At 74.1% G+C, this 55,034-nt stretch carries 55 protein-coding genes and 1 pseudogene (2 of these 56 running past the window's edge); 26 read left to right on the top strand and 30 right to left on the bottom strand.

From position 1 onward, the window contains the following. Both ACIRFH_RS17180 and ACIRFH_RS17185 read right to left on the bottom strand, forming a co-directional pair. On the bottom strand, positions 1-25 hold the 5' end (the start) of the coding sequence (locus tag ACIRFH_RS17180; protein WP_403521304.1) for an ABC transporter permease. Its footprint begins 701 nt before the window's first position; only the first 25 of its 726 coding nucleotides appear in the window; it begins with the start codon at positions 23-25; its stop codon lies beyond the left edge, outside the window. Positions 26-27: 2 nt separating this feature from the next. Continuing rightward, on the bottom strand, positions 28-957 hold the full coding sequence (locus tag ACIRFH_RS17185; RefSeq protein WP_403521306.1) for an ATP-binding cassette domain-containing protein: 930 nt from the start codon (positions 955-957) through the stop codon (positions 28-30). Positions 958-1,065: 108 nt separating this feature from the next. Between ACIRFH_RS17185 and ACIRFH_RS17190 the strand changes: the two genes are divergently transcribed. The 3 genes from ACIRFH_RS17190 to ACIRFH_RS17200 all read left to right on the top strand — a co-directional run bounded on the left by ACIRFH_RS17190 (position 1,066) and on the right by ACIRFH_RS17200 (position 4,155). Further along, positions 1,066-2,223 carry a sensor histidine kinase gene (locus ACIRFH_RS17190; protein ID WP_403521307.1) on the top strand — a complete coding sequence of 386 codons (1,158 nt, stop codon included), beginning with the start codon at positions 1,066-1,068 and terminating at the stop codon, positions 2,221-2,223. Positions 2,224-2,237: 14 nt separating this feature from the next. Continuing rightward, positions 2,238-2,900, top strand: coding sequence for a response regulator (locus tag ACIRFH_RS17195; protein WP_403521309.1), 663 nt, complete (start codon positions 2,238-2,240; stop codon positions 2,898-2,900). 100 nt (positions 2,901-3,000) lie between these two features. After that, positions 3,001-4,155, top strand: coding sequence for an ROK family protein (locus ACIRFH_RS17200; RefSeq protein ID WP_403521311.1), 1,155 nt, complete (start codon positions 3,001-3,003; stop codon positions 4,153-4,155). A gap of 177 nt (positions 4,156-4,332) precedes the next feature. Here the strand turns inward: ACIRFH_RS17200 and ACIRFH_RS17205 are convergent, their stop codons facing one another. Further along, positions 4,333-5,094 carry a GntR family transcriptional regulator gene (locus ACIRFH_RS17205; RefSeq protein ID WP_403521313.1) on the bottom strand — a complete coding sequence of 254 codons (762 nt, stop codon included), beginning with the start codon at positions 5,092-5,094 and terminating at the stop codon, positions 4,333-4,335. 250 nt (positions 5,095-5,344) lie between these two features. After that, on the bottom strand, positions 5,345-6,229 hold the full coding sequence (locus ACIRFH_RS17210; RefSeq protein WP_403521315.1) for an RNA polymerase sigma-70 factor: 885 nt from the start codon (positions 6,227-6,229) through the stop codon (positions 5,345-5,347). Positions 6,230-6,474: 245 nt separating this feature from the next. On the opposite strand from ACIRFH_RS17210, the gene ACIRFH_RS17215 reads away from it, so the two are divergent. From ACIRFH_RS17215 to ACIRFH_RS17230, 4 genes are all read left to right on the top strand, one after another. Continuing rightward, positions 6,475-7,353 (top strand): alpha/beta fold hydrolase, encoded by an 879-nt coding sequence (locus ACIRFH_RS17215; RefSeq protein ID WP_403521317.1) that lies wholly within the window; start codon positions 6,475-6,477, stop codon positions 7,351-7,353. Positions 7,354-7,633: 280 nt separating this feature from the next. Next, a complete protein-coding gene (locus ACIRFH_RS17220) occupies positions 7,634-9,091 on the top strand; it encodes a PLP-dependent aminotransferase family protein (protein ID WP_403521319.1) in 1,458 nt (485 codons plus the stop codon). A gap of 120 nt (positions 9,092-9,211) precedes the next feature. Then, on the top strand, positions 9,212-10,786 hold the full coding sequence (locus ACIRFH_RS17225; RefSeq protein ID WP_403521321.1) for an alkaline phosphatase D family protein: 1,575 nt from the start codon (positions 9,212-9,214) through the stop codon (positions 10,784-10,786). A gap of 206 nt (positions 10,787-10,992) precedes the next feature. Continuing rightward, positions 10,993-12,336, top strand: coding sequence for a GNAT family N-acetyltransferase (locus tag ACIRFH_RS17230; protein ID WP_403521323.1), 1,344 nt, complete (start codon positions 10,993-10,995; stop codon positions 12,334-12,336). A 21-nt stretch (positions 12,337-12,357) separates the two neighbouring features. On the opposite strand, the gene ACIRFH_RS17235 is transcribed toward ACIRFH_RS17230, so the two are convergent. Then, positions 12,358-13,578 carry a trans-sulfuration enzyme family protein gene (locus ACIRFH_RS17235; RefSeq protein ID WP_403521325.1) on the bottom strand — a complete coding sequence of 407 codons (1,221 nt, stop codon included), beginning with the start codon at positions 13,576-13,578 and terminating at the stop codon, positions 12,358-12,360. 60 nt (positions 13,579-13,638) lie between these two features. Between ACIRFH_RS17235 and ACIRFH_RS17240 the strand changes: the two genes are divergently transcribed. Both ACIRFH_RS17240 and ACIRFH_RS17245 read left to right on the top strand, forming a co-directional pair. Beyond that, positions 13,639-14,130, top strand: coding sequence for an Lrp/AsnC family transcriptional regulator (locus ACIRFH_RS17240; protein ID WP_403521327.1), 492 nt, complete (start codon positions 13,639-13,641; stop codon positions 14,128-14,130). Positions 14,131-14,208: 78 nt separating this feature from the next. Next, positions 14,209-15,897 carry a DUF885 domain-containing protein gene (locus tag ACIRFH_RS17245; protein ID WP_403521329.1) on the top strand — a complete coding sequence of 563 codons (1,689 nt, stop codon included), beginning with the start codon at positions 14,209-14,211 and terminating at the stop codon, positions 15,895-15,897. Between the two features lie 233 nt (positions 15,898-16,130). On the opposite strand, the gene ACIRFH_RS17250 is transcribed toward ACIRFH_RS17245, so the two are convergent. Next, positions 16,131-16,610, bottom strand: coding sequence for a rhodanese-like domain-containing protein (locus ACIRFH_RS17250; protein WP_403521331.1), 480 nt, complete (start codon positions 16,608-16,610; stop codon positions 16,131-16,133). 122 nt (positions 16,611-16,732) lie between these two features. Here ACIRFH_RS17250 and ACIRFH_RS17255 point away from each other — a divergent pair, with 122 nt between their 5' ends. After that, a complete protein-coding gene (locus ACIRFH_RS17255; protein ID WP_403521333.1) occupies positions 16,733-17,179 on the top strand; it encodes an Lrp/AsnC family transcriptional regulator in 447 nt (148 codons plus the stop codon). A 7-nt stretch (positions 17,180-17,186) separates the two neighbouring features. On the opposite strand, the gene ACIRFH_RS17260 is transcribed toward ACIRFH_RS17255, so the two are convergent. From ACIRFH_RS17260 to ACIRFH_RS17275, 4 genes are all read right to left on the bottom strand, one after another. After that, positions 17,187-20,183: an AAA family ATPase gene (locus ACIRFH_RS17260; protein ID WP_403521335.1), complete on the bottom strand. Its 2,997-nt coding sequence runs from the start codon at positions 20,181-20,183 to the stop codon at positions 17,187-17,189. Beyond that, positions 20,180-21,343, bottom strand: a complete 1,164-nt coding sequence (locus ACIRFH_RS17265) for an exonuclease SbcCD subunit D (protein WP_403521337.1) — start codon at positions 21,341-21,343, stop codon at positions 20,180-20,182. The genes ACIRFH_RS17260 and ACIRFH_RS17265 overlap by 4 nt, the downstream gene beginning before the upstream one ends. A gap of 224 nt (positions 21,344-21,567) precedes the next feature. Continuing rightward, complete coding sequence (locus ACIRFH_RS17270; protein ID WP_403521339.1) at positions 21,568-22,194, bottom strand: YigZ family protein; 627 nt, start codon at positions 22,192-22,194, stop codon at positions 21,568-21,570. A 259-nt stretch (positions 22,195-22,453) separates the two neighbouring features. Next, on the bottom strand, positions 22,454-23,197 hold the full coding sequence (locus ACIRFH_RS17275; protein WP_403521341.1) for a hypothetical protein: 744 nt from the start codon (positions 23,195-23,197) through the stop codon (positions 22,454-22,456). 129 nt (positions 23,198-23,326) lie between these two features. Here ACIRFH_RS17275 and ACIRFH_RS17280 point away from each other — a divergent pair, with 129 nt between their 5' ends. From ACIRFH_RS17280 to ACIRFH_RS17290, 3 genes are all read left to right on the top strand, one after another. Next, entirely contained in the window at positions 23,327-23,734 is a 408-nt protein-coding gene (locus tag ACIRFH_RS17280; RefSeq protein WP_403521425.1) for a CoA-binding protein, read from the top strand. A gap of 126 nt (positions 23,735-23,860) precedes the next feature. Then, on the top strand, positions 23,861-25,093 hold the full coding sequence (locus ACIRFH_RS17285; RefSeq protein WP_403521343.1) for a 4-hydroxybenzoate 3-monooxygenase: 1,233 nt from the start codon (positions 23,861-23,863) through the stop codon (positions 25,091-25,093). A gap of 100 nt (positions 25,094-25,193) precedes the next feature. Then, positions 25,194-25,853: a hypothetical protein gene (locus ACIRFH_RS17290; RefSeq protein WP_403521345.1), complete on the top strand. Its 660-nt coding sequence runs from the start codon at positions 25,194-25,196 to the stop codon at positions 25,851-25,853. Positions 25,854-25,928: 75 nt separating this feature from the next. Here the strand turns inward: ACIRFH_RS17290 and ACIRFH_RS17295 are convergent, their stop codons facing one another. Further along, positions 25,929-26,486, bottom strand: a complete 558-nt coding sequence (locus ACIRFH_RS17295; RefSeq protein ID WP_403521347.1) for a YbaK/EbsC family protein — start codon at positions 26,484-26,486, stop codon at positions 25,929-25,931. 43 nt (positions 26,487-26,529) lie between these two features. Beyond that, on the bottom strand, positions 26,530-27,102 hold the full coding sequence (locus ACIRFH_RS17300) for a helix-turn-helix domain-containing protein (protein WP_403521349.1): 573 nt from the start codon (positions 27,100-27,102) through the stop codon (positions 26,530-26,532). Positions 27,103-27,199: 97 nt separating this feature from the next. Between ACIRFH_RS17300 and ACIRFH_RS17305 the strand changes: the two genes are divergently transcribed. Then, a complete protein-coding gene (locus ACIRFH_RS17305) occupies positions 27,200-28,057 on the top strand; it encodes a DMT family transporter (protein ID WP_403521351.1) in 858 nt (285 codons plus the stop codon). A 64-nt stretch (positions 28,058-28,121) separates the two neighbouring features. On the opposite strand, the gene ACIRFH_RS17310 is transcribed toward ACIRFH_RS17305, so the two are convergent. Then, a complete protein-coding gene (locus tag ACIRFH_RS17310; protein ID WP_403521353.1) occupies positions 28,122-28,925 on the bottom strand; it encodes an acyltransferase in 804 nt (267 codons plus the stop codon). A 107-nt stretch (positions 28,926-29,032) separates the two neighbouring features. Between ACIRFH_RS17310 and ACIRFH_RS17315 the strand changes: the two genes are divergently transcribed. After that, positions 29,033-29,560: a gamma carbonic anhydrase family protein gene (locus tag ACIRFH_RS17315; RefSeq protein ID WP_403521355.1), complete on the top strand. Its 528-nt coding sequence runs from the start codon at positions 29,033-29,035 to the stop codon at positions 29,558-29,560. Positions 29,561-29,620: 60 nt separating this feature from the next. Here the strand turns inward: ACIRFH_RS17315 and ACIRFH_RS17320 are convergent, their stop codons facing one another. Together ACIRFH_RS17320 and ACIRFH_RS17325 are read right to left on the bottom strand one after the other, a co-directional pair. Continuing rightward, complete coding sequence (locus ACIRFH_RS17320) at positions 29,621-30,268, bottom strand: DedA family protein (protein WP_403521357.1); 648 nt, start codon at positions 30,266-30,268, stop codon at positions 29,621-29,623. 140 nt (positions 30,269-30,408) lie between these two features. Beyond that, positions 30,409-30,846, bottom strand: coding sequence for a DUF4442 domain-containing protein (locus tag ACIRFH_RS17325; RefSeq protein WP_403521427.1), 438 nt, complete (start codon positions 30,844-30,846; stop codon positions 30,409-30,411). Positions 30,847-30,930: 84 nt separating this feature from the next. On the opposite strand from ACIRFH_RS17325, the gene ACIRFH_RS17330 reads away from it, so the two are divergent. Together ACIRFH_RS17330 and ACIRFH_RS17335 are read left to right on the top strand one after the other, a co-directional pair. Then, positions 30,931-31,893: a hypothetical protein gene (locus ACIRFH_RS17330; RefSeq protein ID WP_403521359.1), complete on the top strand. Its 963-nt coding sequence runs from the start codon at positions 30,931-30,933 to the stop codon at positions 31,891-31,893. A gap of 99 nt (positions 31,894-31,992) precedes the next feature. Beyond that, entirely contained in the window at positions 31,993-33,018 is a 1,026-nt protein-coding gene (locus ACIRFH_RS17335) for a hypothetical protein (RefSeq protein WP_403521361.1), read from the top strand. A gap of 28 nt (positions 33,019-33,046) precedes the next feature. Here the strand turns inward: ACIRFH_RS17335 and ACIRFH_RS17340 are convergent, their stop codons facing one another. The 4 genes and pseudogenes from ACIRFH_RS17340 to ACIRFH_RS17355 all read right to left on the bottom strand — a co-directional run bounded on the left by ACIRFH_RS17340 (position 33,047) and on the right by ACIRFH_RS17355 (position 36,108). Continuing rightward, entirely contained in the window at positions 33,047-33,892 is an 846-nt protein-coding gene (locus ACIRFH_RS17340; protein WP_403521363.1) for a spermidine synthase, read from the bottom strand. A 160-nt stretch (positions 33,893-34,052) separates the two neighbouring features. After that, positions 34,053-35,222, bottom strand: a complete 1,170-nt coding sequence (gene tuf / locus ACIRFH_RS17345; RefSeq protein ID WP_403521365.1) for an elongation factor Tu — start codon at positions 35,220-35,222, stop codon at positions 34,053-34,055. Between the two features lie 307 nt (positions 35,223-35,529). Further along, a pseudogene (locus tag ACIRFH_RS17350) lies at positions 35,530-35,793 on the bottom strand (hypothetical protein); the annotation flags it as partial. Between the two features lie 3 nt (positions 35,794-35,796). Further along, positions 35,797-36,108, bottom strand: coding sequence for a DNA alkylation repair protein (locus ACIRFH_RS17355; RefSeq protein WP_403521367.1), 312 nt, complete (start codon positions 36,106-36,108; stop codon positions 35,797-35,799). A 49-nt stretch (positions 36,109-36,157) separates the two neighbouring features. Between ACIRFH_RS17355 and ACIRFH_RS17360 the strand changes: the two genes are divergently transcribed. The 3 genes from ACIRFH_RS17360 (at position 36,158) to ACIRFH_RS17370 (ending at position 38,264) form a co-directional block, all read left to right on the top strand. Next, the gene (locus ACIRFH_RS17360; protein WP_403521369.1) at positions 36,158-36,934 is read left to right on the top strand and encodes a TVP38/TMEM64 family protein; all 777 of its coding nucleotides are present in this window, start codon (positions 36,158-36,160) and stop codon (positions 36,932-36,934) included. A gap of 188 nt (positions 36,935-37,122) precedes the next feature. Then, positions 37,123-37,998, top strand: coding sequence for an undecaprenyl-diphosphate phosphatase (locus ACIRFH_RS17365; RefSeq protein ID WP_403521371.1), 876 nt, complete (start codon positions 37,123-37,125; stop codon positions 37,996-37,998). A gap of 86 nt (positions 37,999-38,084) precedes the next feature. Beyond that, entirely contained in the window at positions 38,085-38,264 is a 180-nt protein-coding gene (locus ACIRFH_RS17370) for a hypothetical protein (protein WP_225634949.1), read from the top strand. Positions 38,265-38,319: 55 nt separating this feature from the next. Here ACIRFH_RS17370 and ACIRFH_RS17375 read toward each other — a convergent pair whose 3' ends face one another. Then, positions 38,320-39,060 carry an SDR family NAD(P)-dependent oxidoreductase gene (locus ACIRFH_RS17375; RefSeq protein ID WP_403521373.1) on the bottom strand — a complete coding sequence of 247 codons (741 nt, stop codon included), beginning with the start codon at positions 39,058-39,060 and terminating at the stop codon, positions 38,320-38,322. 329 nt (positions 39,061-39,389) lie between these two features. On the opposite strand from ACIRFH_RS17375, the gene lnt reads away from it, so the two are divergent. Beyond that, positions 39,390-40,964, top strand: a complete 1,575-nt coding sequence (gene lnt, locus ACIRFH_RS17380; RefSeq protein ID WP_403521375.1) for an apolipoprotein N-acyltransferase — start codon at positions 39,390-39,392, stop codon at positions 40,962-40,964. On the opposite strand, the gene ACIRFH_RS17385 is transcribed toward lnt, so the two are convergent. Further along, positions 40,888-41,793: a Gfo/Idh/MocA family protein gene (locus ACIRFH_RS17385; RefSeq protein WP_403521377.1), complete on the bottom strand. Its 906-nt coding sequence runs from the start codon at positions 41,791-41,793 to the stop codon at positions 40,888-40,890. The two genes, lnt and ACIRFH_RS17385, sit on opposite strands and share 77 nt — an antisense overlap. Before the next feature lie 13 nt (positions 41,794-41,806). Continuing rightward, positions 41,807-42,988, bottom strand: a complete 1,182-nt coding sequence (locus ACIRFH_RS17390; protein ID WP_403521379.1) for an FAD-dependent monooxygenase — start codon at positions 42,986-42,988, stop codon at positions 41,807-41,809. A gap of 94 nt (positions 42,989-43,082) precedes the next feature. On the opposite strand from ACIRFH_RS17390, the gene ACIRFH_RS17395 reads away from it, so the two are divergent. The 3 genes from ACIRFH_RS17395 (at position 43,083) to ACIRFH_RS17405 (ending at position 44,831) form a co-directional block, all read left to right on the top strand. Further along, positions 43,083-43,682 carry a TetR/AcrR family transcriptional regulator gene (locus ACIRFH_RS17395; protein WP_403521381.1) on the top strand — a complete coding sequence of 200 codons (600 nt, stop codon included), beginning with the start codon at positions 43,083-43,085 and terminating at the stop codon, positions 43,680-43,682. Positions 43,683-43,731: 49 nt separating this feature from the next. Continuing rightward, complete coding sequence (locus tag ACIRFH_RS17400; protein WP_403521383.1) at positions 43,732-44,244, top strand: DinB family protein; 513 nt, start codon at positions 43,732-43,734, stop codon at positions 44,242-44,244. Between the two features lie 113 nt (positions 44,245-44,357). Next, entirely contained in the window at positions 44,358-44,831 is a 474-nt protein-coding gene (locus ACIRFH_RS17405) for a hypothetical protein (protein WP_403521385.1), read from the top strand. Positions 44,832-44,950: 119 nt separating this feature from the next. On the opposite strand, the gene ACIRFH_RS17410 is transcribed toward ACIRFH_RS17405, so the two are convergent. The 8 genes from ACIRFH_RS17410 to ACIRFH_RS17445 all read right to left on the bottom strand — a co-directional run bounded on the left by ACIRFH_RS17410 (position 44,951) and on the right by ACIRFH_RS17445 (position 52,908). Further along, positions 44,951-45,475 (bottom strand): hypothetical protein, encoded by a 525-nt coding sequence (locus tag ACIRFH_RS17410; protein WP_403521387.1) that lies wholly within the window; start codon positions 45,473-45,475, stop codon positions 44,951-44,953. A gap of 122 nt (positions 45,476-45,597) precedes the next feature. Next, positions 45,598-46,281 carry a uracil-DNA glycosylase gene (gene ung, locus ACIRFH_RS17415; RefSeq protein ID WP_403521389.1) on the bottom strand — a complete coding sequence of 228 codons (684 nt, stop codon included), beginning with the start codon at positions 46,279-46,281 and terminating at the stop codon, positions 45,598-45,600. A 104-nt stretch (positions 46,282-46,385) separates the two neighbouring features. Continuing rightward, positions 46,386-47,972 carry an ABC transporter substrate-binding protein gene (locus tag ACIRFH_RS17420; protein WP_403521391.1) on the bottom strand — a complete coding sequence of 529 codons (1,587 nt, stop codon included), beginning with the start codon at positions 47,970-47,972 and terminating at the stop codon, positions 46,386-46,388. A 201-nt stretch (positions 47,973-48,173) separates the two neighbouring features. Then, a complete protein-coding gene (locus ACIRFH_RS17425; RefSeq protein ID WP_403521393.1) occupies positions 48,174-48,935 on the bottom strand; it encodes an SDR family oxidoreductase in 762 nt (253 codons plus the stop codon). Positions 48,936-48,946: 11 nt separating this feature from the next. Continuing rightward, positions 48,947-49,708 carry a 3-oxoacyl-ACP reductase FabG gene (gene fabG / locus ACIRFH_RS17430; protein ID WP_403521395.1) on the bottom strand — a complete coding sequence of 254 codons (762 nt, stop codon included), beginning with the start codon at positions 49,706-49,708 and terminating at the stop codon, positions 48,947-48,949. A gap of 472 nt (positions 49,709-50,180) precedes the next feature. Next, positions 50,181-50,564 carry a DUF3037 domain-containing protein gene (locus ACIRFH_RS17435; protein ID WP_403521397.1) on the bottom strand — a complete coding sequence of 128 codons (384 nt, stop codon included), beginning with the start codon at positions 50,562-50,564 and terminating at the stop codon, positions 50,181-50,183. Continuing rightward, entirely contained in the window at positions 50,561-51,316 is a 756-nt protein-coding gene (locus ACIRFH_RS17440; protein ID WP_403521399.1) for a HipA family kinase, read from the bottom strand. The genes ACIRFH_RS17435 and ACIRFH_RS17440 overlap by 4 nt, the downstream gene beginning before the upstream one ends. A 137-nt stretch (positions 51,317-51,453) precedes the next feature. Next, positions 51,454-52,908: an MFS transporter gene (locus ACIRFH_RS17445; RefSeq protein WP_403521429.1), complete on the bottom strand. Its 1,455-nt coding sequence runs from the start codon at positions 52,906-52,908 to the stop codon at positions 51,454-51,456. 216 nt (positions 52,909-53,124) lie between these two features. Between ACIRFH_RS17445 and ACIRFH_RS17450 the strand changes: the two genes are divergently transcribed. Continuing rightward, on the top strand, positions 53,125-54,744 hold the full coding sequence (locus ACIRFH_RS17450; RefSeq protein ID WP_403521401.1) for an amidase family protein: 1,620 nt from the start codon (positions 53,125-53,127) through the stop codon (positions 54,742-54,744). Positions 54,745-54,848: 104 nt separating this feature from the next. Then, positions 54,849-55,034, top strand: the start of a protein-coding gene (locus ACIRFH_RS17455) for a Rieske 2Fe-2S domain-containing protein (RefSeq protein ID WP_403521403.1). The gene runs 249 nt beyond the window's last position; only the first 186 of its 435 coding nucleotides appear in the window; the start codon lies at positions 54,849-54,851; the stop codon falls past the right edge of the window.

Consider the following 55,034-nt stretch of genomic DNA (forward strand, 5'->3'; position numbering starts at 1 on the left):
AGCGGAGTGCGGGTGTGAACTGCATGGTCAGGCCTCCTGAGGCTGTGCGGGCTGTGCGGTGAACTCGGTCTCGGCGGTCGTCAGGTCGAGGTAGGCCTGTTCCAAGGTGCCTTCGTCCGCGGTCAGTTCGAGGATCGGGACGCCCGCCCCTGACATGGCTCGGCCGATGTCGTCCACACGCGCGTGGTGCACGGTCCAGTACCCGCCGTCGTGTTCCACGGTGTCGTGGCCGTGCCGGGCGAGGACGGTCTTCAGGGCAGAGGGGTCCGACGTCCGGATCCGGACGCGCGGCTGCACGCGGGCGTCGATGAACTCCCGCATCGGGGTGTCGGCCAGCAGGCGGCCCCGGCCGAGGACCACCAGGTGGTCGGCGAAGGACGCGGTCTCGTTCATCAGGTGACTGGAGACCAGGACCGTGCGCCCCTCGGCCGCGAGCCGGCGCAGCAGTCCGCGGATCCAGATGATGCCTTCCGGATCCAGCCCGTTGGAGGGCTCGTCCAGCATCACCACCCCGGGGTCGCCCAGCAGCGCGGCGGCGACGCCCAGCCGCTGGCGCATGCCCAGCGAGTACGTCTTCACCCGGCGCCGCGCCACGGAGGCGATGCCCGTCTCCTCCATCACCTCGTCGACCCGGCGCGACGGGATGCGGTTGCTCGCGGCCAGCACGCGCAGGTGGTCCCGTGCGGTGCGCGAGCCGTGCGCGGCCTGCGCGTCCAGCAGGGCGCCGACGTGCCGCAGCGGCTCGTCGAGCGTGACGTAGGGGCGTCCGCCGACGGTGGCGGTGCCGGAGGTCGGCCGGTCGAGGCCGAGCACCAGGCGCATGGTGGTGGACTTCCCGGCGCCGTTGGGACCGAGGAAGCCGGTGACGCGGCCGGGGCGCACGGTGAAGGTGAGGTCGTCGACGGCTCGCCGGGTGCCGTACTCCTTGGTGAGGTTCTGGAGGTCGATGCTGGTCATAGCGGCATCGTGACGGTCCGTACGGGGGCGGGTCCTCCCCCGCCGGTGGAGATCGCCTCCCCCGGGCGGGGGAGGCCGGTTGTCGGTGGCGGCTGGCACGATCAGCGAATGGCCCTTTTTCTGCGCCCGTTGCTCCGGGGGATCACCTATACACGGCTGCTGCACCTGTGGGTGCCCATGCTCGTGGTGAGTCTGTGGGCGCTCATCGACGACACGACGTTGTGGGTGCCCGCGGCGCTGCTGGTCCCGGTCGGCCTCATCCCGGCGGTGCGGACCGGCGAGGGCGTGCAGGCTCGGCTGCTCCTCGTGCCCGGTCATGAGGACTCGGCCTTCTCGGTCGCGCCCTCGGCGACCTGGCGCGACCGGCTTCGCACGCTGATGTGGCTGGAACTGCGCATGGTGCTGGGCGCCTTGACCACGGCCGCCTGTGTCTGGCTGCCGATCCTCACGGTCGAACTGGTCCGGCTCGCCCTGGGACACCGGGTCGACGACATACCGGTCCTGCGGGACTCCGCGCCGCACTGGACGTACGCGCTCCTCGTGCCGCTGCCTCTCCTCGCGCTGTACGGCGCCTTGGTCGCCCTCGGTGCCCTGGCGACAGCAGGGGCCCGCGCACTGCTCGGCCCCTCCCCCGGCGAACGTCTCGCCGCCCTCGAGGAACGCACCGAGCAGCTCCTGGAGCGCAACCGCATCGCCCGTGAGCTGCACGATTCCATCGGCCACGCGCTGACGGTCGCCGTCGTCCAGGCGGGCGCCGCGCGGGCGGCGGACGATCCCGCCTTCACCGACCGGGCCCTGGTCGCGATCGAGGAGACCGGCCGGACGGCCCTGGAGGATCTGGAGCGGGTGCTGGGCGTGCTGCGGGAGGCGGAGCGGCCGGCGAGCAACCGGCCGACGCTCGTGGACGCCGACCGGCTGCTGGAGTCCGCCCGTGCCTCCGGGGTGAAGGTCGACGCCGAGGTGACGGGCCCGCTGGAGACCCTGCCGGGCCCGGTCTCGCGGGAGGGTTACCGCATCCTCCAGGAGGCGCTGACCAATGTGCTGCGGCACGCGGGGGCGGTCCCCGTGCGGGTCCGCGTCCGGGTGGCGGACGGCAGTCTCGGTCTGGAGGTGCGCAATCCGCTGCCGGACGAGGGGGCGGGGCAGGGGCGCGGCAGCGGCCTGCGCGGGATACGCGAGCGTGCCGCGCTGCTGGGCGGGCGGGCGCGCACGGGCCCCGACGACGCCGGTGACTGGCAGGTGCGCGTCGAGCTGCCGCTCGGCTGATCTACGCTGGGCGGATGCCGGTCAGAGTCCTCCTCGTCGACGACGAGCCCCTCGTACGCGCGGGCCTGCGCGCCGTGTTGGAGGCGCAGCCCGACATCGAGGTGGCCGGGGAGGCCGCCGACGGGGCCGCGGTCATCCCTCTGGTGCGGCAGCTGCGGCCGGACGTGGTCGCCATGGACGTCCGCATGCCGCTGCTGGACGGCATCGAGGCGACGCGCGCGCTGCTGCGGACGGTGCCCGAGCCGCCGAAGATCCTCGTGGTGACGACCTTCGAGAACGACGAGTACGTGTACGAGGCGCTGCGCGCGGGCGCCGACGGGTTCCTGCTGAAGCGGGCCCGGCCGGCCGAGATCGTGCACGCGGTGCGGCTGATCGCCGAGGGCGATTCCCTGCTGTTCCCCGCCTCGGTGCGGCAGCTGGCCGCCGAGTACGGCGACGGCGGCGGGAACCGCGCGGCCCGCGCCCAGTTGGAGCGCGCCCGGCTGACCGAGCGGGAGGGCGAGGTCCTGCGGCTGATGGCGCGCGGTCTGTCGAACGCGGAGATCGCCGCCCGGCTGGTGGTCGGCGCGGAGACGGTGAAGTCGCACGTGAGCGCGGTGCTGGCGAAGCTGGGGGCCCGGGACCGCACACAGGCGGTGATCACGGCGTACGAGTCCGGGTTCGTGGCCCCGGGCTGAGGCATACCCGCGGGCCGGGACGGGCGGACCGGCGCTCGCCCGGGGGGAGCGGGCCGAGTACGATCCGGCCCAACACGCGCACGAGCTGGGAGGACGGACGGTGGGCGGGCTGACCGGCGGGGATCCGTCGCTGTTGCGGAGGATCAACTCCGCGGTGGTGCTGCACGCGCTGCGTTCCACGGACTGCGCGACGCTCACCGAGATCACCCGGGTGACGGGGCTGTCCCGGCCGACCGTCGAGGGCGTCGTCGAGGGGCTCATCGAGGGCGGTCTGGTCGTCGAGGCGGCCGCCGACGACGGCATGGCCCGGCGGCAGGGGCGGCCCGCGCGGCGGTTCCGGTTCCGGGCGGAGGCGGGGCATCTGCTGGGCCTGGAGATCGGACCGCACCGCGTCTCCGCGCTCCTCTCCGATCTGGACGGTCGGGTGATCGGCGCCCAGGCGAAGGACGTCGAGGAGACCGCCCCGGCCGACGAACGTCTGGAACGGCTTCGCACCGCGGTCGCCGAGCTGCTGCGCCGGGCCGGTGTCGCGCGCGGTTCCCTGCGGGCCGTGGGGGCGGCCACGCCCGGGATCGTCGAGGCGGACGGCACGGTGCGGCTGGGCACCGCGCTGCCCGAGTGGACGGGGCTGCGCCTGGGCGAGCGGCTGCGCCGTTCCTTCAAGTGCCCGGTGCTGGTGGAGAACGACGCCAACGCGGCGGTGGTCGCCGAACACTGGAAGGGGGCCGCCGGCGAGTCCGACGACGTGGTGTTCGTGCTGGCCGGGCTGAGCCCCGGGGCCGGCGCGCTGATCGGCGGGCGGCTGCACCGGGGCTACGGCGGGGCGGCGGGCGAGATCGGCGCGCTGCACCTGCTGGGGCGGGACGTGACGCCGGAGACGCTGCTGTCCACCACCGGCCGGCCGCTGCATCCGCTGGACGAGCAGGCGGTCGCCGAGGTCTTCGCCCAGGCGCGGGACGGCGACCGGCGGGCCCGTGCCGCCGTCGAGCGTTTCCTCCAGCGGCTGGTGCACGACGTGGCGGCGCTGGTGCTGGCGCTGGACCCGGAGCTGGTCGTCATCGGCGGCTGGGCGGCCGGACTGGACGGCGTACTGGAGCCGCTGCGGCGGGAGCTGGCCCGCTACTGTCTGCGGCCGCCGCGGGTGACCCTGTCGCTGCTCGGCGAGGCCGCCGTGGCGACCGGCGCACTGCGGCTGGCCCTCGACCACGTGGAGGAGCAGCTGTTCGCGGTGGAGGGCGCGACGGCTCGCCGCTGAACCGCTCGTCGCAAAGCCGCCCACGTCGGCTCCGGCCTGTTCCGTTCGCCGGTGTGGCGGTCCGGTGGCCCGTCCGTCTCCGGGTCCGGCGGTCGCCGGGTGGCTGCCGTGCGAAGCGGCCGCGTCCCGGTGCGGGAGCGCGCCGAAGGCCGGGCCGGCCGCGTCGCGGACCGTGGGTCAGGAGGCCCGGGTGTGCGGGCCGTGGTGGATCTCCATGTCGCCCGAGTCCCCGAAGGTCAGCCGGCAGGTGTCCGCGCGGTAGGTGGCGACGGAGAGCGCCGCGGTGCGGCCGCCGGCGAGGTAGCGGGTGGTGACGACCAGGACCGGCGCCCCGGGGAGCCGGTCGAGCTCCTTGGCGTCCTCGGCGCCGGCCGAGCCCAGCTCGACGGCGTTCTCCCGGCGCTCCAGCTCCAGCCGCTGCAGCTCGCGCAGCACGGCACGCGCGCGCGGCGCACCGGACGGGGCGTCGATGGCGGTGAGGTCAGGCACCGACGCCGACGGGATGTACAGCAGCTCCGCCGCCACGGGCCGGCCCTGGGACACGCGGGAGCGGCGGACGGTGTGCACGGGCTCGTCGCGGCCGGTCCCCAGGGCCTCGGCGACGGCCGCGGGGGGTACCGCGGCGACGCAGTCGGCCGGCTGCCAGGCGTCGTCGGCCGCGCCGGGCCAGGCGTGCTGCCGGGGGCCGACGGCCACGCCCACGCGCGGCGGCGCGACGGTCGTGCCGACGCCGCGGCGGCGCTGGAGCCTGCCCTCCAGTTCGAGCTGCTCCAGGGCCTGGCGGAGCGTGGCGCGGGCGACGCCGAAGCGCGCGGCGAGGTCGCGCTCGTTGGGCAGGACCTCGCCCACGGAGAACTCCGAGTCCAGGGCCTCGCTGAGCTTGGTCCTGAGGTGCCAGTACTTCGGCTCCGGTACCGATTCCAACTGCGTGGTCCCCACCCTGTCCTCCGCAATCGCCGTGGTCCGGCGGCGTTTTGGCGCCCTTGTTTATTAAAGGTTGTTGCAGTTCTCTGCGACGATAGGACGGCCCACCCCCCTGGTCAAGACCAATCCTCGATCCCTCGCGCGCGTCAGGGGCGCGGAGCGAGGCGGTGTTCACGGGGTGTTCGCACGGGGTCGCGTCGCGGGTGACACGACGGCGGAGCCCCCGTCGCACGGACGGGGGCTTCGGCCGGGGCGGGGGCGGTCGTCACCCGGCGGGCAGGGACCGCAGCTTGTCGGGGTTGCGGACGATGTACACCGACTGGACGCGCCCGTCGGCGACGTCCAGCTGGACGACGGAGTCCGGCTTGCCCTCCGACAGCACCAGCAGGGCCGGGCCGCCGTTGAGCTCCAGGATGCGGAAGCCGACGTCCGGGACGCCCTTCTGCGCGATGCCGACGAGGAAGCGGGCCACCTTGTCGGAGCTCTCCAGCACGCGCAGCGGCGCCCGGGACTTGCCGCCGCTGTCGCCCACCAGCCGGACGTCGGGGGCGAGCACCGCCATCAGCCCTTCGAGGTCGCCGTCGGCCGCCGCGGCGAGGAACCGCTCGGTGAGATCGCGGCGCTGCACGGGGTCGACGTCGTAGCGGGGCCGGCGTTCGTCGACGTGCTTGCGGGCCCGGGCGGCGAGCTGGCGCACGGCGGCCTCCTCTCGCTCCAGCACGGCGGCGATCTCGGTGTACGGGTAGCCGAACGCCTCGCGCAGCACGAAGACCGCCCGTTCCAGCGGCGACAGCGACTCCAGGACGACGAGGACGGCCAGCGAGACGGAGTCGGCGAGCACGGCCCTCTCGGCGGTGTCCGGCACCACGTCGCCGAAGTCGGTGGCGTAGGGCTCGGGCAGCCAGGGGCCGACGTAGGCCTCGCCCCGCGACTTGATCTGGCGCAGCCGGTCGACGGCGAGGCGGGTGGTGACGCGCACCAGGTAGCCGCGCGGCTCGCGGACGGCGGCCCGGTCGGCCCGGGACCAGCGCAACCAGGCCTCCTGGACCACGTCCTCCGCGTCGGCGAGGCGGCCCAGCATGCGGTAGGCGACGCCCAGGAGGACGGGGCGGTGCTCTTCGAAGACGTCGGTCGCGGTGTCGGTGGTCACCGTCCCATCCCAGCGGACGCGTCCGCCCGTGTCCAGGCGGAACCACCGGCGCGACGGGAACCGCCCGGGAACGGCGGCGACCGGGGGCTACCCGTCGGTAGCTCCTACTGACAGTCTGTCTACGCAACGCCGGCACCGTTCGCGCGTTCCCGGCACCGCGTGTTCCCGTACGCCACGTGATCCCGACTCCACGTGATCCCGACTCCACGTGATCCCGACTCCACGTGATCCCGACAAGGAGCCCCATGTCCGCAACGCTCTCCTTCACGGCCCCCACCGAGCACGGTCCGCAGGACGTCACCCTCGCCTACGCACGCGTGGGCGTCGGCGAACCGCTGCTCCTGCTGCACGGCATAGGCCATCACCGGCAGGCCTGGGACCCGGTGATCGACATCCTCGCGACGGAGCGCGAGGTGACGGCCGTGGACCTGCCCGGGTTCGGGCAGTCGCCCGCGCTCCCGTACGGGCTGCCGCACGACCTGCCGACGACGACCGCCGTCCTCGGCGCCTTCTGCGCGGCCCTGGGGCTGGACCGGCCGCATGTGGCGGGCAACTCCCTGGGCGGCCTGCTGGCCCTGGAGCTCGGACGGGAGACCCTGGTGCGGTCGGTGACGGCCCTGTCCCCGGCCGGCTTCTGGTCGCAGGCCGAGCGGCGCTACGCCTTCACCGTGCTGACGGGGATGCGCCGGGCCGCCCGGCGTCTGCCCCTCCCCCTGGTCGAACGGCTGTCCCGTACGGCGGCCGGACGCACCGTCCTGACCAGCACGATCTACGCCCGCCCCGGCCGGCGCCCGCCCGAGGCCGTGGTCGCCGAGACGCTGGCACTCGCCCACGCCGAGGGGTTCGCCGAGACCCTCCGGGCCGGACGGAGCGTCCGGTTCACCGACGACGTCCCCGGCGTCCCCGTCACCGTGGCGTGGGGCGACCGGGACCGGCTGCTCCCGCCCCGGCAGGGCGTACGCGCCAAGCACACCATCCCGCGGGCCCGGCTGGTGCGGCTGCCCGGCTGCGGCCACGTCCCGATGAACGACGACCCGGCGCTGGTGGCCCGGGTGATCCTGGACGGCAGCCGCGCCCTGGAGGCGAGTGCCCCGAGGACCTCGTTCAGGACGGTCGGGGCGTAGGGGACGCTCACATGCGGCGTGCGGTCGTCCGGGGCGACGTCCCGCGCCCGCGAACAGGCGCTCCGGTCCGGCTGGGCGTGAACCCGTACGCCGCGCAGAGCACGGTGTCCGCCCGCAGCGGCTGTACGGCGGCCGGGAGTGACGTCCGGCGTGAGCGCCGAAGGCGTCCAGCAGGCGCGCGCGGTGTCCGGGCGGCGGTGAGCGGTCCGCCGGATGGCAGGCCCGATCCCTCGTAAAGTGAGGCGATCGGGCAGACGCGATGTTCGGGGGGACCGCTTTCATGACACCGTCGACCGGTCCGGACGGCGGGCCGGGACCCGCCGCCCGCAGCGCCGCCTGGGAGTTGCTGCTGCCCGCCGCCTCCGCACCGGCACGCGCGCGTGGCCGCGCCCTGCAGGCGGCGCTGCGGGACGCGGTCCGCTCGGGCCGGCTCGCCCAGGGCACCCGCCTGCCGTCGAGCCGGGACCTCGCGGCCGACCTCGGGGTGTCGCGGGGGCTGGTCACGGAGGCGTACGAGCAGTTGACCGCCGAGGGTTACCTGCGCAGCGGGCGGGGTTCGGGGACCTGGGTGGGCGACGCCGTACGGGCCGCCCGCCCCCGCGCGCGTGACCTCGCCCCGCGCGTCCCCGGCGCCCGCGTCGACTTCGTGCCGGGGACACCGGACCTGTCGCTGTTCCCGCGCTCGACGTGGGCGGCCGCGCAGCGGAGCGTGCTGACGGAGCTGCCGCACGAGGGCCTCGGTTATCCGGACCCGCGCGGACTGCCCCGGCTGCGGACGGCGCTGGCCGAACTGCTCACGCGGCGCCGCGGTGTGGTGGCGGACCCGGAGCGGATCGTGGTGGTCTCCGGGGTGGCGCAGGCGTCGGCGCTGCTCGGTGGCGTCCTCCACGCGCGCGGGACGCGCACCGTCGGCGTGGAGGATCCCGGCAGCCCGCAGCACTCCGCGCTGTACGCGTCGGCGGGTGTGAGCACCGTGCCGCTGCCCCTGGACGAGGAAGGGCTCGCCGTCGGCCCGCTGTGCGCCTCGGGCGTCCGTGCGGTTGTCACGACACCGGCCCACCAGTTCCCCACCGGGATCGCCTACTCGGCGCGGCGGCGCGCCGAACTGCTGGACTGGGCGCGGTCCGTGGACGGGCTCGTCCTGGAGGACGACTACGACGGCGACTTCCGCTACGACCGCGCCCCCGTGGGCGCGCTCCAGGGGCTCGACGCCGAACACGTCGCCTACACGGGCTCGGTGAGCAAGTCCCTCGCCCCGGGGCTGCGGCTGGGCTGGCTGCTGGTGCCGCGGTCGCTGGTGGACGAGGTGGTCGAGCGCAAGCGGACCACGGACCTCGGGCATCCGGCCCTGGACCAGGCGGTGTTCGCCCGGTTCCTGGAGCGCGGCGACTACGACCGTCAGCTGCGCCTGTGCCAGCGCGCCTACCGCGAGCGGCGCGACGCGCTGGTGGCCGCGCTGGCGGAGCACTTCCCCGGCTCGCGGGTCTTCGGGATCGCCGCCGGACTCCACGCCATCGCCGCGCTGCCCGACCGCCACGGCCCCCAGGAGCGCTTCCTCGCGGCCGTGGCCGGGGCCGGTGTCGCGGTGCGGCCCCTGACGGCATACGGACACGCGGGTGGTGGCGAGGGCGCGGGGCCGGGGGTGCGGCTGGTGCTGGGGTACGCGCATCTGCCGCCGGCCCGGATCCACGAGGGGGTGCGGCTGATGGCCGGGGCGGTGCGGCCCCGGGGCCGGTGAGGCCGCGCGCCGCCGGGACACGTACGGCCGGTTGTTCACCCGGGGTTCGCGTGCGCGCCGTCCCGCCCCAGTAGGTCTTGCCGGACACACCGGCCGGATCCCGTCCCTGGAGGCGCATCCATGTCCCACCGTCCGCTCCCCGGGCGCCGCAGCGTACTGCGCGGCTCCCTCGCCGCGTCGGCGGCCCTGACCCTGCCCACCGCCCTCGGGGCGGCACCGGCGTTCGCCCGCTCCGGCCGTCCGGCCGCGGGCTGGGGCGTGCAGACGGGCGACGTGAGCGCGCACTCCGGGCTGGTGTGGGTGCGCTCCGACCGGCCGGCCCGGATGATCGTCGAGACGTCCGCCACCGAGTCGTTCCGCAACCCGCACCGCTGGCACGGACCACTGCTCGGGCGGGACACGGACTTCACCGGCACCACCCGGCTGCGCGGACTGCCGCCGGGCGAGCAGATCCACTACCGCGTGCTGCTCGCCGACCCCGACGACCCGCGCCGCACCGGCGAACCGGTCACCGGCACCTTCCGCACCGTGCCGGTGCGCCGCCGCGACGGCGTGCGCTTCGTGTGGTCCGGCGACCTGGCGGGCCAGGGCTGGGGCATCAACCCGGACCTCGGCGGTTACCGCATCTACGACGCGATGGGCGCCCTGGACCCGGACTTCTTCCTGTGCAGCGGCGACAACATCTACGCCGACGGCCCCATCCCCTCGACGGCCGCCCTGCCCGACGGCGGCACCTGGCGGAACATCACCACCGAGGAGAAGTCCAAGGTCGCCGAGACCCTGGCCGAGTTCCGCGGCAACTTCCGCTACAACCTGCTCGACGAGAACCTGCGGCGCTTCAACGCCCGGGTCCCGTCGGTCGTCCAGTGGGACGACCACGAGGTGCGCAACAACTGGTACCCGGGCCAGACGATCGCGGACACGGACGGCCGGTACACCGTCAAGAGCGTGGACGTGCTGGCCGCCCGGGCCCGGCGCGCCTTCTCCGAGTACTTCCCCGTCTCCACCCTGCGGCCCGGCGCGCGCGAGGGACGTGTGCACCGCGTGCTGCGCCAGGGCCCGCTGCTGGACGTGTTCGTGCTGGACATGCGGACGTACCGCAACGCCAACTCGCCCGACGACCAGACCGTGGACCCGCAGGGCATCCTGGGCCGCGAGCAGTTGGAGTGGCTCAAGCGGGAACTGTCCCGGTCGCGCGCGGTGTGGAAGGTGATCGCCGCCGACATGCCGATCGGCCTGGTGGTGCCCGACGGAGGCGACTTCGAGGCGGTCGCGCAGGGCGACCCCGGCGCGCCGCTGGGGCGTGAGCTGCAGATCGCCGAACTGCTGCGCTTCGTCAAGCACCGGCGGATCACCGGCACGGTGTGGCTGACGGCCGACGTGCACCACACCTCGACCCAGCACTACCAGCCCTCGCGGGCAGCGTTCACCGACTTCGAGCCGTTCTGGGAGTTCGTGTCCGGGCCGCTCAACGCGGGCGCGTTCCCGGCCAGCGCGCTCGACAACACCTTCGGTCCGGAGCGGGTGTTCGTGAAGGCGCCGACCGCCTCGAACGTCTCGCCCGCGGGCGGCTACCAGTTCTTCGGCGAGGTCGAGATCGACGGCGACAGCGCCGAGATGACGGTGCGGCTGCGCGAGCAGGACGGCACGGTGCTGTTCACCCAGGTGCTCCGGCCGGGGCTGGTCGGCCAGTAGCTGCCGTAACCTGTCATTGTGCCGCGCACCGGCGTCATCCCCCGGTGCGCGGCCCGGTGCCGGGCCGCCGGGCGTCGTCCGTCAGGCGTCCGCGGCGGCTCGCCCACCGCGACCCGAATGTCCCGGAAGCGCTCTTTACCCAGTGGTCACAGGGCGTTCGTGATCAGGCAACACGGCTCCTTCACAGTGGTCGCATGAGTCGAGACATGTCCGAAGTGACCGGTGCCGTGGCGCAGGTGGTCGAGCACGACCTCGGGACGCCGGGCCTCATGCTCGTGGCGTCGATGGCCGCCCTGCTCGCCGTGGCGGGCTTCCACACGTGGTGGGCACGGCGCCACGGGCACGCACCGCCGGCGGACGATACCGGCGCCCGGCCGCCGTCCACGGGACCGGAGGCCGGGGTGTCCGGCCGGGTCGCGGCGGAGTCCGGACCGGACGGGGCGACGGAGGCCGGCGCCGGGGACAGCGCGCTGTGGCGGATGCGGACGACCGTCCAGGACGCGCCGGGGTCACTGGCCGCCCTGTGCGCGGCCCTCGCCGGCCGGCGGGTGGACATCCTGAGCCTCCAGACGCATCCGCTGGCCGACGGCACCGTGGACGAGTTCCTGCTCCGCGCCCCGGGCGGGCTGACGGGATCCGAGCTGGCCGAGGTGGTGTCGGAGGCGGGGGGCGCCGACACGTGGACCGAGCGGGCCGACGCCCACGACCTGGTCGACGCCCCGACCCGGGTCCTGGGGCTGGCCGCCCGCACGGCCCTGGACGCCGCGGAACTGCCGCTGGCGCTGCGCCAGTTGCTGGGCCGGTGCACGATCCGGTCGCTGCCCGCCGGAGGACGCGCGGAAGCCGGGGTCCCGGCGGAGGGCGCCCTCGACGGCACCGTGCTGCGGCTGCGCGCCCCGGAGGGCGGAGTGATCAGCGTGGAGCGGCCGTACCTGCCGTTCACACCCGCCGAGTTCGCCCGGGCGCGGGCGCTGGTCGAACTGGACGCCCGGCTCGGCCCGCGCCTTCCGCACGGCCGGGACGTGCTGACGCTGCCCGAGGGGCACGACATCACGGTCCGCCGCGCCGACACCCGTGACCTGCGGGCGGCGAAGGCGATGCACGCGCGGTGCTCGGACCGGACCCTCGGGATGCGCTACCACGGCCCGGTCGGGGACGCCGAGCGCTATCTGAACCACCTGCTCAGTCCGCGCCACGGCCGGACCCTCGCCGCGCAGACCGCCTCGGGCCGGATCGTCGGGCTCGGTCATCTGCTGTGGGACGGCGACGAGACGGAGGTCGCCCTGCTCGTCGAGGACTCCTGGCAGCGCCGGGGCATCGGCGGCGAACTGCTCGAACGGCTCGTGGCGATGGCGGCGGAGACGGGCTGCGCGAGCGTGTACGCGGTCACGCGGGCGTCGAACACCGGCATGGTCGCCGCGATGCGCGGCCTGGGCCTCCCCCTCGAGTACCAGATCGAGGAGGGGACCCTGGTCATCACCGCCCGCCTGGACCGGGCGGACCGGCCGGCGGCGCGGCTGCCGCACGGCGAGCGCGTCGGCGGCCAGTAGACCCCGGGAGGCGGGGGCCGGTCACTCGGCCCCCGCCAGCGCCCGGCCCGCCGGGGCCGCCTCCGGCCGCTCCCCCAGCGCCGCGTCCAGGTCGGCCCACAGGTCCTCGACGTCCTCCAGGCCGGCCGACAGCCGCAGCAGCCGGTCGCTCACCCCGGCGCCGCGGCGGTCGTCGGCGTCCACGATGCGGTGGCTGATCGACGCCGGGTGCTGGATGAGCGTGTCGACGCTGCCGAGGCTCACGGCGGGGGTGATCAGGCGGACGCCGGCGATGACGTCGTGCGGGTCGCCGTGCACCTCGAAGGAGACCATCGCGCCGCCGATGCGCGGGTAGTGGACGCGGGCCACGCGCGGGTCGGCGGCGAGCCGCCCGGCGAGTTCGGCGGCGTTGGCGGAGGCCGCCCGCACCCGCACCGGCAGGGTGGACAGGCCGCGCAGCAGCAGATAGCCGGCCAGCGGATGCAGGACGCCGCCGGTGGCGAAGCGGACCTGCCGCAGCCGCCCCGCGAACTCCTCGTCGCAGGCCACCACACCGGCCAGCACGTCCCCGTGCCCGCCGAGGTACTTGGTGGCACTGTGCAGCACCAGGCGGGCGCCGTGCTCGGCGGGCCGCTGGAGCACGGGCGTGGCGAAGGTGTTGTCCACGAGCAGCGGCACGGACCCGCAGGCGTGGGCGACGGCCCGCAGGTCGACCTCGGCCAGCGTGGGGTTGGCCGGGGACTCGACGATCACCAGGCCGGTGTCCGGGCGCAGCGCGTCCGCGATGCCCGCCGGGTCGGTCCAGGTGACCTCCGAGCCGAGCAGCCCGGCGGTCAGCAGATGGTCGCTGCACCCGTACAGCGGCCGTACGGCCACGACGTGCCGCAGTCCCGTCGAGGCGCGGGCCAGCAGGACGGCGCTCAGGGCGGCCATGCCGCTGGCGAAGGCGACCGCGGCCTCGGTGCCCTCCAGGCGGGCCAGCGCCGTCTCGAAACGGGCGACGGTCGGGTTGCCGAGCCGGCCGTAGACCGGCGGGCCGTCCGGGTCGGCGCCGGTGGCGGCGAAGGCGTCGATGCGGGCGGCCTCGCCGCGGCTGTCGTACGACGGGTAGGTCGTGGACAGGTCGATGGGCGGGGCGTGCAGTCCCTGGCGGGCGAGGTCGTCGCGGCCGGCGTGCACGGCCTCGGTGGCCAGTGCCCTGCTCCCGGGTGCGGTGGTGCGTACGCCGTCGGACGGTGACGTGGGCATGCTCGCAGAGTCCATGGAGCGAAGAGTGAACAGCGGGCGGACCACCGGGGGAGATCCCCGTGCTACGTTCGGCGGATGGCCGATTCCGTCGTACTGGATCCGGTGGACCTCCGTCTGCTGCGGCTGCTGCAGAACGACGCCCGGACCACCTACCGCGACCTCGCCGCCCAGGTCGGGGTCGCGCCGTCGACCTGCCTGGACCGGGTGACCCGGCTGCGGCGGGCCGGGGTGATCCTCGGCCACCGGCTGGAACTGGACCCGGCGAAGCTGGGGCGGGGCCTCCAGGCACTGCTGTCGGTGCAGGTGCGCCCGCACCGGCGGGAGCTGGTCGGGCCGTTCGTGGAGCGGATCCGGGCACTGCCCGAGTCGCGCACCGTCTTCCATCTGACCGGCCCGGACGACTACCTCGTGCATGTCGCGGTCGCGGACATGACGGACCTGCAGCGGCTGGTCCTGGACGAGTTCACCTCCCGCAAGGAGGTGGCCCGCGTCGAGACGCGGCTGATCTTCCAGCAGTGGGAGTGCGGTCCCCTGCTCCCGCCCGCCTCCCCGGGCACCACGCCCTGAGCGAAATCCGGCCGCCCGCGGCACCGGGCCGGACGAAGCGGGCTGACGCGGCACCCGTATCCGTACGAGGATGTCCGCATGTCAGAGACCAAGAGCCCGCTGCCCCGCGAGGTCGCCGACGCCTACGTCGACGAGCTCATCGCCCTCGACCCGGTCACCGGTACGTATCTCGGTGTGCCCGAGAGTTCCAGCCGCCTGCCCGACTTCTCCCCGGCGGGGCAGGAGGCCCTCGCGGAGCTGGCGCGGGCCACCCTGGCCCGGCTCGACGAGGCCGAGCGCCGGCCCGGCGGCGACAGCGACGTGGAGCGGCGCTGCGCCCGGCTGCTGCGGGAGCGCCTGACCGCCGAACTCGCGGTGCACGAGGCCGAGGAGGGTCTGCGCTCGGTCGGCAACATGGAGACGGCCGCGCACTCGGTGCGCGAGGTCTTCACGGTGACGCCGACCGGGACGGACCAGGACTGGGCGCGGATCGCCGAGCGGCTGCGCGCGGTGCCCGCCGCGCTGGCCGGCTACCGGGAGTCCTTGGCCCTGGGGCTGGAGCGCAAGCTGTACGCGGCGCCGCGCCCGACCGCGACCTTCGTCGAGCAGCTCGGCGAGTGGGCGGACACCGGTGAGGGGCGCGGCTGGTTCGAGGACTTCGCCGCCGCCGGCCCCGAGGCGCTGCGCACGGAGCTGGACGAGGCCGCGCGGGGCGCGACCGCGGCCGTGGTGGAGCTGCGGGACTGGATGCGCGACGTGTACGCGCCGGCGATCGAGGGCGCCCCGAACACGGTGGGCCGCGAGCGCTACGCCCGCTGGGCGCGCTACTACAACGGCACCGACCTCGACCTGGACGAGGCGTACGCGTACGGCTGGGCCGAGTACCACCGGCTGCTCGCGGAGATGAAGCAGGAGGCGGAGAAGATCCTGCCGGGTGCCGAGACGCCCTGGGTGGCGCTGGCGCACCTGGACGAGCACGGCCGGCACATCGAGGGCGTGGACGAGGTCCGCGACTGGCTCCAGGACCTGATGGACCAGGCGATCGACGCGCTGGACGGCACCCACTTCGAACTCGCCGAGCGGGTGCGGAGGGTGGAGTCGCGCATCGCCCCGCCCGGCAGCGCGGCGGCCCCGTACTACACGCCGCCGTCGGAGGACTTCTCCCGCCCCGGCCGCACCTGGCTGCCGACGATGGGCCAGACCCGCTTCCCGGTCTACGACCTGGTGTCCACCTGGTACCACGAGGGCGTCCCGGGCCACCACCTCCAGCTCGCCCAGTGGGCGCACGTCGCCGAGGACCTCTCCCGCTACCAGGCGTCGGTGGGCATGGTCAGCGCCAACGCCGAGGGCTGGGCGCTGTACGCGGAGCGGCTGATGGACGAGCTGGGCTTCCTGACGGACGCGGAGCAGCGGCTCGGCTACCTGGACGCGCAGATGATGCGGGCCGCGCGGGTCATCGTGGACATCGGCATGCACCTGGAGCTGGAGATCCCGGCGGACTCCCCGTTCCACCCGGGCGAGCGGTGGACGCCGGAGCTGGCGCAGGAGTTCTTCGGCGCGCACAGCAGCCGCCCGGCGGACTTCGTGGAGAGCGAGCTGACCCGGTACCTGACGATCCCGGGCCAGGCGATCGGCTACAAGCTCGGCGAGCGGGCGTGGCTGCTGGGCCGGGAGAACGCCCGCAAGCGGCACGGCGACGCCTTCGACGCGAAGGCGTGGCACATGGCGGCGCTCTCCCAGGGTTCGCTGGGCCTGGACGACCTGGTGGACGAACTGTCGCGGCTGTGAGCCCGGCTCACCGCCCGGAGCCGCCCTCGCGGCCAGGGCCCTGACCGCCCGTGACCCACTCCGCCTCGCCCGTGGCTCGCCACGGGCGAGGCGGAGTGGGCCGGACGTCCGCCGCGCCGAGGGCGCCGGGCACACGGCGGGCGGCTCGTCCTCGCGGCCGGTGGCGCACCGGTGGACGGAGGCACCGTGGTCCGGCTCCGCGTGCCGCACCGTGCGGCCGGACCGCGCGTCCGTCAGCAGCCGCAGTCGGCCGCGTCCACCGGTGCGGTCAGCGGATCAGCGGGGCGGCTCTCGGCGCCCTGCCAGGTCTCGTACGCGAAGCCCTCGCGCACCCAGTACTCGAAACCGCCGAGCATCTCCTTGACCTGGTACCCGAGTTCGGCCAGGGCGAGCGCGGCGCGGGTGGCGCCGTTGCAGCCGGGGCCCCAGCAGTAGGTGACGACCGGCACGGCCGGGTCGAGGAGCGCGGCGGCCTGCTCGGGAACGAGCGCGGTCGGCAGGTGGACCGCGCCGGGGACGTGCCCCTGGTCCCAGGACGCGGTGGAGCGGGAGTCCACGACGACGAACCCCGGGTCGCCGCCGGCCGCCAGAGCCGTGGCGACGTCGGAGACGTCGGCGTGGAAGGCGAGGCTCGCCCGGAAGTACGCGGCGGCGTCGGCGGGGGCCGCGGGCGCGACGCGCAGCACGGGGTTGACGGTGGTGACGGCGGTCATGGTCGGGCCTCTCCTCGGTGGATCTCCTGACCGGAAATCTACGGGCGGCGCGCGCCTGCCAGAAGGGACGATCCCCGGCCTTCCCCTTGATCCGCCGGGGATTCCCCTGCTATCCATCCGGGATGACCACGTATTCCCCGGACGCCACCGACTGGCTCATCCTGGACGTCCTCCAGCGGGACGGGCGGACCGGTTTCGCCGAGCTGGCCCGTACCGTATCCATGTCGGCGAGCGCGGTGACCGAGCGGGTGCGCCGCATGGAGGAGGCCGGGATCATCCAGGGGTACGCGGCCGTCGTCGACCCGGAACGGCTGGGCATGCCGATCCTGGCGTTCGTGCGGCTGCGTTACCCGACCGGCAACTACAAGCCCTTTCACGACCTGGTGGCCGTCACGCCCGAGATCCTCGAGGCGCACCACGTCACGGGCGACGACTGCTTCGTGATCAAGGTCGCGGCCCGTTCGATGCGGCACCTGGAGGAGGTGTCGGGGCGGATCGGCGCGCTGGGCTCGGTGACGACGAGCGTCGTGTACTCCTCACCGCTGCCCCGTCGTCCCCTGGGGCGCTGAGGGCGGCTCAGCCGGCGCCCCGCTGCCGCAGCACGGAACCCGACCGGCCCTTGACGACCTCCAGTTGGGCGTGGATACGGCGTCGCAGGTCTGCGACGTGGCTGACGATGCCGACGCTGCGGTCCCGTTCGCGCAGCGAGTCGAGGACGTCGAGGACCTCGTCGAGGGTCTGGTCGTCGAGGCTGCCGAACCCCTCGTCGATGAAGAGGGTGTCCAGGCGGACCCCGCCCGCCTCGTCGGTGACGACGTCGGCGAGGCCGAGCGCCAGGGCGAGGGAGGCGAAGAAGGTCTCGCCGCCGGACAGGGTCGCCGTGTCCCGTTCCCGGCCGGTCCAGGCGTCGACGACGTGCAGTCCGAGGCCGCTGCGTCCGCGGCCGGTGCGGTCGTCGGAGTGGACGAGGGTGTAGCGGCCGGAGGACATCCGCCGCAGTCGTGCGGTCGCCGCGGCGGCGACCTGTTCCAGCCGGGCCGCGAGCACGTACGACTCCAGGCGCATCCGGCGCTCGTTGTCCGCCGAGGTGCCCGCGGCGAGGGTGGCCAGGCGGGCGACGCGGTCGTACTCCTCGCGCAGGGGGGCGAGCCGGCGCACCGCGGTGGCGGCGTGCGCGGACAGCCGGTCGAGTTCGGCGCAGCGCCGGGCGGCGGCGTCGCGCGCGGAGGAGGCGTCCCGCAGTCGTCGGCCGGCGTCGGCCGCGTCGCGTTCCGCGGCGGCGAGATCGGCCGGCGGCTGCCGGGCGGCGTCGGCGGTGTCGGCCTCGGCGAGGACCGCGCGGACGGCGGCCTCCTCGGTCCCCCAGGCGTCCAGCCGCCGTTGCAGGTCGCGGTGGGCGGCGGCGTCGAGGAGTGCGTCGGCCGCCTCCCGCGGCGTGTCGAACCCGGCCCGGAAGGCGGCGTCCGCGAGGCGGGCGTCGGCGTCCTTGAGTCGTTGGGCGGTGTCCTCGGTGGCGCGCGCGGCGTCGGCGGCACCGGTGAGCAGGGCGGCCCGCCGCTCCAGCTGATCGGCCCGCGCCGCCACGCTGCCGGCCGTGCCGCGCGCCTGGGCCAGCTCCCCTTCCAGGGCTGCCTGTTCACGCTGCAGCCGTTCCCGGTGGGCCACGCGGGAGGCGGCCCGGACGGCGGTCTCCTGCCGGGCCGCGATGCGCTGCTCCCGTTCGCGCTCCGCCCGGCGCAGCTCCTCCTGCGCGGCGTGCAGCCCGGAGGCGAGGGCCCGCGTCCGCGCGTACCGGCGCTCCAGTTCCTCGGCTTCTTCGGCCAGTCGCTCCATGGGGGTGTCCCCGGCCTCCGCGGTGGCGGCGGCGAGCGCCTCCCGTACGGAGGAGAGGTGCCGTTCGGCGTCGGCGCGCCTCTCCTCCGCCTCCTGGTGGTCGGTGAAGGCCCGCTCCTCGGCCTCCCGGCCGACGTGCCCGGTGACCCGGCGCGCGGGGGCGGGGTGTTCGGTGGCGCCGCACACGGCGCAGGGTTCGCCGTCGGTGAGGTGTGCGGCGAGTTCGGCGGCGATGCCGTTCAGCCGCTGTTCCTTGAGGTCGAGCCAGTGGGCACGGGCCTCGACGGCGTCCTGTGCCGCGGCCAGCGCCTGCCGCTCCGCGGTCTCCACCGCACCGGCGAGCCGGTCCCGTTCCCGGGCCGCGGTCAGCCGCCGCCGCGCCGGATCGCGCTGCACGGCGAGCTGTTCGGCGCGGGTCGCGGCCTCCTGTGCGGCGTCGACGCGGGCCTGGAGAGCGCCGCGGTGCGCCTCCCAGTCGGCCAGCCAGGTCTCCGCCTCGTGCCGGACGTCCTCGTCGGCCCGTTCCTGCCGGTCCAGTCCCTCGTGTTCCGCGGCGAGTTCGGCGAGGCGCCCTTCCGCCCGCCGGGCCGACTCCAGCGAGCCCAGTTCCTCGGCGGTCCGGCGTGCGGCGGCGGCCAGTCCGGCGGCACCGGCGTCGGCGAGCGCGTCGGGCAGCAGGGCGCGTGCCCGTGCCTCCGCTTCGGCCGCCCGCCGGTGTTCGGCGTCGGCGGCGTCCCGCAGTTCCAGGGCGGGGGCGACGGCTTCGGCCTTGCGGGCCCGCTCCATGCGCTGCCGCGCGGCCCGGTGGGCGTCGGCCTGCTCCGCCAGCCGCTCGGCCCGCCGCCGGGCCTCGGCGTGCCGCCGTTGCAGCCGGTCGCGTTCGCGGGTGTCGGCGAGGTGGCGTTCGGCGGCGGCCTGGGCGGTCTCGGCGGCGGTGAGCCGGCAGTCGGCCACGGCCAACAGTTCCCGGGCGGTGCTGCGGGCGACGGCTGCGGCGCTCAGCACGGCCTCGGCGAGGCCCGGGTCGCCCGGTGCCAGCTCCGGCAGGGTCATGGCGTCACCGGCGGCCTGCTGCATCCGGTGGGCGTCCGCGAGCAGCGCGGCGTCCCCTTCCCGCGCCTGGGCCTCGGTCGCGCGGCGCCGTTCGGCGAGGCGTTTCTCGACCTCGGCGAAGCGGCGGGTGTCGAAGAGCCGGCCGAGCAGCTTGCCGCGGGCCTCGGCGTCGGCGCGCAGGAAGCGGGCGAAGTCGCCCTGGGGCAGCAGCACGACCTGGCAGAACTGCTCGCGGCTCATGCCGAGCAGCTGGGTGATCTCCTCGCCGATCTCCTGGTGGGATCGGCTGAGGTCCTTCCATGCCCCGGCCGTCGCGTCGTACTCGCGCAGCCAGGTCTGGGCCTTGTCGACGGTGGTGCCCTTGCCGCGCAGCTTGGGGCGTTCCCAGGGCGGCTGCCGGGTGATCTCCAGTCGCCGTCCGGCGACGGTGAGTTCGAGGCGCACCTCGGTGCGGGTGCCGGCGGCGGCGTGGTCGCTGCGCAGGGTCATGCCCTGGCCGCTGCTCTGCCGGGCGCCGGGGACGGAGCCGTACAGCGCGTAGCAGACGGCGTCGAGGACGGACGTCTTGCCGGCGCCCGTCGGTCCGTGCAGCAGGAACAGCCCGGCCGCCGACAGCTCGTCGAAGTCGACGCTCTGCGATCCGCCGAAGGGCCCGAAGGCCGTGATGTCCAGCCGGTGCAGCCTCACCGGGCCACCTCCCGCACGGTCTCGTCCGCGCGCACCGCGTCGAAGGCGTCCCGCAGCACGGTCCGCTCGTGGCCGTCGGGCCCGACGCCGCGCACGTGCGCCACGAAGTCCTCCGCGATCTGCTGGTCGCTGCGGCCCGCCAGACGCCGGGCGTAGGACACCGCGGGGTCGTCCGGGGCCCGGTCGGGGTCGAAGACGAGGCTGAGGGTGTGCGGGAAGCGCTCGGTGAGCCGGGCCATGGGGTCGGCCGGCCGTACGGGGTCGGTGAGGGTCGCCTCGACCCACGCGTCCTCGTGCCGGGTCAGCTCCGGGTCGGCGAGCAGCTCCTCCAGGGTGCCCCGCAGCCGGGCCAGCGGACGCGGCACCGGGCAGTCGACGCGCTCGGCGGTCACCGAGCCGTCGGCGTCCAGGTCGACGAGCCACATGCTCTTGCGGTGGGCGGCCTCCGAGAAGGAGTACGGCAGCGGGGAGCCCGAGTAGCGGACGCGCTCGGTGATGGTCTGGCAGCCGTGCAGGTGCCCCAGCGCCACGTAGTCCACGCCGTCGAAGACGCCGCAGGGCACGGCGGCGACCCCGCCGACGGTGATGTCGCGTTCGCTGTCGCTCGGCTCGCCGCCGGTGACGAAGGCGTGCGCGAGGACGACGGAGCGGGTGCCCCGCGCGCGGGTGGCGAGGTCGGCGCGGACCCGGTCCATGGCGGCGGCGAGCACGCTCTCGTGCCCGGCCTTCTCGACCCCGAACTCGGCCTTCACCAGGGCGGGTTCGAGGTAGGGCAGTCCGTAGAAGGCCACGTCCCCGTGTCCGTCGGACAGCACCACCGGGATGCCGCATCCCGCCGGGTCGGTGCGCAGGTGGATGCCCGCGCGGTCGATGAGTCCGGCGCCGACGCCGAGGCGGCGGGCCGAGTCGTGGTTGCCGGAGATCATCACCGTCGGCACCCCGAGACGGGCGAGCCGGTGCAGGGCGTCGTCGAACAGCTCGACCGCGGCGAGCGGCGGCACCGCCCGGTCGTACACGTCCCCCGACACGACCACGGCGTCGACGCGGTGCTCGCGCACCGTCTCGACGAGGTGGCCGACGAACCCGGCCTGGGCGCCGAGCATGTTCACCCGGTGGAACGACCGGCCCAGATGCCAGTCGGACGTGTGCAGCAGTCTCACGAGTCCGCTCCGCCCCGCACGTCCATTCCCACCGCAGCCTCACCGTCCGCACGAACGACCACCTGCTGGCGGCCGACTCGCACCACGCTAATACGTCGACGCCTCTCACCTCCCACGAATGTCCGCTCCCCCACCACCCGTCAGCCGGTGTTGTGGCGAAACGTCCGTTTCCGCGCGTCCCGAGGGTGAGCTACCCGACCGGCGCCCCGCCCGGCGCCCCGGTCTCAGACGTCCCCGTACGTCTCCCCGCCCAGCTCGAACCGGGCGGTGCCGGCGGTCGCGTCCGCCAGCCAGCCCCGGAAGGCGTCCACGTCGGCGTCCGGCAGGCCGATCTCGATGGTGACGGCCTCGGCGTACCGCACGTCGCGCACCTCCCGCCCGGTCGCCCGCAGCTCGTTCTGGAGCTTGCCGGCCCGCTGGTGGTCGACGGTCACCGTGGCCAGGCGGAACCGGCGGCGGGTGAGGGTGCCGAGGTTGTCCAGGGCCTCGCCGACCGCGCCGCCGTAGGCGCGGATGAGGCCGCCCGCGCCGAGCTTGACGCCACCGAAGTACCGGGTGACGACGGCGACGACGTACCGCATGTCGCGGCGCAGCAGCATCTGGAGCATCGGGACACCCGCGGTGCCGCCGGGCTCCCCGTCGTCGCTGGCCTTCTGCACGGCGGCGTCGGCGCCGATGACGTACGCCCAGCAGTTGTGGTTGGCGTCGGCGTGCTCCCTGCGCACGGACGCGATGAACGCCTGGGCCTCCTCCTCGGTGGCCGCCGGGGCGAGGGCGCACAGGAAGCGCGAGCGGTTGATCTCGGTCTCGTGCACGCCCGCGCGGGGCACCGTGCGGTACTCGTCCTGCATCCGGCCAGCCTAGTGCCGCGGCAGGCGACGTTCGCCCCGTCGCGACGCCCGGCACGCTCCCCCGGAGGGGGTGCCCCCACTCGCCGCACCGGCCGGAAGCCCGTGTACGTCCGGTACGAGGGCTTCCGGCCGGCACTCCCCCAGCCTCCGCCCGGGGCCCCCGGAGCACGCGCCGGACACCGCTCCTCACCGGGCGAACGTCGCCTGCCGGGGTACCAGTCCGTGGCCGTGAGCCCTCCGGATGCCACCCGGTGCGCGGTCAGGCCGGGGATCCCACATCGCGGACGAGGTCCAGGCCGAGCAGCCGGTCCGCGTAGGCGAAGGTCTCGAAGCGGGCGCCGTCCGGGACGTCCGGGTCGGTCTCCACCCGGTGCAGCACCCGGAGGACGGCGGGGATGTCCAGGTCGTCCTCCCAGGCGGCCCGGAGCCGGTCGCGGACCTCGCCCGGAACGGGGCGGGAGGGCTGCCGGGCCCAGGCGGCGACCGCGCGGCGCAGGCGCGCGAGGGTGGCGCCGGCGTCGTCCAGCGCGGTCGCGTCGAGCCGCACGGGGGTGTTCCGGTGCCGTTCCAGCAGGGCCAGGCGCAGGGCGTGGGGGTCGGCGCCGGTCACGGTGTCCCGCCGCGCCGGGTCGACGGGGGCGACGGCGACCGTCGCGCCGTCGGGAGCGGCGGCGCCCGCGGGCGCGACGTGGAGGGCCTGGGCCGCGCCCGGGCCGCCTGGACCGTCCGGGCCGTCCGGTCCTTCCGGGCCGTCTTCGAAGGGCCGGATGCCGAGGGGGGCGGCGTCCGTCCGCAGTCCGTCGCGGTCCCCCGTGCCGGTCAGCAGCGCCCACACGGGCGTGCCGTCGAGTTCCAGGGCACGGACGAGGAGGTCGGCGACGAGCAGCACGCGCAGGCCGGTGGCGTCCCGGTCCGGCGCGTGCGCCTCGACACGGGTGAAGCCCCGCCGGACGGGGGCGGCGGGGACCGGTTCGCCGGTCCGGGCGTCGATGATGCGCAGCACGGGGTGAGCGTAGGCGGACCGCGCCCCGGGCGCACCGTCGGCGCGCGCCGGAGGCGCCCCGGGAATCACCGGCCACCGGCCTCGGTTGCCGATGACGACCGTCCGTTCATGAGCCCGAGGAGGCCGCCGGTGTACGGCGACGAGGCAACCGTCCGCAAGATCCTCACCGAGCTGGGTGACACCTGGGCCGTGGTGGGCCTGTCGTCGAACCGGCAGCGCGCCGCGTACGGCGTCGCCGGGGTGCTCCGGCGCTTCGGCAAGCGGGTGGTGCCGGTGCATCCCAAGGCGGAGACGGTGCACGGCGAGCGGGGGTACGCCTCCCTCGCGGACATCCCGTTCGACGTGGACGTGGTCGACGTGTTCGTCAACAGCGACCTCGCCGGGGCGGTGGCCGACGAGGCGGTCGCCAAGGGGGCCGGGGCGGTGTGGTTCCAGCTCGGCGTGGTCGACGAGGCCGCGTACGAGCGGACCCGGGCGGCGGGCCTGGAGATGGTGATGGACCGCTGCCCGGCGATCGAGATCCCCCGGCTGGGCTAGCCCGGCGGCCGCGGTCGGGCGCCGCCCGCCGGTGGCTCGGCACGGCCCCGAAGGCGCGCCGCTCCGCCCGACGCGCGGTCGTCGCGGGCGTTCCCGCCGTCCGGCGGCCGCCGCCATAATGCCCCCGTGACCGCCGCCTCCCTCCGTGCCGGCCCCGGTGCCGTGCAGCGTTTCCCGGTCGTCGTCGTGGGCGCCGGTCCCGCCGGGCTCACCGTCGGCAACGTCCTGCGCGCCGCCGGCGTCGACTGCCTGGTCCTGGAGACCGAGAGCCGTGCGTTGATCGAGCGGCGGCCCCGGGCGGGGGTCGTCGAGGAGTGGGCCGTGCGCGGGCTGGAACGGCGTGGGCTGGCGCGGAACCTGCTGGAGCGGGCGCAGGTGCACGGTGAGTGCGAGTTCCGGTTCGCCGGGGAGCGGTACCGGCTGCGGTACGCGGAGCTGACGGGACGGCACCATTACGTCTACCCGCAGCAGTTCCTCGTGACGGACCTGGTGCGCGAGTACGCGGACGTGCGGGGCGGGGCGATCCGGTTCGGGGTGCGGGACGTCCGCCTGCACGACCTGGAGTCCGACCGGCCCTCGGTGTCGTACGTCTGCCCGGATTCGGGTGAACGCCGGTTCGTGGCGTGCGACTTCGTCGCGGGCTGCGACGGTGCGCGCGGGGTGACCCGTACGGCGCTGCCGCCGGGGCGGGCCCGTGTGGCGCGCCACGATCACGGCGTCGGCTGGCTGGCGCTCCTCGCCGAGGCGCCGCCGTCCTGCGACTGCGTCGTGTTCGGCATGCATCCGAGCGGCTTCGCGGGCCACATGCAGCGCAGCCCCGAGGTGACCCGCTACTACCTGCAGTGTCCGCCGGGCGACGACCCGGAGAACTGGCCGCACGATCGGGTGTGGACGGAGCTGCGGGAACGGCTCGCGGCGACCGGTGCCCCGCCGCTCACCGAGGGGCGGCTGATCGAGAAACGCGTCCTCGACATGCACGACCACGTGGTTCAGCCCCTGGTGTTCGGGCGGCTCCTCCTCGCCGGGGACGCCGCCCACCTCACCGCGCCCATCGCCGCCAAGGGCATGAATCTCGCCCTGCACGACGCCTTCCTGCTCGGCGACGCACTGGCCGCCCGTCTCACCGAGGACGACGAGCGGGGACTGTCCGCCTACTCGGCCGCCTGCCTCGACCGGGTGTGGGACTACCAGGAGTTCTCGCAGTGGCTCTCGGAGCTGTACCACGGCACGGCGTCGGGCGATCCGTACCGCGCGGGCCTCACGCTCGCCCGGCTCCGCCGGCTGTTCGCCTCCCGCGTCGCGGCGACGGCGTTCGCCGAGCAGTACCTCGGTGCAGCCACCACCGACCGCCTTACATAGCATGTACACGACGCGCGCCGCGCGGGCCGGGCGGGGAACCCGCCATGCGTGGGCGGCCGTTCCTCCCGGCCGGGCCTCACCGTCAGAGGGAAGAACACACATGCTCCGCCGTTCCACCGTCCTTCGCACAGTCCTGGTCACCGCCCTGGGCATCACACTCACCGCCTGCGGCGGTGACGGGAGCGGCCAGGAAGGTGGTGAGACGTCGAGCCCGGCCACCGCCGGCGCCGCGACCGGCGAGAGCTCCGGGAAGAGCCCCGCCGCGGCGGTGGAGTGGAGCCCCGCGCTGACGCTGGGCCAACCGGCCCCGAAGCTGTACTCGCCCGACGTGACCGGCGGCGGCACCTTCCAGGTGACCGCCGAGAAGATCGTCGAGGGAACCCGGGAGCAGATGGAGGAGGGCCACTACGACGAGGGCGAACTGGCGGGCGGTACCCCCTACTTCGTGTATGTGACGTACACGTTGAAGGAGGGCGACGTCGCGGTCGCCAACGCCGACCTGAACGCCAACGCCGCGGTCCTCGACGAGAACGGCGAACCGGCCGCGCAGCGCCCGGAGGTCCACACCGGCTACGTCGAGGGCGGTTGCCCGGTGGCGGACATCCACTCCGGCTGGGAGGTCGGCGAGAAGCGCACCGTGTGCTCGATCTTCATCGCCGACCCGTCGAAGAAGCCCGCCCGACTCGCCTGGAGCACGGACGCGGAGACCGCCGACGACCACAAGCGGGGCGCCTCCTGGGCGTGGAGCACCACGCGATAGCGGATCCGGCGCCGGGCGGGACGGTCACCCACCCGGCGCCGGCCGTCACGCCACCGCGCGAATGGAGCGGAGGCGTCAGGCGACGCCCAGTCCCTCCAGCACCACGGCGCCGGGCAGCTCCGCGAGGGCCTTGCCCGGCACCAGCAGCTTGCCGCGCCGGCGCCCGCTGCCGACGAGGACGTAGGGCAGGTCGACGACGGCCGAGTCCACCAGCACCGGCCAGCCGGCGGGCAGGCCGATGGGGGTGATCCCGCCGTACTCCATGCCGGTCTCGCCCGTGGCCGTGTCCATCGGGGCGAACGACGCCTTGCGGGCGCCGAGATGACGGCGCACGACGCCGTTGACGTCGACCCGGGTCGTGGAGAGCACCACGCACGCGGCGAGCGTGGTGTCGCCGCCCCGCTTGCCGGAGACGACCACGCAGTTCGCGGACTGTTCCAGCAGCTCGCGGCCGTAGTGCTCGACGAAGACGGCGGTGTCGGCCCACTGCGGGTCGGTGTCGACGTAGAGGATCCCGTCGGCGGGGACGCCGCCGTGCCAGTGGCGTACGGCGTCGGCGACCGGGGCGGTCAGCTCGTCGAGGCGGTCCGGAGCGGGGGTGGCGTCGTCGAAGTGTCCGATGGGTGCGCGCATGGCCGCACGTTAACAACTCCGCACCGACGCGCGGCCGGTCGTCTCAGCGGACGGGCGGTACCGACACCGCCATGATCATCTCCATCGGTTCGTCGCCCTCGTTGGCGTACGTGTGCGGGGTGGCGGCTTCGAAGGAGGCGCTCGCGCCCGTGGGCACGTGGTGGGCCACGCCGTCGACGGTGAGCGTGAGTTCCCCGGCCGTGACGTGCACGAGTTCGACCGTTCCGGCGGGGTGGGGGTCGGAGGGGCTGCTCTCCCCCGGCATCAGGCGCCAGTCCCACATCTCCAGGGGGCCGGGGGCCTCGGCGCCGGCGAGCAGCCGGTTGTAGCTGCCGGCGTCGGTGTGCCAGAGCCGTACGGCCTGCTCGGCGGGGACGACGCGGACCGCGGGCCCCTGTTCGTAGTCGAGCAGGGTGGTGATGCTGACGCCGAGCGCGTCACCGATCTTGACGACCGTGCCGAGGCTGGGATTGGTCCGCGCCTGTTCGATCTGGATGAGCATGCCGCGGCTGACACCGGCCCGCGCGGCCAGTGCGTCCAGTGTGAAGCCGCGCTCGGTGCGCCAGCGTTTGACGTTCCGCGCCAGGGACTGGGTCAGCAGGTCGAGGTCCGACACATTCCGTCCATTATCGTGGATGACATGGTGCAGTTCATTGAACTACGGTGGACTGCACCTGATCGTTCACTGAACTGTACTGCGAGGCGACCGGATCATGACAGCGCTCTTCGCCCTGGCCACCAGCCTCCTGTGGGGCCTGGCCGACTTCGGCGGCGGGACGCTGACCCGGCGCACGCCCGCGCTCACGGTGGTCGTCGTCTCCCAGTCGATCGCCGTCGCCGTGCTCGGCACGATCGTCGTTCTCACCGGCGCCTGGAGCGAGGCCTCACCGCGCCTGTGGTTCGCCGTCGGCGCCGGACTGGTCGGTCCGGTGGCGATGCTCGCCTTCTACAAGGCCCTCGCCCTGGGCCCGATGGGCGTCGTCTCGCCGCTCGGCTCGATCGGAGTCGCCGTCCCGGTCACCGTCGGCCTGGTCCTGGGCGAACGCCCGGGACTGCCGCAGTTCGCCGGCATCCTGATCGCCGTCACCGGGGTCGTGCTCGCCGGCGGGCCACAGCTGCGGGGCGCCCCGGTGCAGCGCCGGGCGGTTCTCCTCACACTGGTCGCGGCCTTCGGTTTCGGCACGGTGATGAGCCTGATCGCCGAGGCGTCGACCACGCTCACCGGTCTCTTCCTCGCCCTGTTCGTGCAGCGCGTCACCAACGTCGCCGCGGGCGGCCTCGCGCTGTGGGCGTCCGTCCGGCGCGGCGCCCCCGCGCTGCCGCCGGAGGGCTTCGCCTGGGGTGCGCTGCCGGCGCTGGCCTTCGTCGGGCTCGCCGACGTCGCGGCGAACGGCACCTACTCGATCGCCGCCCGGCACGGGCCCGTCACGGTGGCCGCGGTGCTCGCCTCGCTCTACCCGGTGGTGACGGCGCTGGCGGCACGCGGCTTCCTGAGCGAACGACTGCGCGGCATCCAGGCGGCGGGCGCGGGTCTCGCTCTGGTGGGCACGCTGTTGCTGGCGGCGGGCTGAGGCGGACGGGGCGTCGTCCCACGCCTCACGCCCACCGGAACAGCAACTGCTCCCGAAGCCCCGTTCACCCCTCGGCGGCCGGCTCCGCGAGCCTTCCCACGGTCCCGTCCCCGTCGTCCAACTCTGCCAGCCGGGCCACCGCGGCCTCGTCCAGCCGCGCAAGTGACCGCAGTTGCTCCGGTGTGACCCCCTCGGGGAGGGGCACCGGGGCCGGGGTGCGCAGCGGCGGCTGCCAGCCCTCCGCGGGCGTCCAGCGCCGTACGACCCGGGCGGGCGCGCCCGCCACCACGGCGTGGTCGGGGACCGTGCCCCGGACCACGGCACCGGCGGCGACCACCACGTTCCGTCCGATCCGCGCGCCGGGCAGGATCACCGCGCCGGTGCCGATCCAGCAGCCGGGGCCGATCTCCACCGGCTCCATCCGGGGCCACTGCTTGCCGATGGGCTGGTGCGGATCGTCGTAGGAGTGGTTGGTGGAGGTGACGTAGACGTACGGGCCGAAGTAGCAGTCGCTGCCGATGGTGACGGTGGTGTCCGCGATGACGTGGCTGCCGCGGCCGAGGACGACTCCGTCGCCGATGCGCAGGATCGGCTCGGGGCCCAGGTCGAGGTCGGGCATGAGTCCGGCGGTCAGGGTGACCTGTTCGCCGATGATGCAGTGGGCGCCGACGTGGATCCAGGGCTCGCCGAAGACCGTGCCGAGCGGGAAGGCGAGCCGGGTGCCCGTGCCCATCGCGCCGAAGCGGAAACGCCCGGGGTGCGCGGCCGTGACGGAGCCGGTGCGCTGCACCCAGGCCCAGCCCGCGTGAACGGCGCGCTGCGCGAGACGGCTGGACCAGGACGAGAACGTGTTCTTGCGCTTCGGCACCCGCTCACGGTACTCAGCACGCGGTGCGGGGACGGCGCCGGAGCTCTGTGATCTTCACCCCACCGGGTGGCGTACGGTGCACTGCATCACCCGACCAGGAGGCGATGATGACGCAGAAGGCACTGATCAAGGGCATCGGCGGCAAGGACCCGAAGGTGGACGCGGAGGCCTTCGTGGCGCCGACGTCCTCGGTCATCGGCGACGTGACGCTGCACGCGGGGGCGAGCGTCTGGTACGGCGCGGTGCTGCGCGGCGACGTCGAACGGATCACCGTCGGGGCGAGCAGCAACGTCCAGGACAACTGCACGCTCCACGCCGATCCCGGCTTCCCCGTCACGGTCGGCGAGCGCGTCTCCATCGGGCACAACGCGGTCGTGCACGGGGCGACCGTCGAGGACGACTGCCTGATCGGCATGGGCGCCACCGTCCTCAACGGCGCGGTGATCGGCGCCGGTTCGCTGGTGGCCGCCCAGGCGCTCGTCCCGCAGGGCATGCGGGTGCCGCCGGGCTCCCTGGTCGCCGGTGTGCCGGCGAAGGTGAAGCGGGAGCTGACGGAGGAGGAGCGTCAGGGCGTCACACTGAACGGGACGATGTACGCGGAGCTGGCCTCGCAGCACGCGCGGCTCGACGGGTGAGCGGTGGGGGACTGCGGCCCGCGGGCCGACTGCGGCCGGTCGCGCGGTCCCCCGCCCCCCTTACGGGGCGCTCGGCTCCCCGGCGGTCACAGCCTGGGCCTCCGACCGGGCCTTGCCCGCCTTGCGCTTGACGACGAGCATGGAGATGAGGCCGATGAGGACCGCGGCCACCAGACCCAGCCACGAGAAGCGCTTGAGCCAGGACTCGGCGACGACACCGACGTAGTAGATGACGGCGGTGGTGCCGCCCGCCCAGACGATGCCGCCCAGGACGTTGGCGATCAGGAACTTCCAGTACGGCATGTGCAGCACGCCGGCCAGCGGGCCGGCGAAGATGCGCAGCAGGGCGACGAAGCGGCCGAAGAACACGGCCCACATGCCCCACTTCTGGAAGGACCGCTCGGCGGTGGCGATGTGCCCCTCGCTGAAGTGCTTGGGGAACTTCCTGCCCAGCCAGGCCAGCAGGGGCCGGCCGCCCTTGCGGCCGATGGCGTAGCCGATGGAGTCGCCGATCACCGCGCCCGCGCTGGCGCAGGCGCCGAGGATCACCGGGTCGACCCCGCCGTGCTGGGAGGAGAGCAGGGCCGCCGAGACCAGGATGATCTCGCCGGGCAACGGGATGCCGAGGCTCTCCAGACCGATGACCAGTCCGACCACGGCGTAGACGGCCGCCGCGGGCACCGTGTCGAGCCACTCCTGGACGTGCAACGCCGCATCCTCCGATTCGCGTCCCTGCCGTGCGCGGGTGGGCCCCGACGCTTCCCGGGGGCGGCTCGGTCCGAGCCGCCCCCGGGAAGCCTACCGGTCCGCGCGGCCGTACCGGCCGGGTCCTCCTCGCCCCTGGCGGCTCAGCCGCCCGGCCTCAGGGTCCACACGACGGTCATCTCCCCGGTCACCGCGCCGTCCTCGCGCCGGATGGCGACGCTCACCGGGAACTCGGGGCGCTTGCCCTCGTCCAGTTCCGCGACGACCTCGGCGACCGGCCGGCCGAGGGTGGCGGTCGCGGTGACCGGGCCCAGGGCGATCTTCTTGAACGCGATCTCGGCGGTGACCGGCAGCGGCACGGCACGGGAGAGCTGGTCGCCGAAGGCGGCCAGGACGATCGCCCCGCTGGCCGACTCGCCCAGCGTGAACATGGCTCCGGCGTGCGGCCCGCCGACGTGGTTGCGGTACTCGCTCTGGTCCGGCAGGGCCAGGACCGCCTTCTCGGGGGTGGTCTCCAGGTACTCGAGGTTCAGGGTCCGGACCATCGGCACCGTGGCGGCGAGCAACTCGCCGATCGACATCTGATCTGCGCTCATGACAGCAGGTTACCCACGAGTAGCATGTGAGGACCAGAGGCTTCGAAGATCGCCGTATGCTTGCCGCCCATGTGGCCAGGAGACCAGTCATCCGCCGGGGGTCCGCACTCCGGGCAGCCGAACCCGTACCAGCGGCCCGGCCACCGGCAGAACTCCGCGCACCCCGGTCGGCAGCCGCCCGCTCCGTGGAACGCCCCCACGGTCACGGCGGGTCCGCCGCCGGGCGGCGGACCGGACGGACGCCGCACGAAGGTGGTGGCGACCGTCGCCGCCGCGGCCGTCGTGGTGGCCGCCGCCGTGACCGGGGCCGTCCTCCTGGGCGACGGCGGGGACGACCGGGCACAGCCGTATCCGGCCACGTCGTCGGCGTCCGCCCCCTCGCCCTCCGGCGGCGGCGACGGCGGCGACCCGCGGAACGCGGACGACGCCCCGCGGCCGACCGTGTCCAGCTGGAACACCGTGGTGAACCCGGAGCTCGGTGTCGCCTTCGACGTACCGGCCTCCTGGCAGCGGCAGTCGGCCGGCTGGGTCAGCTTCGTCACGGACGACGAGGACCCCGACGACAAACCCCTGATCGCCATGAAGGCCCCGGCCGTGCTCGAGGAGGAGTGGTGCTCCTCGGACGACGACCGGGACGGCTCGGTCGACCACACCCCCCTGGCCTCCGCCGGGACGCGGGGCAACAACGGTGCGCGGAGCACCGAGGAGATCGCCCGGTCCGACTCGGCGGAGTGGGTCTACGGGGCGTTCGCCCAGCCCGACCGGAAGAAGATCACGACGGAGCCGGCGGTCTCCTTCACCACCGCCTCCGGCATCACGGGCAGCCTGGCCACCTCCCGGTCGGCCGGGGTCGTGAAGAAGGGCAGGTGCGACGTGGACGGCAAGGCCACGACGTTCGCCTTCACGTCCGCCGACGGCGGCCTCGTCTCCTGGTCGTTCGTCGGTCCCGCGCGGGTCGGCGACGAGGTGCCGGACGCGACGGTACGGAAGATCGCGGGCACCGTCCGGGAGTTCACACCGTCGGACTCCTGAGGAATCCCGGCGCGGCCGGCCGCGCCGCACCAGCTTCGATATGTCCCTGACAAGGCCCGGTGGCCGAATCGTGTCCGGCCCGCACTAGGGTGACTGCACATGTGGCCAGGACAGCAGCCGCCCGGGGGCGAGCAGAACCCGCAGAACAACCCGTACCAGCAGCCGGGGTACCAGCAGCCGAATCCGTACCAACAGCCGGGCTACCAGCAGCCCGGTCCGTACGGGCAGCAGCCGCAGTGGAGCGCCGGCCAGCCGCTGGGCAGGCCGGAACCGCCGACCGTCGTCGGCGGCGGTGACGGCGGCGGAGGTGGCGGCAACCGGACGAAGCTGGTCGCGATCATCGCGTCGCTCGCCGTGGTGGTGACCGCCGGCGTGACCGGATTCCTGGTGCTGGGCGGCGACAAGAGCGACACGGCCGACGACGGCAAGGACAAGAAGCCGACCGCGAGCGCGTCCGGAACCCCGACGGCCGATCCGAGCGCGTCCGGCGGCGACAACCCGCGTGCCGGCGGCGACGAACCGAAGCCGACCGTCGAGGGCTGGAAGGTCGTCGCCAACCCGCGCTTCGGCACGCTGTTCGACGTGCCCGCCGACTGGGAGATCGACAACGCCGACACGAGCGTCGGCTTCGAGTGGGAGCAGGACGGGAAGACGGACCGCACCACCGTCACCGCCCCGGCCTACCTCAAGTCCGAGTGGTGCACCGACGACGCGAACAAGGACGGCCGCAAGGAGAGCACCGCCCTCGCCACCGCCGGCACCCGCGGTGAGAACGGCGCCAAGGACACCGCCATGGCGGCCGAGACCCGAGTGCCGTGGTGGATCTACGGCGGCTACACGCAGCCGGACAGGAAGAGCGTCAAGCACGACAAGCCGAAGGACTACACCACGGCCTCCGGCATCAAGGGCAGCGTCGTCACCGCCCACTCGGAGGGCACCCCCCAGAAGGGGAAGTGCGACAGCGAGGGCAAGGCGATCACCTTCGCGTTCAAGAACGGCGCGGGCGACTTCGTCACCTGGAACCTCTACGGCGCCAAGGGAGTCAAGGACGAGATCCCGGACGCGACGATCCAGAAGATCCTGAGCACCGTGCGTCTGACCGAGGACCCGCCGACGGAGGCCTAGCCCCCGCTCGGCGTGCCGTGCCCGCCGCTCAGCCGATGCCGAACGCCCCGGCGGGAGGCTCGGGCGACGGCTGGGCGTCCTCGTCCCGCACCGGCCGCGCGTCGCCGATGAAGTCCCGCAGGGCCTGCCCGTGCTCGACGCGGGCCGGGAAGGCGTCGGCGGCGGTGCGCCGGGCCAGCGCGGCCGTGTCGAGGGGCCGGTGCGCGGCGACGAGGACGGCGTTGCCGAAGCGGCGTCCGCGCAGCACACCCGGTTCGGCGATGAGCGCCAGCTCCGCGAAGAGCGTGCCGAAGGCGGCGAGTTGCGAACGCAGGAATGCGAACGGCGCCGCGTCGGCGAGGTTGGCCAGGTAGACGCCGTCGGCCCGCAGGACCCGCTCGGCCTCACGGACCCACTCGAAGGACGTCAGGTGCGCGGGCACGCGGGAGCCGCCGAAGACGTCGGCGACGAGGACGTCGGCCGAGTCCGCGGGCGCCGCCTCCAGCCAGGCCCGGGCGTCCGCGCCGTGCACGGTGACACCGGCGCCGTCCGGCAGCGGCAGGTGCTCGGCGACCAGGTCCAGCAGACCGCGGTCGGCCTCCACGACGTCCTGCCTCGAGCCGGGCCGGGTCGCGGCCACGTACCGGGGCAGGGTGAGCGCGCCCCCGCCGAGGTGCAGCACGTCCAGCGGACGTCCCGGCTCCGCCACGGTGTCCAGGGCGTGGCCGAGCCGCCGCGCGTACTCGAACTCCAGGTGCGAGGGCTCGTCCAGGTCGACGTACGACTGCGGCGCCCCGTCGACGGTCAGCAGCCAGGCCCGCCGCCGGTCGACGTCGGGCATCAGCTTCACGGTGCCGTGGTCGGTGACGCGGCTGACGGGTATGGCTTCGTTCACCTTCCCATTGTGCGGGTGGGTGGCACCCCTCCGGGGCGCGGGACCGCCGCGCGGGGACGGTCCCGCCGCGCGGAGGCGGTCCCGCGCCCCGGAGGCGGCCGGCCGCGCGGAGGCGGCCGGCCGCAACGAACCCGCGGCCCCCACGCACAGCCACCGGCCCTCACCCCACGGCGGTCACCGTCCCCGCGCCCACGGTCCGCCCGCCCTCGCGGACGGCGAACCCGAGCCCCGGCTCCAGGGGCACCTCACGCCCCAGCTCGACCGACATGGTGACCGTGTCACCGGGCCGGGCGACGGCATTCTCCCCGAGGTCCACGTCGCCGACCACGTCCGCGGTCCGGATGTAGAACTGCGGCCGGTACCCGGTCGTCAGCGGCGTCGAGCGCCCGCCCTCGCGCGCCGACAGCACGTACACCCGCGCCGAGAAGCGCCGGGCGGGCACGACGCTGCCGGGCGCGGCGACCACGTGGCCGCGGCGCACCGTGTCGCGGGCGACACCGCGCAGCAGCAGCGCCACGTTGTCCCCGGCCTGCGCCTCCTCCATCGGCTTGCCGAAGGTCTCCAGACCGGTGACGACCGTCTCGACGGACGCCCCGAGCACCTCGACCCGGTCACCGACGCGGACCGTGCCGCGCTCGACCGCGCCGGTGACGACCGTGCCGCGGCCGGTGATGGTGAGCACGTTCTCCACGGACAGCAGGAACGGCGCGTCCAGATACCGCTCGGGCGTGGGCACATACGTGTCCACGGCGTCGAGCAGCGCCTCGACGGAGGCCGTCCAGCGCAGGTCGCCCTCCAGGGCCTTCAGCCCCGAGACCCGCACGACGGGCACGGCGTCGCCGCCGTAGCCGTGCGCGGTGAGCAGTTCGCGGACCTCCAGCTCGACCAGGTCGGTCAGCTCCTCGTCACCCGCGTCGGCCTTGTTGAGGGCGACCACGATGTGGTCGACGCCCACCTGCCGGGCGAGCAGCACGTGTTCGGCGGTCTGCGGCATGATCCCGTCCAGCGCGGAGACGACGAGGATCGCCCCGTCGAGCTGGGCGGCGCCGGTGATCATGTTCTTGACGTAGTCGGCATGGCCCGGCATGTCGATGTGCGCGTAGTGCCGGGTGTCCGTCTCGTACTCGACGTGCGCGATGTTGATGGTGATGCCGCGCGCCGCCTCCTCCGGGGCGCGGTCGATGCGGTCGAACGGCACGAAGGCGCCGGCGCCGCGCCCGGCGAGGACCTTGGTGATGGCGGCGGTCAGGGTGGTCTTGCCGTGGTCGACATGGCCCATCGTGCCGATGTTCAGATGCGGTTTGGTGCGGACGTACGCCGTCTTGGGCATGGCGGTACCTCGAAGCCTCGTGGCGGTGGTGGGGACCCCTGGGGTCGGCCGACCCTCCCCCTGCGGGGTCCGCCGGACGATCCGGGGAGGGTCAGCTTCGGGCGCCGTCGGCGGCGGCCGGGAAGAAGGGGACGGCAGCCTTCGGGGCATCCGCGACCACGGATGCTGCGAGGTGGAAGGCGTACCGGAACATGACGCCGATCATCGCCGACGTTTTGTCCCACGTCGAATGCTTTTTTATGGCACGTGAGTTCGATCGGCACGCTTCCCGCACGGACAGCGGGGCGAGGGCCTGCCCGTGCGCGGCCACGAAGGCGCGTACGGCGTCGGGGTCGGTCTTCGCGTACTCGCGCAGGCAGTGGCCGAAGAGACGGTCGGTGTCGGCGCGTTCCCGGTGGCGCAGTCGGTGGAGCAGGGCGGCGCGGACCAGCCGGAGGTCGTCGTCCGCGATCCAGGCGTCCGTGCCGGCCGGCCCTCCGACGACGTGCGCGGCGAGCGGGTCGGCGGTGTCCCAGCAGGGGGGCGGTGGTGAGCAGATGACGGACCACGGGGAGGAAGGCGGAGGAGCAATACGTCACATGACGGCGCAGGAGATCGACGGCGAAGCAGTGGTACCCGCGCTCGGGCAGTCGCCGGCAGCGCAGCGCGATCGCGGTGCGGTCCGCCCCGCCGGGACGGGGCAGGCCGTCCCGGCGGGGCGGGTCAGGACACGGCGAACGGGCGTGGTCAGGCCCAGGAAGGGGGCCACGTCCTTCATGTACGCCCGCATGGCCGCGGCCCGCCCGGGATCGGCGGCGGCGGCGCAGACGGCGATGGGCCGTTCCATGACGGTGTCGGCGTAAGGGCTGTGCGGCACGTCCGGAATTCCCGTGTCCGTGACGCTCATGAGACGCACCCTACGGCGATCACACACATATGTCGGTTAGTGTCACCGGATGCTCGATGCCACCACCCGCTCTGGGGGCACCACGGCCTCTCCCCGGGCCGCCGCGACGGAGTTCGCCGTCGCCACGGCCGCCGGGCCCGTCGCACCGACCGGTTTCACCGCCCGCGTGACGAGAGTTCTGCTCTCCCCGTGGTCCCGCTTCTCCCTGCTCGTCGCCCTGCTCGCGTCGGCCGGGACGGCGGTGGTGCTGTTCCAGCCGCAGCGGTTGCTGACGAACGGCTGGCCGCCACAGCTCGGGGGCGCCGCGGCGGCGGTCGCCTACGCGGTGGCGTACGGACTGTGCACCGTCGCCTTCGTACCGCGTCCGTTGTTGAACCTGGCCGCGGGCGCCCTGTTCGGCTCGCAGCTGGGCCTGGCCTCCGCCCTGGCGGGAACGGTGCTGGGCGCCGGGGTCGCCTTCTGCCTGGGTCGGGTGCTGGGCCAGGAGGCGCTGCGTCCGCTGCTGCGGGGCAAGTGGCTGAAGGCGGCGGACGGGCAGCTCAGCCGGCACGGCTTCCGCTCGATGCTGGCGGCGCGGCTGTTCCCGGGAGTGCCGTTCGCCGCCGCCAACTACTGCGCGGCCGTCTCCCGCATGGGCCTGCTGCCGTTCCTGCTGGCCACGGCGCTCGGGTCGATCCCGAACACCGCCGCCTACGTCGTCGCCGGCGCCCGCGCCTCGACGCCGACCTCACCGGCCTTCCTGATCGCCCTGGCCTGTATCGCCCTGCCGGGGCTGGCCGGTGCGGTGGTGGCCTGGCGCAAGCGCCACCAGCTGCGCGGGCGCTGACGCAGACCCGTCCGGGGTGACGGGACCGAGAGGACCCGGCCGGGGCCCCGGGCCCCGTCCCCCCTGTCGCCGGGGGTTCATCCGGGAGCGTTACGCTGCCCTCGACACGCCTGACCCTGATCACCGCGGGCGGTGGCTCGGTGTGTCCATCGACCCTTTCTCGATCGGCACTTGGACTCCGTAACCTCATGTCTTGGTTTGAATCCCTCGTCCTCGGACTCGTCCAGGGGCTGACCGAGTTCCTCCCCGTCTCCTCCAGCGCGCATCTGCGCCTGACCGCGGCGTTCTCCGGCTGGCACGACCCGGGTGCGGCCTTCACCGCGATCACCCAGATCGGCACGGAGGCCGCCGTGCTCATCTACTTCCGCAAGGACATCGGGCGGATCCTCTCGGCGTGGACCCGCTCGCTCGCGAGCAAGGAGATGCGCGGGGACCCGGACGCCCGGATGGGCTGGTTGGTGATCATCGGTTCGATCCCGATCGGTGTGCTCGGTCTGACACTCAAGGACCAGATCGAGGGGCCGTTCCGCGACCTGCGCGTCACCGCGACCATGCTGATCGTCGTCGGCGTGATCATCGGCATCGCGGACCGCCTGGCGGCGCGCGACGAGAAGGGCGGCCGGCACCGCGCGCCCAAGCAGCGCAAGGAACTGGACAGCCTGGGCGTCCGGGACGGCCTGATCTACGGGCTCTGCCAGGCCATGGCCCTCGTCCCGGGCGTCTCCCGCTCCGGCGCGACCATCAGCGGCGGCCTCTTCATGGGCTACCGGCGCGAGGCCGCGGCCCGGTACTCGTTCCTGCTCGCGGTCCCCGCGGTGCTCGCCTCCGGCCTGTTCGAACTCAAGGACGCGATGGAGAGCGACCACGTCTCCTGGGGTCCGACGCTGTTCGCGACGGTCATCGCCTTCGGTTCCGGTTACGCGGTCATCGCCTGGTTCATGAAGTTCATCTCGACCAAGAGCTTCATGCCGTTCGTCTGGTACCGCGTCGCGCTCGGCATCGTCATCATCGCCCTGGTCGCGGCCGGAGTCCTCAGCCCGCACGCCGCGGAGTCCTCGGGCTGAGCCGGACCGGGCCCCCGCCCGAGAGGCATATGCCTGCGTAGCCGTCCGGTAGCGCAGTGTCAGTGCTTGCCCCTAGGCTTGTCCGCATGTCCCCCGATTACGTGACCCCTGGTTCCGTGCGTTCCGCCGCGGAGCTGAACGACCAGATCCGCGCCCTGTGGCGGCGTGCGGGCGGATCCCTGTCGGCCCAGGAGCGCGTGGAGTACGAGTTGCTGGTGGTCGAGTGGGCCGCCGCGATCCGCTGCGAGCTCATCGAGGCCGCCTGAGCGGCCGGCCGGGGAGACCGGTCCGTGGGCAAGCGCTCCGGGCCGCGTCGACGTCTCAGCGTCCTCCCGCGACGCGCAGCACCGTCCCCGTCGTGTACGACGCGTCCGGCGACATCAGCCAGGCGATGGCCGCGGCGACCTCCTCGGGCCGGCCCGCGCGGCCCAGCGGTACGGCCGCCCCCATCCGCCGGGCCCGGTCCGGGTCGCCCATGGCGGCGTGCATGTCGGTGTCGGTGACGCCCGGCGCGACGGCGTTGACGCGGACGCCGGCCGGGCCGAGCTCCTTGGCCAGGCCCACGGTCAGGGCGTCGACGCCCGCCTTGGTCGCCGCGTAGTGGACGTACTCCCCCGGGCTGCCGAGGGTCGCGGCGCCCGACGACACGTTGACGATCACGCCGCTCCCCCGCGCGGCCATCAGCTGGGCGGCGCGGCGGGCGCACAGCAGCGTGCCCAGCAGGTTGACGTCGAGGACCCGGCGCAGGTCCGCGGTGTCGCTGTCGGCGAGACGCCCCAGCGGGCCGGTCACGGCCGCGTTGTTCACGAGGCCCGTCACCGGGCCGAGCCCCCGCTCCGCCGCCTCGAAGAGATGCTCGACGTCCGCCTCGACCGACGTGTCCGCCCGCACGACGAGGGCACGGCCGCCGGCCTCCCGCACCCCGTCCGCGACCGCCGCGGCGGCCGCCTCGTCACGGAGGCAGCCGACGACGATGTCGTGCCCGTCGGACGCGAGACGCAGACAGGTCGCCGCGCCGATCCCCCGGCTGCCTCCGGTGACCACGGTGATGGGACGTGTCATGAGACCCTCCTGAACAGGTTTGATCGATCATCGATCATCCTAGGTATGGATCTCCTGCCTGCACAGACCGCTCACCGGCACAGTTCACCGTCCTCGTCGCGCGTGCGTACTATGCGCGGGCGAGCAGGTGTGCGAGCATCCCTCACGCTCTTCGTCCTCCTCGCCCTGCCCGCGCGACTGGGAGCTGGTTCGGGATTTCGGCATCCGGGTGGAGGAGAACCAGGGCTCCGGTCCCGCTGCGCCCCGGTCGGTGAGCGACCGGTGTGATCGACTGATCCGATCCGCACCGAGAGCGCACACTGAAGGCACCACGGGGTAGGGAGCCGCCCATGAAGACGCTCGGCCACTGGCTCACCTCCCCCTGGCGGCGCTCGGCCGTCGCCGTGCTCGCCGGCGCCCTGCCCGTCCTCGCCTTCCCCGCCCCCTCGCTGTGGTGGTGGGCCTGGGTCGCGCTGGTCCCGTGGCTGCTGCTGGCCCGGAGCGCCCCGACCGGCAGGCGGGCCGCCTACGACGGCTGGTGTGCGGGGTTCGGGTTCATGCTGGCCATGCACCACTGGCTGCTGCCCAGCCTGCACGTGTTCACGTTCGTCATCGCCGCGCTGCTCGGCGCGCTGTGGGCGCCGTGGGGATGGCTGGTGCGGCGGCTGCTGGGCGGAGCCCCGTCGGGCGGCAGGGTCGCGGCGGCGCTCCTGGTGCTGCCGTCGGGCTGGCTGGCCGTGGAGCTGGTCCGGTCCTGGCAGGGGCTCGGCGGTCCCTGGGGCATGATCGGCGCCAGTCAGTGGCAGGTCGCCCCGGCGCTGCGGCTCGCCTCGGTCGGCGGGGTGTGGCTGCTCAGCTTCCTGGTGGTGGCCGTCGACGTGGCCGTCGCCGTCCTCGTCGCCGTCCGCCGGGCCCGGGTGCCCGCCGTGGCCGGACTGGTCGCCACCGCCGCCGTCACCTCCGCGGTCTGGGCGTGGTCGCCTCGCCCCGACACCGGCGAGCGGGTCGCGATCGCCGTGGTGCAGCCCGGTGTCGTCGCCGGCCGTGACAGCGCGGACCGGCGCTTCGACCGGGAGGAACAGCTGACCCGCGCACTGGCGGGCCGGGGCGCCGACCTGATCGTCTGGGGCGAGAGCAGCGTCGGCTTCGACCTGGACGACCGGCCGGACCTGGCACGGCGGCTGGCGGCACTGTCCCGGGAGACGGGCGCGGACATCCTGGTCAACGTGGACGCGCGGCGCTCGGACAAGCCCGGCATCTACAAGAGCTCGGTGCTCGTCGGTCCGGACGGCCTGACCGGCGACCGGTACGACAAGATGCGGCTGGTCCCCTTCGGGGAGTACGTTCCGGCGCGCTCACTGCTCGGCTGGGCCACCTCCGTCGGCAAGGCGGCGGGCGAGGACCGCAGGCGCGGCTCGCAGCAGGTCGTGATGGACGTGGGGGACGGGCTGCGGATCGGCCCGATGGTGTGCTTCGAGAGCGCGTTTCCCGACATGAGCCGGCGTCTGGCCGCCGACGGCGCCGAGGTGCTGCTCGCCCAGTCGTCGACGTCGACGTTCCAGGACACCTGGGCGCCCGCGCAGCACGCCTCGCTCGCCGCGCTGCGCGCCGCCGAGACCGGCCGCCCGATGGTCCACGCGACGCTGACCGGTGTCTCGGCCGTCCACGACGCGTCGGGTGCGCGGATCGGCCCCCGGCTCGGCACCGACGCGAGCGCGGCCCGGGTGTACGAGGTGCCGCTCGCGCACGGCAGCACGCCGTACGTCCGCTTCGGCGACTGGACGGTGCGCGCGGCGCTGCTGGTCCTCGCGGCCTGGGCCGTCACCGACGGGGTGCGGACGCTGCGGCTCAGGCGGTCGGATCCAGCACCGCGCGTACCACCCGCTCGCACAGCTCATGGGTCTCCAGCGCGTCCCGGGCACTGAGCACCGTGCCCGCCCGCACGGCATCGAGGAAGGCGAGCACCGCCTGCTCGATGCCGCGCTGCCGGGCCACCGGCACCCAGTCGCCGCGCCGCCGCACGGTCGGCTGGCCCTTGTGGTCGATCACCTCGGCGAGGTTGACCACCTGGCGCTTGGTGTCCTGACCGGAGACCTCCAGGATCTCCTCGGCCGAGCCGCTGAGCCGGTTCATCACGCCGAGCGCGGTGAAGCCGTCCCCGGCGAGCTGGAGCACGACGTGGTGGAGCAGGCCGTCCTCGGCGCGGAAGCGCACGGTGACGTCGTCGACCGGTCCGGGCACGAGGAACCGCAGGGTGTCGACGACGTGGATGAAGTCGTCGAGGATCATCGTGCGCGGCTCCTCCGGGAGCCCCGTGCGGTTCTTCTGCAGGAGGATCAGCTCGCGCGGGTGCTCGGCGCACTGCGCGTAACCGGGGGCGTGGCGCCGGTTGAAGCCGACGGCGAGACTCGTGCCGCGCTGCTCGGCGAGGGCCACCAGCCGCTGGGAGTCGGCGAGTTCGTAGGCGAGCGGCTTGTCGACGTAGGTCGGCACGCCGGCGTCCAGCAGCCTCGTCACGATCTCGGGGTGGACGGCCGTCGGCGCGTGCACGAAGGCGGCGTCGAGGCCCTGGGCGAGGAGGGAGCCGAGGTCGGCGTGGCGCTGCCGGTCCGGGACGCGCAGGGCGTCGGCGACGCGGGTGAGGGTCGCGGGGGTGCGGGTCTGCAGGTGCAGCTCCACGCCGGGCAGGGCTCCGAGCACCGGCAGGTAGGCCTTCTGCGCGATGTCGCCGAGTCCGATGCAACCGACCTTCACGGGGTGTGCTCCTCTATCGCTCGCCGGCCCGGGTCCGCTGCGAAGCATACGGCGCCTGCGGGGGCCGCCAGTCGGCGATGCCGTCGAAGCCGCGCAGGAACAGCGCGGGACCGGTCCTCGACAGCGCGGCGATCGCGGCGTCGCGTACGGCGGTCACGGCGCGGTTGCCCGCCATGTTGAGCCGGGCGACCCTGACGGCCTGCCGTGCGACGGCGGTCGTACGGGGGAGCCGGGCGGCCGTGTAGGCGGCGAGGTCGTCCCGGTGGTGGGCGAGCACGATCGCGTCCTCGATCGCCTGGTTGCCGCCCTGGCCGAGGGTCGGCGGCATGGCGTGGGCCGCGTCCCCGAGGAGGGCGACCCGGCCGCGGTGGTGGGAGGGCAGCGGCTCGGCGATGTGGTGCACGTCGTGGCGCAGGACGTCCTCGGGGCGGGCGGCGGCGAGGACGGCGGGGATCGGGTCGTGCCAGTCGCCGTACCGGTGCAGCAGCTCGGCCCGCTCGTCCGCGGCGCGCCCGCCCGCCGCGGTGACGGCGGCGGCGTACGCGTAGACCCGGCCGTCCTTCAGCGGGTGCGTGCCCCAGATGCGGCCCCGGCCCCAGGTCTCGTGCGAGGCGAACGCGACGCCGGGCAGCGGGATGAGCAGGCGCCAGGTGGTGAAACCGGAGTAGACGGGTCCGGGGTGGTCCGGGAACAGCGTGCGGCGCACGGTGGAGCGGATGCCGTCGGCGGCCACGACCAGGTCGGCCTCCAGCTCGCCGTCGGGCGTGACCACGCGGGCCGGCCGGTCGTCGGCGCCGGGGTCGGCGAGGGTCGCGGCGGCGCCCGTGCGGATCGCGCCGGGCGGCAGCCGCGCGGCGAGGCGGTCGACCAGGACGGACCGGGGCAGCAGCACGAGCGGGCCGCCGAACCGGGCCGCGGCGGCCTCGGCGCTGGACCGGGAGAGCCAGCGCCCGCCCGGGGTGCGCAGGCCTCCGTCGCCCTGCCAGGCGGCGAGGCCGCGGATCTCGTCGCCGAGGCCGATGACGTCCAGGGCGCGCAGGGCGTTGGGCGACAGGGAGATGGCGGCGCCGACCGGCTCCAGGGCCGGGGAGCGCTCCAGGACGGTGACCCGCACGCCGGCTCCGTGCAGGGCCGCCGCCGCGGTGAGCCCGCCGATCCCGCCGCCGATCACGACGGCCCGCCCGGTCCGCGCCATGGCTCCTCCTCGCGTCCGCACTCGCTCACTACAGGTGTAGTGAGCCGTTGCCTCGACCGTACTACATCCGTAGTGCGCCGGGTAGGTTGGCCGCATGTCCGCCCGTACCGCACCCCCCACCGGCGCCGCCCGCGCCGGCCTCGTCGCCGACGCCGCGCTCGCCCTGCTCGCCGAGCGCGGGATGCGCGGCCTCACGCACCGCGCGGTCGACGAGGCCGCGGGGCTCCCCCAGGGCTCCACGTCCAACCTGGCGCGGACCCGGCAGGCCCTGCTGGAGCTGGCGGTGCGGCGGCTGGCCGAGCGGGAGGCGCGGGTGCTGGCCCTGCACGAGATGCCGGACCCGCGCGCCGGCCTCGACGCCCTGGTGGACGCGCTGGCGCTGGCGACGCACCGGGCCCTGACCCGCAACCGCGAACTCACCCTGGCGCGCTACGAACTGGCTCTGGAGGCCACGCGCCGGCCCGAACTGCGGGCCTGCTTCGACGCCACCGGCGCCCGCTTCCGCGAGCAGCTCGGCACCCTCGTCACGGCGATGGGCTCGGCCGACCCGGCCCGTCACGTGCTGTCGCTCGTCGCCTGGGCGGACGGGCTGATGTTCTCCTGCGTGGCCGGATCGTTCAGTGCCGAGGTGCCGGGACCGGACGAGGTGCGGGCGGGGCTGCGGGAGTTGATCGTCGGAATGCTGGGCCGCTGACGTGCGCAATTCACTGGTGGATCACACCGGCGTGGGCCAGGATGCGGACATGACCACCGATCGCCGCGAACCCGCCACCGATGCCGACGAACGCACCATGCTGGAGGGCTGGCTGGACTACCACCGGCAGACCCTAGCCTGGAAGTGCGAGGGCCTGACCGACGCTCAGCTCCGGACCGCCGCCGTGGCCCCCTCCTCCCTGTCCCTGATGGGGCTGGTGCGGCACATGGCCGAGGTGGAGCGGAGCTGGTACCGCAGGGTGCTGGCGGCCGAGGAGGCCGAGCCGATCTACTACAGCGACGAGGACCCGGACGGCGAGTTCCACCTGACCGAGGCGGACACCTGGCAGGAGGCGTACGCCACCTGGCAGGCCGAGATCGAGGCCGCCCGGCGCCACGCGGCGGCCTTCCGCCTCGACGAGATGTCCCGGGGCAAGCACCGGCGCACCGGCGAGCCGTTCAGCCTGCGCTGGATCCACACGCACATGATCGAGGAGTACGCGCGGCACAACGGCCACGCCGATCTGATCCGCGAGTGCCTCGACGGCGCCACCGGCGACTGACGTCACCCGCCGGGAGCGCGAGACCTCCGTATGGGGCCGGAGATCACCCGTGCGGGGGCAAACTCCGCCCGTCCGCCGTCGCGGAGCGGGCCCGAGCCGCCAGAGTGACGCGGGTGCATCGAACGACGACCACCGCAACACTGCTGCTGTCCGTGGCTGTCTCGGCCCTGTCCGGCTGTACGACGGTCCAGCCCGCCTCCGGTCCGGCGGCCGGCGCCCGGCCGGCCGCGCCCCGCGCGGACGGCCCGGCCGAACAGGGGGCCGTACAGGCCCCGGCCCGTGAGGCGCTGGAGATGACCGGCTCCTCCCCCTCCCCCGGCCGCGCCTCGAAGAAGCCGCACCGCACGGGGCGTCCGGCGACCCCGGCACCGCGCAGACCCCCGGCCGCCGCCCCGCAGCCGCCGCGCCCCGAGGTGCCCTGGCGGCCGGGCGGATCCGCCCAGAGACCCCGCGCCGATGTCCCCGACCTTCCGGGACCGGCCGGCAAGGGCGCGGGGACGAACGTGTGCTCCTTGGGCAGGAAGTACGGCGGCTGGCGTCCCGGCAGTCCGGAGGCGACCATCTGCGAGCAGACGTACGGCCGCTGAAGCCGTACCGCCCACGCCGCCGAGGCCGCGACCCCCACGACTGCTCAGCCCGTACCGCCCGCGGTCACCCGCCGCGTGCCGTTCAAGGCCACTGGGTCCTGCCGCCCGGCGCGTGCCCTTCACGGCCGCTGGCGCGGTGGTCCCCACGGTCCGTCCGGAGCGGGTCCGCCGTCGCCGAGCCGCGACTCCAGGCGGCGGATCGCGGCGCGCACGCCCTCGCCGTAGCGGTCGTCGGCCAGCGCCTCGGCCGCGGCGCGGGCCTGCCGCAGATGCACCCGGGCGGCCTCGCGGTGACCGAGCCTGTCGTAGTCGGCGGCCAGGTCCAGGTGCAGCGAGGGATACAGGGCACGAGCGGCGGGCATGCCCTCGTGGTGCTCGGCGCCGTGTCCCTGGGTGATCTCCTCGGCGGCGGACAGAGCCCGCAGGTCCCACGCCAGTTCGTCCCCCGGGTCGTCCTGGGTGTCGGCCAGGTAGTGGGCCAGGGTGCAGCGGTGCAGCGGGTCGCCGTGCTCGCCGATCTCCGCCCACAGGACGAGGAAGCGGTGCCGGGCCTCCTCGCGGTCGCCCGCGTGGTGCAGCATGACGACCTGCCCGATCCGCGTCAGCACGGCGTCCGGCGCCGCCTGCTCCTGTCCCTTGGCCACCACGTCCTCCGTGCCCTCGTCGGCTGTCCCCGACGACGCTAACGGCAGGCACCGGACTTCCAGGTCAGGCGGCCCGTGACGCGCGGGCCGGTCGACGGACGACCGGCCCTCCGGACGCCGTTTCAGCCCAGATCGGGGATGGTCCAGTCGATCGGCTCGTGCCCCTGCGCGGCGACCGCCTCGTTGATCTGCGTGAACGGACGGGACCCGAAGAACTTCTTCGCCGACAGCGGCGAGGGGTGCGCGCCCTTGACCACCGCGTGCCGGGTCTCGTCGATCAGCGGCAGCTTCTTCTGCGCGTAGTTGCCCCACAGCACGAACACCGCCGGATCGGGCCGGCCGGCCACCGCGCGGATCACCGCGTCGGTGAACAGCTCCCAGCCCCGGGACTTGTGCGAGTTCGCCTCGCCGGCCCGGACCGTGAGCACCGCGTTGAGCAGCAGGACGCCCTGCTTCGCCCAGGGCATCAGGTAGCCGTTGTCCGGGATCGGGATGTCCAGCTCCGCGTGCATCTCCTTGTAGATGTTGCGCAGCGACGGCGGGACCTTCACGCCCGGCCGGACCGAGAAGCACAGCCCGTGGCCCTGTCCCTCGCCGTGGTACGGGTCCTGCCCGAGGACCAGCACCTTCACCTGGTCGTACGGCGTGGCATCCAGCGCGGCGAAGACCTCCTCGCGCGGGGGGTAGACGGGACCGTTCGCCCGCTCCTCCTCGACGAACTCCATCAGCTCCTTGAAGTAGGGCTTCTGCAGTTCGTCACCCAGCACCCCGCGCCAGGACTCGGGCAGCATGGCGATGTCGGTCACGTCGTTTTCCTTACGGTGTGCGGTAGCTTCCAGTCCTCAGAACCTACCGGCGACCACTGACAATCCGCTCCCGGGGGCCCCGGCCGGGGCCGGGAACGGACCGTCTACCAGCTGGTCTTGCGGGACAGCTGCCACATCATCATGATCGTCGAGGGGTCCAGCGCCCGCTCCGCGCCCGAGATGTCGTCGCTCGCGGCCACGTACTGCTTGCCCTGCCACAGCGGCAGCAGCCGCGCGTCGTCCACGAGGATCTGCTGCGCCCGCTCGAAGTCCTTCTCCACGTTGGCACGGTCGCTCTCGCGCCGGGACCTGGGCAGCAGATCGCCGGTGATCTCGGGGGCCGGGTACGGCGTGCCGAGCGCGTTCTGCTCGCCGACGAAGGGGGCTATGAAGTTCTCGGCGTCCGGGAAGTCCGGGGACCAGCCGCGGCCGAACACCGGGTACTCGCCCTTCTGGTACCCCTCGACGTACGTCTTCCAGGGCCGGCTCCGGACCGTCACCGTGAACAGGCCGGAGTCGTCGAGCTGCCGCTCGATCTCCTTGAACTCCGCCTCGGTCTCCGAGCCGTAGCGGTCGGTGGTGTACCAAAGGGTGAGCGGGACGGGGTCGGTGATGCCCGCGTCGGAGAGGATCCGGCGGGCCTTGGAGACGCTGGGGTCGCCGTAGTCGTCGAAGAAGCCCGTGGTGTGGCCCGTCAGTCCCTTGGGGACCATGGAGTACAGCGGGTCGACGGTGTCCTGGTAGACCCTGTGCGCGATCGCCGCCCGGTCGATCACCTGGGCGACGGCCTGGCGTACGGCCTTGCGGCCCGCCCAGGGGTCCGTGGGGTTGAACACCAGGTAGCTGATCTCCGCGCCGGTGCCCTCGACCAGCTGGAGGTCCTCCTCCTTGGCGGCCTTGCCCTGGAGCGTGATGATGTCGTCGGCCGCGAGACCCCGGTAGGTGGCCTGGATCTCATGGTCGCGCAGGGCCTTCACCATGCCGGCGGAGTCCTTGAAGTACCGGATGGTCACCGCGTCGTTGTGGCGTTCCGCGAAACCCTTGTAGCGGTCGTTGCGGACGAGTTCGGCCCGTTCCCCGTCCTGGTACGCCTCGAGCGTGTACGGACCGGAGCCGGCGATGCCGTCGGCCTTGCGCAGCGCGTCCGCCGGGTACTCGGCGGGGTCGACGATCGACATCGCCGGCGTGGCGAGCACGAACGGAAAGGTGGCGTCGGGCTTGTGGAGGTGGAAGACCACCTCGTGCTCGCTGGGGGCCTGGACCCGGTCGAGGCTGCCGAGCAGTCCGGCGGGACCACCGTTGACGTCGATCTTCCTGATCCGGTCGATGGAGTGCTTGACCGCCTGCGCGTCCAGCGGATGCCCGTTGGAGAAGGTCAGGCCACCGCGCAGCTCACAGCGGTACACCTGGTTCGCCGCGTCGGTGAACGCGCAGTTCTTGGCGGCGTCGGGCTGGGGCGTGGTCGCACCGTTGGGGTAACTGAGCAGCGTCTGGTAGACGTTGCGGAACAGCTCCCAGGAGCCGTCCCAGGAGGCCGCCGGATCCAGTGTGCTGGGCGCGCTGGTCGTTCCCACGACGATCGGGCCCTCGTCCTTCGAGCTGTCGGACGACAGGACGCCGCATCCGGTGATCAGCGACGACATGGACGCGATGGCCGCGACGCTCCGCAGGCATCGATTCCGGTTGAACACGCGCACGCTCCTCGATCCGCCGTACCAAGGGTCGGCAGACCATATCGCAGCACCCGGCTCCCTGAACTCCCTTGTGAACAGGGGTTTTGATCATTTTCGCGATGACTACGTTGTCATGACCCGGATGATCTCACCACGCGGGCACGGGCGCCGTCGCTGTCGGCGGCGCCCGTGCCGCGGTGACGCGCCGCGGGTGGCGTGTCAGGCCACGCCGGCGTTCAGGAAGATGCCGCCGTCGACCACCAGGGTCTGGCCGGTGACCCACGCGGACTGCTCCGAGGTGAGGAACGCGGCGGCGCCGCCGATGTCGGAGGGGACGCCGAGCCGGCCCAGCGGGTAGCCCGCGGCGGCCTCCTCCTCGCGGCCCTCGTACAGGGCGGCGGCGAACTTCGTCTTCACGACGGCCGGGGCGATCGCGTTGACCCGCACCCCGGGCGCGAACTCGTGCGCCAGCTGGGCGGTGAGGTTGATCAGCGCGGCCTTGCTGACGCCGTACGCGGCGATGAAGGGCGAGGGCGACAGGCCCGCGACGGAGGCGATGTTGACGATCGTGCCGCCGTTGTCCTTCTGCCAGGCGTGCCAGGTGCGCTGGGCGAAGCCGAGCGCCGAGACCACGTTGGTCTCGAAGACCTTGCGCGCGACGTTCAGGTCGAGGTCGGCGATCGGCCCGAACACCGGGTTGGTGCCGGCGTTGTTGACCAGGTGGTCGACGCGGCCGAAGGCCTCCATCGTGCGCTCGACGGCGACGGCCTGGTGGGTCTCGTCGTGGGCCTTGCCGGCCACGCCGATGACCCGGTCGGCGCCGAGCTTCTCGACGGCCTCCTTCAGGGCGTCCTCGTTGCGGCCGGTGATGCAGACGCGGTCGCCGCGTGCGACGAGCGCCTCGGCGATGCCGTAGCCGATGCCGCGGCTGGCCCCCGTGACGAGCGCGACCTTGCCGGAGAGGGCGGGGAGTTCAGTCATGTCCGTCTTCCCTAGTCGAGCGGTCCGCCGGCCACGTACAGCACCTGGCCGGAGACGAAGCCGGCGGCCTCGCCGGTGAAGAAGGCGATGGCGTTGGCGATGTCCTCGGGCTCACCCACGCGCTGCACCGGGATCTGGGTCGCGGCGGCGGCCTTGAAGTCCTCGAAGCCCATGCCGACGCGGTCGGCGGTGGCCTTGGTCATCTCGGTGGCGATGAAGCCGGGGGCGACGGCGTTGGCGGTGACGCCGAACTTGCCGAGTTCCTTGGCGAGGGTCTTGGTGAAGCCCTGGAGACCGGCCTTGGCGGCGGAGTAGTTGACCTGGCCGCGGTTGCCGAGCGCGGAGGAGGAGGACAGGTTGACGATACGGCCGAAGCCGGCGTCCACCATGTGCTTCTGGCATGCCTTCGACATCAGGAAGGCGCCGCGCAGGTGCACGTTCATGACGGTGTCCCAGTCGGAGACGCTCATCTTGAACAGCAGGTTGTCGCGCAGCACGCCCGCGTTGTTGACGAGGATCGTGGGTGCGCCCAGCTCCTCGGCGATGCGGGCGACGGCCGCCTCGACCTGCGCCTCGTCGGAGACGTCGCAGCCGACCGCGATCGCCTTGCCGCCGGCCGCGGTGATCTTCTCCACGGTGTCCTTGCAGGCTGCCTCGTCGAGGTCGATCACGGCGACGGCACGGCCTTCGGCGGCCAGTCGTACGGCGGTGGCGGCACCGATGCCGCGCGCGGCTCCGGTGACGACGGCGACCCGCTGCTCATGGATGGACATTGCTGCTTCTCCTCGTCCTGGGGATGCGGCCCGTGCGGGGCCCTTCGGCACGCCCTTGGGTGAGCGACCGCTTAGTACCTTCCGCAGACGTGACGCTAGAAGCCCTGGCACCCGGTGTCAACGGGACACCGGGCCGGTGTGATCCATTACCCGGATCCCCGGGCGCGCCGGCCGGGCCGGACTCCCCCGGACGGCCCAGCGCCACGGGCCCGCGCGGCGTGCGGGGCGGGTTGGGCGGTGCGTCCCGTTCCGGTCCGGGCGACCGGGACGTCGGTATCGGCCCGAGCCGCGTCGGCCGGGGTCTACGGAGGTGAGGCGTCGTCGGCGGATCGAGGCGCGGGGGGCCCGCCGGGAGGGGCGGCGCGTCCGAGGCGCGGGACCGCGCCCGGCGGGGCCGAGGCACGCGGACCCCTTGGGCCGGGCGGCCGAGACACGCGGACCCACCCTCGGGCGGCACGGTGAAGAGGTCGTGCTACCGCACCAGCAGGTCGAGGAGCCGCTCCGTCTCGGCGGCCGGATCGGTGGTGAGGCCGGTGTGCACGGGGCCCGGCTGGACGATCGTGGAACGGGGGGCGATCAGCCAGCGGAAGCGGCGGCCGGGGTCGTCGGATGCCGCCTGGCCCGCCGCGGCCCCGCCGACGCACACGCCCTCGACGGCGCGCAGCGCGGCGCGCACGCCGGACAGGTCCACGTGCGGGTCGAGCGCGAGCAGCCGGTTCTCGTCGAGGTGGGTACGGACGCCGACGTAGGAGGCGGCCCGGCAGTACACGAGCACTCCCGCGTTGACGCACTCGCCGCGCTCGATGCGCGGCACGACGCGCAGCAGCGCGTACTCGTAGACGTGGCGGTCGTTCACCGGGTCCCCTCGATGCGGTCGTGGATCGTGGCGGCCCGGGCGAGCAGCGGCCGGGCGTAGGCCCGCCGCAGGTCGTCGGGGGTCGCGAAGCCGGGCTCGTCCGTCAGCCAGACGTCCGGGATCTCGGCGGTGACCTCGGCGAGGAGTTCCTCGGTGACGAGGGGCGCGAGCGCGTCGGCCGCCGCGCGGACGTCGGGCTCGAACGGCGCGAGGGCGTGGTCGCGGGCGTCGTAGGGGCGGGCGGCCGAGGCCTCGGCGCCGGGCCAGTTGTGGTGCCAGATCATGGTGGCGCCGTGGTCGACGAGCCACACGTCGCCCCGCCACCGCAGCAGGTTGGGATTGCGCCAGGACCGGTCGACGTTGTTGACCAGCGCGTCGAACCAGACGATCCGCCCTGCCTCCGCCGGGCTCACCTCGAAGGCCAGCGGGTCGAAACCGAGGGCGCCGGAGAGGAAGTCCATGCCGAGGTTGGTGCCGCCGCTGGACTTGAGGAGTTCCTGTACCTGCTGGTCGGGCTCGCCGAGCCCCAGCACCGGGTCGAGGCCGACGGCCACCAGCCGCGGCACACGGAAGCCGAGCCGGCGGGCGAGTTCGCCGCAGACCACCTCGGCGACGAGCGTCTTGCGACCCTGCCCGGCACCGGTGAACTTCAGGACGTAGGTCCCGAGGTCGTCGGCCTCGACGAGTCCCGGGAGCGACCCCCCTTCACGCAGAGGCGTGATGTAGCGGGTCGCGGTGACCTCTTTCAGCATTCTCCCGGGCCATCCGTCTCTTCAGCCTGCAGCCGTCCACGGCCGTCAGCCCTTTGCTTCCGGCCTCGGACATGAAGTGAGCATAGTAACCGGGGGTGATCGCCGGCGAAGACGGTGTACGGAGGCGCCGGGCCCGCTCACCGGCCCGCCCCAGTTCCGCGACGCCCGTGTTCCTGCTGTCGGGACGCGTCCGGACCGGGTTCCAGGGGCGGACAGGTGAGGGAGAGGTGGGAGCGGCACACGGGGCGCGGGGCCTCCTCGACCCGGTGGCGTACGTGCCGGGGACGGACGAACAGGGCGGCCGTCGCCGAGGCGGCGAGGAACAGCACGACGGTCACGACGGCGGCGCGGTGGAAGGAGCGGTTCACCGCGGCACCGGAGGTGTAGGCGTCGCCGGAGAGGCCCACCAGGAGCGGCAGCGCGGCGACGATCAGCAGTTGGGCCACCCGTGCCGCGGTGTTGTTCACCCCGCTCGCCAGTCCCGCGTGCTCGGCGTCCACGGAGGCCAGGACGGTCGCCGTGAGCGGTGCCACGAACAGGCTCATGCCCAGGCCCATCACCAGGACCGGAGGAAGAACGTCCGGCAGGTAGGCGGAGCCGGGCCCGACCCGCAGCAGCAGCGACGCTCCGGCCGCGGCCACCAGCGGCCCCGTGATCAGGGGCACCGCGGGCCCGATGCGCCGGGCCAGGGCGCCCGCCCGGGCGGAGAGCAGGAGCATCAGCACGGTGATGGGCGTCGTGGCGAGACCGGCCTCCAGCGCGTCGTAGCCGAGCGCCGTCTGCAGCTGGACGGGCAGCAGGAACAGGATGCCGCCGATGGCCGCGTACAGGTACACCGTCATCCCGTTGGTCGCCGAGAACAGCCGGGAGGAGAACAGGGAGAGCGGCATCATCGGGTTCCCGGCCCGGCGTTCGACCCCGAGGAAGGCCGCCCCCGCGGCCACGGCGACCGCCGCCGGAAGCACGGCGCGGGTGGCGGGGCCGCCGGACGAGGCACTGATCAGCGCATAGCTCACGCCACCCAACGCCACGGCCGCGAGACACGCGCCCAGCGTGTCGAAGGGACGTCCGGCGGCGGCGGGATCACGGCTCTCGGGTACGAAGGCGACCGCGACGAGCAGCACGGCGACCGCGACGGGCACGTTGATGAGGAAGATCCACCGCCACCCCGGCCCGTCGATCAGCCAGCCCCCGAGGAACGGGCCGAGGGCGCCCGCCACACCGGTCAGGCCGGACCAGGCTCCCACCGCGCGCGACTGGTCGTCGGGGTGGAAGGACGCCCGTACCAGTGCGAGCGAGCCGGGGGTGAGCAGCGCGCCGCCCACGCCCTGCAGCGCACGGGCGCCGATGAGCACGTACTCGTTCGACGCGAGGCCGCACAGTGCCGAGGCCCCGGCGAACCAGGCGACGCCCAGCAGCAGGGTGCGTCGTCTGCCCGACCGGTCGCCGAGCGCGCCGCCCCAGAGGATCAGCGCGGACAGCGTCAGCATGTAGGCGTTGACGACCCACTGGAGCACCGACAGGGAGACGCCGAGATCACGTCCCATCCTCGGCAGGGCCACATTGACGGCCGTGCCGTCGAGCATGGCCATACCGGACGCGAGCACGACACAGGCCAGGACCCAGCGCCCGCGCGCCGAGGCCAGGCGCAGACCGTCCGTGGCGTCTCCGTTTCCGCTCACGCCCTCCAGCCTGCCGGTGACGGCCACCGGGTGCTCGCGGGAAGCGGCAGGAGAGGTCACCGGACCCACGGGCGGTGAAGCGGCGGCCTCTTGCGCCGGCCGACCCCGTGCAGTGGGCTGTCCCCCATGAGCAGAAGACGCCTCGCGATACTGACCGCGGCCCTGGTGGTGCCCGCCCTTCTGACGGGTGCTCCCGGCCATCGCGCCGAAGCCGCCGAGCCAGGTGCCGGCGGTTCGTCGGCACCCTCCGGACCGTCCCTCCTGCGGGGAGTGGACCTCGACACGGTCACCATCCCCGAGTTGCAGGCGCGCATGAGGCGCGGGGCACTGACCTCGTCCGCGCTGACCCTGACGTACCTCCGGCGGATCGAGGCCGTCGACCCGAAGATCCATGCGGTGCTGCGCACCAGTGCGACGGCCCTGCGCCAGGCGGCCGCCAGCGACGTCCGGCACCGGCTCGGCAGGACCCTGGGCCCGCTCGACGGCATCCCTGTTCTGCTGAAGGACAACGTGAACACCCGCGACATGCCGACGACGGCCGGGTCGCTGGCGCTCGCCGGGAGTCTGCCGGACACGGACGCGGATCTGGTCACGAGACTGCGGGCAGCGGGCGCGGTGATCCTCGGCAAGACCAACCTGTCCGAATGGGCCAACTTCCGCGCGGCGAAGCCGACCTCGGGCTGGTCGGCGGTGGGCGGGCAGACGCACAACCCGTACGTCCTGGACCGGAATCCGTGCGGATCGTCCTCCGGTTCGGCCGCCGCGCTCGCCGCGTCGCTGGCGCAGGTGGCGATCGGCACCGAGACGGACGGCTCCATCGTGTGCCCGGCCGGGATGAACGGGGTGGTCGGTCACAAGCCCAGTCTCGGACTGGTCAGCCAGTCGGGCGTCGTCCCGATCTCCGCCGAGCAGGACACGGCGGGCCCCATGGCACGCAACGTGATCGACACCGCGCTCACCCTCTCGGTGCTCAGCGGGCACGACACCGCGGGCGACGACGGTGCCTCCGGCCTCATGGACGCGGCCACGCGCCCCGGTGCTCTGCGCGGCAAGCGGATCGGTCTGTGGCGGCTTCCGTCGCTCGGCACCGAGGTGGACGCCCTGATGACCCGCACCGCGGCGGACCTGCGTGCCGCGGGGGCCCAGGTCGTCGAGGTGACGCCGCCGTACCAGGACAGGCTCGCCGAACTCGAGTTCCCGGCGCTGCTGAGCGAGTTCCACCGGGACATCGACGCCTACCTCTCCACCCGCGGCGGGCCTCGGGACCTCGCCGAACTGATCGAGTTCAACCGCGCGCACCCGGCCGAGCGGACCTGCTTCGCCGGTCAGGAGCTGTTCGAGCAGGCCCTGGCCGCGCCGCCGCCCACCGACCCGCGCTACCGGGCGATGCGCGCCGAGCTGCGGGACCTGTCCCGGCGGTCCATCGACGAGACGATGGACGCCCACGGCCTGGACGCCATCGCGTCCCCGGCGAACCCGCCCGCGTGGACGACCGACTGCGCGCGCGGCGACAACGACGTGATCCCCTCCTCGACCCCGGCCGCCGTCGCCGGGTACCCCTCGCTGTCCGTGCCCGCCGGGTTCGTCGGTGAACTGCCGGTCGGGCTGCTGCTGATGGCCGGCGACCACCAGGACGCCGGACTGCTGTCGCTGGGCGCGGCGGTGGAGCACCGGCTGGATGCCTGGCGGGCCCCCCGGTACCTGCCCTCGGCACCGGCCGGCGCCGCCCCGCGAAACGGCCGGTGACGACGGGACGGGACTCCGTCACGGTCCGGACTGAACAGCACGGGCCCCGCGGACGTACCTCTCGGCAGAGCACGCGTCCAGCCCCGGAAGGGAACGTCATCAGCATGACCAGCACACCGTTTCACCCCGCAACGGGACCGGCTCGTCGCACGGTCGTGGCGGCGGGGCTCGCCGTCGCCCTGACCTCGTGCGGAGGTTCGGACGGCGGCACGTCGGAAGATTCCGGTGCGGCGAACGGCGGCGAGAACGCCGGGACCGCGCTCGCGGCGACCGCGGACATCCCCGAAGGG

Origin of the sequence: Streptomyces sp. NPDC093586 (assembly GCF_044764905.1) — a bacterium.
Taxonomy (GTDB): domain Bacteria; phylum Actinomycetota; class Actinomycetes; order Streptomycetales; family Streptomycetaceae; genus Streptomyces.

Coding starts and splice junctions, on each gene's coding strand:
- ACIRFH_RS17215 (WP_403521317.1), top strand. CDS start 6,475: ATGTCCGCAACGCTCTCCTTCACGGCCCCCACCGAGCACGGTCCGCAG.
- ACIRFH_RS17425 (WP_403521393.1), bottom strand. CDS start 48,935: ATGACTGAACTCCCCGCCCTCTCCGGCAAGGTCGCGCTCGTCACGGGG.
- ACIRFH_RS17325 (WP_403521427.1), bottom strand. CDS start 30,846: ATGTCGATCGGCGAGTTGCTCGCCGCCACGGTGCCGATGGTCCGGACC.
- ACIRFH_RS17445 (WP_403521429.1), bottom strand. CDS start 52,908: ATGGCCATGCTCGACGGCACGGCCGTCAATGTGGCCCTGCCGAGGATG.
- ACIRFH_RS17335 (WP_403521361.1), top strand. CDS start 31,993: ATGTGGCCAGGACAGCAGCCGCCCGGGGGCGAGCAGAACCCGCAGAAC.
- ACIRFH_RS17240 (WP_403521327.1), top strand. CDS start 13,639: ATGGCCGATTCCGTCGTACTGGATCCGGTGGACCTCCGTCTGCTGCGG.
- ACIRFH_RS17330 (WP_403521359.1), top strand. CDS start 30,931: ATGTGGCCAGGAGACCAGTCATCCGCCGGGGGTCCGCACTCCGGGCAG.
- ACIRFH_RS17235 (WP_403521325.1), bottom strand. CDS start 13,578: ATGGACTCTGCGAGCATGCCCACGTCACCGTCCGACGGCGTACGCACC.
- ACIRFH_RS17290 (WP_403521345.1), top strand. CDS start 25,194: ATGCTCCGCCGTTCCACCGTCCTTCGCACAGTCCTGGTCACCGCCCTG.
- lnt (WP_403521375.1), top strand. CDS start 39,390: ATGAAGACGCTCGGCCACTGGCTCACCTCCCCCTGGCGGCGCTCGGCC.
- ACIRFH_RS17365 (WP_403521371.1), top strand. CDS start 37,123: ATGTCTTGGTTTGAATCCCTCGTCCTCGGACTCGTCCAGGGGCTGACC.
- ACIRFH_RS17390 (WP_403521379.1), bottom strand. CDS start 42,988: ATGGCGCGGACCGGGCGGGCCGTCGTGATCGGCGGCGGGATCGGCGGG.
- ACIRFH_RS17315 (WP_403521355.1), top strand. CDS start 29,033: ATGACGCAGAAGGCACTGATCAAGGGCATCGGCGGCAAGGACCCGAAG.
- ACIRFH_RS17450 (WP_403521401.1), top strand. CDS start 53,125: ATGAGCAGAAGACGCCTCGCGATACTGACCGCGGCCCTGGTGGTGCCC.
- ACIRFH_RS17295 (WP_403521347.1), bottom strand. CDS start 26,486: ATGCGCGCACCCATCGGACACTTCGACGACGCCACCCCCGCTCCGGAC.
- tuf (WP_403521365.1), bottom strand. CDS start 35,222: ATGCCCAAGACGGCGTACGTCCGCACCAAACCGCATCTGAACATCGGC.
- ACIRFH_RS17440 (WP_403521399.1), bottom strand. CDS start 51,316: ATGCTGAAAGAGGTCACCGCGACCCGCTACATCACGCCTCTGCGTGAA.
- ACIRFH_RS17305 (WP_403521351.1), top strand. CDS start 27,200: ATGACAGCGCTCTTCGCCCTGGCCACCAGCCTCCTGTGGGGCCTGGCC.
- ACIRFH_RS17185 (WP_403521306.1), bottom strand. CDS start 957: ATGACCAGCATCGACCTCCAGAACCTCACCAAGGAGTACGGCACCCGG.
- ACIRFH_RS17245 (WP_403521329.1), top strand. CDS start 14,209: ATGTCAGAGACCAAGAGCCCGCTGCCCCGCGAGGTCGCCGACGCCTAC.
- ACIRFH_RS17250 (WP_403521331.1), bottom strand. CDS start 16,610: ATGACCGCCGTCACCACCGTCAACCCCGTGCTGCGCGTCGCGCCCGCG.
- ACIRFH_RS17270 (WP_403521339.1), bottom strand. CDS start 22,194: ATGCAGGACGAGTACCGCACGGTGCCCCGCGCGGGCGTGCACGAGACC.
- ACIRFH_RS17360 (WP_403521369.1), top strand. CDS start 36,158: ATGCTCGATGCCACCACCCGCTCTGGGGGCACCACGGCCTCTCCCCGG.
- fabG (WP_403521395.1), bottom strand. CDS start 49,708: ATGTCCATCCATGAGCAGCGGGTCGCCGTCGTCACCGGAGCCGCGCGC.
- ACIRFH_RS17230 (WP_403521323.1), top strand. CDS start 10,993: ATGTCCGAAGTGACCGGTGCCGTGGCGCAGGTGGTCGAGCACGACCTC.
- ACIRFH_RS17255 (WP_403521333.1), top strand. CDS start 16,733: ATGACCACGTATTCCCCGGACGCCACCGACTGGCTCATCCTGGACGTC.
- ACIRFH_RS17220 (WP_403521319.1), top strand. CDS start 7,634: ATGACACCGTCGACCGGTCCGGACGGCGGGCCGGGACCCGCCGCCCGC.
- ACIRFH_RS17225 (WP_403521321.1), top strand. CDS start 9,212: ATGTCCCACCGTCCGCTCCCCGGGCGCCGCAGCGTACTGCGCGGCTCC.
- ACIRFH_RS17395 (WP_403521381.1), top strand. CDS start 43,083: ATGTCCGCCCGTACCGCACCCCCCACCGGCGCCGCCCGCGCCGGCCTC.
- ACIRFH_RS17355 (WP_403521367.1), bottom strand. CDS start 36,108: ATGAGCGTCACGGACACGGGAATTCCGGACGTGCCGCACAGCCCTTAC.
- ACIRFH_RS17370 (WP_225634949.1), top strand. CDS start 38,085: ATGTCCCCCGATTACGTGACCCCTGGTTCCGTGCGTTCCGCCGCGGAG.
- ACIRFH_RS17195 (WP_403521309.1), top strand. CDS start 2,238: ATGCCGGTCAGAGTCCTCCTCGTCGACGACGAGCCCCTCGTACGCGCG.
- ACIRFH_RS17400 (WP_403521383.1), top strand. CDS start 43,732: ATGACCACCGATCGCCGCGAACCCGCCACCGATGCCGACGAACGCACC.
- ACIRFH_RS17375 (WP_403521373.1), bottom strand. CDS start 39,060: ATGACACGTCCCATCACCGTGGTCACCGGAGGCAGCCGGGGGATCGGC.
- ACIRFH_RS17190 (WP_403521307.1), top strand. CDS start 1,066: ATGGCCCTTTTTCTGCGCCCGTTGCTCCGGGGGATCACCTATACACGG.